Source organism: Lysobacter terrae, assembly GCF_054782215.1.
In genome coordinates this window covers 57672-113632 of sequence record NZ_BAAGSX010000008.1, presented here as the reverse complement: position 1 = coordinate 113632, position 55961 = coordinate 57672, and the positions used below count along the sequence as shown (strand labels likewise).

Below are 55961 nucleotides of genomic sequence, written 5' to 3'. Positions count from 1 at the left end.
GAACAGGCGATCCGCACGCGCCTCGCCGGTCAACCCGTGCTGCTCGACGAAGCCGAACTCAAGGCGATGCGCGAACGCTTCAGCGCTCATCTTCGCGACAAGCGCGAAGCCGCATTGAAAGCGCTCGCCGCGAAGAATCTGCGCGACGGCGAAACCTTCCTCGCCGCCAACGCGCGCAAGCCGGGCGTGCACACGACGCCGTCTGGCCTGCAGTACCAAGTGTTGCAAGCCGGCCAGGGCGCGAAGCCGGCCGCGGACGCCACCGTGCGCGTCAACTACATCGGCCGCCTGCTCGACGGCCGCGAGTTCGAGAACACCTACGCCATCGATCATCCCGCCGAGTTCCCGCTCAACCAAGTGATGCCGGGCCTGCACGAAGCGCTGCCGCTGATGCCGGTGGGCGGCAAGTACCGGTTCTGGATTCCGGCGAAACTGGCTTATGCCGACCGCGGCATCCCGGGCACGATCGAGCCGAACGCGACGCTCGAATTCGAGATCGAGCTGCTGGCGATCGCGGGCCAGTGACCCGTGGATCCCTGCGCGGCCTGACCTGATACCTCAGCGAGTCCGCCCCGTCGGTCTCGCCGCCCGCATGCACTATATTGGTGCAATGCCCGAGCTCGCCGCGCCTTCGCTGGACCTTCTGATCACGCCGCTGGCGTGGGCGGACGCAGCCGGCACGATCCTCGGCGGCAACCTGGCCCTGGCCCGCTGGCTCGGCGTAAGCGGCCGGCGCCTGCCGGGGGTGCCGCTGGCCGCGCTGGAAGTCGATGGCGACATGCTGGCGCGCGCGCTGGCCGACGGCGACGAAGAGGCCTCGTCGTTGCGCGACTTCGCCCGACTGCGCCGGCTCGCCCTCGCGTTTCCCGGTCATGACGACACGCGCTTCGCCGATGTCAGCCTGTCGCGCACCGAAACCGGTTGGCTGTTCGAGGCGCATCCGGTCGAAGAATTCCCTGGCGAAGACCCTGCAGTTGCATTGCCTTCGGCGCTCTCGGCCGCGCTGAAGGGTCTCGCCCACGAACTGCGCAATCCGCTCGCCGGGTTGAAAGGCGCAGCGCAGTTACTCGCGCGGCGCATCGCCAGCAGCAGCGAGGACGATCGCGACTCGCGCGAACTGGTCGCGCTGATCGAAGCCGAGGTCGCGCGCCTGACCGGCTTGCTCGATCGCCTGCTCTCGCCGACGCCGGCGCGCCCGCACGAACCACTCAACATCCACGCCGTGCTCGAACGCGTGCTGCGCCTGGCCGAAGCCGATGCCGGCTGGGCGGTGAAGCTGGTGCGCGACTACGATCCGAGCCTGCCCGAACTCACCGGCGATGCCGATCGCCTGACCCAGGCGGTGTGGAACCTGGTCCGCAATGCGATCGAGGCCGGCGCCGCGACCGTCACCTTACGCACGCGTGCCGAGCATGGCGCGCGCATTCTTCGGCAAGCCCCGACGCAGCGGCACGACGAGCGGCGCGAGGAAGAACATTCGCTCGCTCTGCGCCTGGAAATCAGCGACGACGGCCGCGGCGTACCGGAGGAACTGACCGAACGCCTGTTCCTGCCGCTGGTGACGGGCCGTGCCGAAGGCACGGGTCTTGGCCTCGCACTCGCGCAGCAGGTCGCGCGCGAACACGGCGGTTCGCTGGTGTATCGCTCGCGGCCGGGCCACACGGTGTTCACGCTGCTGCTCCCCATCGATTACGAACGCGAGGAAGCCAGTCATGGCGCATGACACCCGCATCTGGATCGTCGACGACGACCGCAGCGTGCGCTTCGTGCTCGCGACCGCGCTGCGCGACGAAGGCTACGAGGTCGACGGTTTCGAGAACGCCGCCGATGCGCTCGCGGCGCTGCGCACGCGGGCGGTGCCGGACCTGCTCTTCACCGACGTACGCATGCCGGGCGAGGACGGCCTCAAGCTGCTGGAGAAACTCAAGGCGGCGCATCCGGATCTGCCGGTGATCGTGATGAGCGCGTACACCGACGTTGCCAGCACTGCGGGGGCGTTCCGCGGCGGCGCACACGAGTTCCTCTCCAAGCCCTTCGATCTCGACGACGCCGTGGCCTTGGCCGGTCGCGCGTTGCCTTTGCGTAATGATGTTTTGCCTGCACAAGGAAGTGCGGGTATGGGAACCGATGCCGTGCCCGCCGACAATGGCGCCGGCGCCGAACCGCAACTGGTCGGCACCACGCCGGCGATGCGCGCACTGTTCCGCGCGATCGGACGCCTCGCGCAAGCGCCGCTGTCGGTATTGATTACCGGCGAAACCGGTACCGGCAAGGAACTCGTCGCCCGCGCCCTGCATCGCGAATCGCCGCGCGCGCACCAGCCCTTCGTCGCGCTCAATACCGCCGCGATTCCTTCGGAACTGTTGGAAAGCGAACTGTTCGGCCACGAAGCCGGGGCCTTCACCGGTGCCACGCGCCGCCATCACGGCCGTTTCGAACAGGCCAACGGCGGCACGCTATTCCTCGACGAGATCGGCGACATGCCGCTGCCGCTGCAGACGCGGCTGTTGCGCGTGCTCGCCGAAGGCGAATTCTTCCGCGTCGGCGGGCGCGAACTGATCCGCGTCGACGTACGCGTGATCGCAGCCACGCATCAGGATCTGGACACGCTGGTGGCCGAGGGCCGCTTCCGCGCCGACCTGCTGCATCGCCTCGACGTGGTCCGCTTGCGTCTGCCGCCATTGCGCGAGCGCCGCGACGACATTCCATTACTCGCTGCGCGCTTTCTCGCCGCCGCCGCGCGCCGTTTCGACACGCCGCCCAAGCGGTTGGGCAAGGCCGCGCTCGAGCGCCTGCTCGCGCACGACTGGCCGGGCAACGTACGCGAGCTGGAGAATCTGTGCTGGCGCCTGGCCGCGCTCGCGCCGAGCGAAAACATCACCCCCGCCGATGTCGAAGCGGCGCTCCCCGCCGCTACGACGACCACGACGAGGACCAGCACGACCGCCGGCGGCGACTGGGACGTTGCGCTGGCGCAATGGGCGAGCGCGCAGCTCGCCGCCGGTCGCGAAGACATCCATGCACAGGCGCGCGAACGCTTCGATCGCGCCTTGCTCGAAGCCGCGCTCGAACATACCGGCGGCCGCCGCGCGGAGGCCGCGGCGCGCCTGGGGCTGGGTCGCAACACCCTGACGCGCAAGCTGGGGGCGGGACGTAAACGGCCCTGAGGCCGGACGGCCGGACCGCAAGCGCACACGCGCGGCAAAGCGCCGTTGCGCTAGATTCGGGACCTGTCACCGACCAAGGAGGAATCGCATGTCCGCCATCCGCCTGCATTGCGCGCTCATCATCGCCGTAGCTTCCGCGTTGACCGCCTGTAGCACCGCGCCGACCGCGCCTTCGAATCCCAGTGCACCGCCGCCGCCGCCGACCCCAGCTCCTGTCGTCCCCATGGCGAGCGGCGCCACGGTGACGCTCATGCCTGCCTCCGGCAGCCTGGTCAGCGGCAAGCTCGCCGCTGCGCCGGTCACGGACGGCGTCCGCATCACCGGCGAAATTGGCGGCCTGACGCCCAACAGCACGCACGCCATCCACATCCATGAGAAGGGCGACTGCAGCGCGGCCGACGCGACCAGTGCCGGCGGCCATTTCAATCCCGCGCAACAACCGCACGGACGCGCCGGCAGCGGTCCGCATCATGGCGGCGACATGGACAATATCGTCGCGGACGCCAAGGGCGTAGCGCATGTCGACGTGCGCGCACTCGGCGTCACGCTCGGCGGCGGCGCCACCAACATCGGTGGCCGCGCGGTCGTCGTGCACGCGGTGCAGGACGATTACGTCACGCAACCCTCGGGCAATGCGGGCGCTCGCGTCGCCTGCGGCGTGATCAAGCTAGTTCCGTGATGTATTCCTAGAGCGGGCCTCGGCCCGCCCTGGCTAACCGTGGTCGGGCCCGCTCCAGCTCACAATGCAGCGATCCACGCGCAGGCGTTCGTCCACGCGGGCACGCCGGGCAGGATCACGAACGCAATCTGCTGCAATACGGTCAGCGCCAGCAATTGCGCGAACGGCGCGCGCACGCGAGCGCTGCTGCGAACCTGCAGCAGCAGGACGAGGATCAGCAGTTCGGTAATGAAGTACGCGCCGTGGAAGGCCATCTCGAACGACGTTACGCCTGGCACGTGCGTGCCCAAGACGCGCGCCAGCGCGGGCGGCAGCACCAGCAAGGCGGTCGAAGCCATGTAGCGCGCGTGCAGCGGCGTCTCGCGACGATGGCGCAGCGCCAGCAGATAGGCGATCGCAAACCAGGCCAGCGTCGTCAGGTCGATGAAGGCCAGCTGCGCGCCGAACGCCTGCGCGAACGGGCTGGGGTGCGCGAGCATGTGCTGCACCATGAACAAACCCGAGACCACGAACAACGGCGCCAAGGCGAGCGACGTGCGGCCCAGGCGACGATGCAGGGCCATGCTGCGCCGGCGCATCAGCCAGGCCTGCACGATCAGCAACAGCACCCACGCGAACGCGGTGGCCGCATGCACGTGCCGCACCAGATCGTTCTGCGCCAGGCGCGTGAAGTAGCTGCCCCAGAAGCCGGCGATGGCCGTGGCCAGCAGCAACAGGAAGTAGAAGACCGCGCGGGAATATAGGGGTTGGGCGCGAACGCTCATGGGCGACATCCGAAAAGGCGTATCGCAGGGCTAACGCGGGTGCGGCCTTGGATCGGCCAACTACACGTCGGCCGTCGCCTCGGCACAGTGCACGAAATGCACCGGCACGCCGTGCGCGCCCAGCACGGCGGCGATCTGCCGCTGCCGGGCGATGAAATGCTCGTGCTGGCGCTCCAGCTGGGCCCGGCATTCGGGCGTGTCGCAGGGCTGGTCGCTTGCGTAGCGCTGTTTCCACGCGCGCGGTTCGAACAGGGCGATGCGGGCTTCGCCATCGGCGTAGTGCACCAGCGGTTCCGGCGGGGCATCCAGCCAGGCCTCGCCGTCGGGTTCGAGCAGCGCGGTTTCCAGCAGCGGCCATAGCGGAGCCAGGCCGGCATGCTCGTACTGCAGCGCGGTCATCGCGGCCAGGTCGTGCGCGGTGAGATAGCGCGCGTGCTCGATCTCGACGCCGAATGCGGCCTGCGCCGCCAGGGCGGTCGCCGCGCCGGCCATGCCCTTTTCGATCAGCTCGCGCTCGAACCGGTCGCCCACGCGCGTCACCGCGTCGGGGTCGCCACCGAGCACGAAGGGCACCAGCCGCAAGGGGCCGCCGAAGTAATCGGGCGAGGGCGCCAGCGCGCCGGGCAACTGCGCGTCGTGCGCGCCGAACGCGATGATGCGGCCCGTGGCGTCGCCGGGCGCTCGCGCCGAGAGCTGGTCGAGTTCGCGGTGCAGGGCCCAGCCCGGCCGCAGCAGTTCGACCGGATCGTAGTGCGCGCCCACCGTCACCAGTTGCAGCTGCGCGGCTTCGGGTACGAAGCCGGCCAGGTCCTGCGCCATGTGCGTCGCCAGATCCCCGGCCTCGGCCTGTGCGAGCAGGGCCCGCGCCACCGGGGTGTTGCCGCGCAGTTCCAGCGCGAGCGCACCCAGCACATGCAGCGGCGGGGCGGTCTCGTGAGGGCGAGCGTCGGCGGAAGGGGTCATGCGGATGCGGGTCTCGAAGGCGTGTTTCGAAGGCGTGCCCGAAGGCGTGAACGGTCCGGGAGCCGGCCCGCGGTTGGTCGCGCCGTAAGGCGGCGCTACACTCGCGACCATTATCACCGTCCGCAAGAGTATGGCGGGTGGTGCAGCCCCCGACGATGCCCGTCCCGCCGTCTTCGCGGCGTCGTCCCCAACATCGAAGGTGCCTGATGCGACCCATCCGTCCCGTTGCCGTGCTCGGCGGCGTCCGTATCCCGTTCTGCCGCCAGAACACCGCTTATGCGGACGTCGGCAACCTGGGCATGTCGGTCCGCACCCTGGGCGCGCTGGTCGAGAAGTTCGGCCTCCACGGCCAGCAGCTGGGCGAAGTGGCGATGGGCGCGGTGATCAAGCATTCCAGCGACTGGAACCTGGGCCGCGAAGCGACCCTGTCCTCCGGCCTGTCGCCGCTCACGCCCGGCATCACCATGCAGCGCGCCTGCGGCACCTCGCTGGACAGCATCGTCGCCATCGCCAACAAGATTGCCGCGGGCCAGATCGAGGTCGGCGTCGGCGGCGGTTCGGACACCACCTCCGACGTGCCGATCGTCTACGGCAAGCAGCTGCGCCGCCGCGTGCTCAACGCAGCCATGGCAAAGACGCCCGGCGAAAAGCTGCGTGCGTTCAAGGGCTTCCATTTCCGCGAACTCAAGCCGGACTTCCCCGGCGTCGCCGAGCCGCGCACCGGCAAGTCGATGGGCGATCACTGCGAGGACATGGCCAAGGAGTGGAACATCTCCCGCGACTCGCAGGACGAGTGGGCGCTGTCCTCGCACAAGAAGCTCGCCGCGGCCTACGAGCGCGGCTTCTTCGACGATCTGGTGGTGAGCTTCCGCGGCGTGGCGCGCGACAACATCCTGCGCGCGGACTCCACGCTGGAAAAACTCGCTTCCTTGAAGCCGGCCTTCGACAAGGTGTCCGGACGCGGCACGCTCACCGCCGGCAATTCCACGCCGCTTACCGACGGCGCCTCGGCATGCCTGCTGGCGTCGCAGGAGTGGGCCGCCGCGCACGGCCATGAAGTGCTGTGCTACCTGCGCGACGCGCACGTCGCCGCGGTCGACTTCGTCCACGGCGAAGGCCTGCTGATGGCGCCGACGATCGCGGTGCCGGAGATGCTCAAGCGCAACGGCCTGACGCTGCAGGACTTCGACATCTACGAGATCCACGAAGCCTTCGCCGCGCAGGTGCTGTGCACGCTGCGCGCCTGGGAGAGCGAGGAGTACTGCCGCAACCGCCTCGGCCTGGACACGCCGCTGGGCCGCATCGACCCGACCAAGATCAATCCGCTGGGTTCCTCGCTCGCCGCCGGGCATCCCTTCGCCGCGACCGGCGCGCGCATCGTCGCCACCGCGGCGAAGCAATTGAAGGAACGCGGCGGCGGCCGTGCGCTGGTGTCGATCTGCACCGCGGGCGGCATGGGTGTGGTCGCCATTCTCGAGCGCTGATTCCGATCAGCATCTTGTTCGCCGCGCGCGGGCCGCTACGCTGCCCGCGCGCTGAACGCCGGCTGACACGCAGCCCGCTAGGGCCATAACTCGAACCCCTGTTCTTCGCATCGAAGCGTTGTTGTCCGAGCAACGGACGGCGGCCGTGCGGCCGCCATCCTTGCCTTTCATCAACCAACTCTCGAGGGGACTTCGATGCGCGCAAGACTTTGCGCAGGCCTGCTGGCCTGCGGATGGGTGCTGGCTCTGGGCGCCTGCAACAAGCAATCCGGACCCGAATCCGAGCCCGCGGTGGCGGCGGATGCGGCCGCACCCGCTCCCGTAAACGTGGCCGCCGGCGACGCCGCCGCAGTGTCCGCCGACGCAGCGACCGCCGATGCCGCGTCCAGCGACGCCGCCGTGGGCGATGCTGCGGCCAGCACGGAGGAGGCGCCGGCGAATCCGCCCCCCACCCAGGTCCAACTGCAATCGGCGGCCACCTCGCAGGACGATGGCGAGCGCAAGTTCATCCGCACCGCAGAAGTCGACTTCCGCGTACGCGAGGTCTACAGCGCCGCATTGGCCATCGAGGATCTGGCCGCGAAGCACGGCGGCTTCGTGGTCCACAACCGCATCAGCAACCAGGTGGAGGACGTGCAAAAACGGCCCAGCGGCGACGGCAAGCTGATCGAGCTGACGACGTACACCGTGCGCGGCGAACTGCAGGTGCGCGTGCCCAGCGCACAGACGCAGGCGTTCCTGCGCGGACTGGCCGAGCAGGTCGAATTCCTCGACAGCCGCAAGTACGAAGCCGCGGACGCCCAGTTCGAACTAATGCAGCGACGCCTGGCCTACGCGCGCTACCAGGACGCGCAGCGCGCCCAGGGGGAAGCCGCACACGGTCCCGGCAAGCTCGGCGACCGTATCGAGGCGATCGCGGCGCGCACCGACTCGCAGGAACAGCGCGATGCGGCGCTGATCGAGCAGAAGCAGTTCGAAGACCGCGTCGCCTTCGCCACCATCGACCTGTCGCTGCAGCAGGCGCCGCTGGTACGAAGCGTCGAACGCATGGACGTGGAAGCGGTCGTGCGCCGCGCCGGGCCAGGCTTCTTCTCGCGCCTGGGCCACGCGATGGCGGAAGGCTGGTACGGGGTGCTCGACCTTGCGATCGGGCTGTCGCGCCTGTGGCCCTTGTGGCTGGTGCTGGCCGCGGTGGTGATCGCCGTGCGGCGTTGGCGCAAGCGCTAGGCGCAGGCGGACACCCATCGAAGATGACGTAGACACCTCTCCCGTTGCGGGAGAGGTGGTCAGTCAGCAGGCTTACTCGCGCAAGCGCGGGACGCCATGCTCATCGCGCTCCTCGACTGCCGCCTGGTCGAAGATCTTCTGCCGCAGATCGCGCCCGGGCAGTTCCTGCACCACTTCGCCGCGCGTGGCGCGTAACGCGTTGACGTAGCTCTGGCGCGCGCGGCCTTCATCGCCGATCGCGGCGAAGCCGTGGCCGAGTTCCTCCCACGCCTCGGAGCCCGCACCCTGCGCGAGGGCCCGATGCAGGAAGCCTTCGGCCTGCGGCCATTGTCCCTGCGCCATCGCGATACGGGCCAACGTCACCAGCAGGGCTGGGCTCATCGGTCGCGCCTGCAGCCAGCGTTCGGCGTTGGCGCGGCGCGCGTCCAGGCGGCTGCGGTCCTGCGGCACGGGCAGGCGGCCATACAAGGCCGCCAGCGATTCGTCCCAGCGCGCGTCCAGCGCCGATTCGATGCTCTTGGCCGCGGCGTCGTCCCAGCGCAGCGCGGCGGCGCGCTCGGCATAGGCGGCGACCGTGCGCGCGTCGCTGCGCAATGAGGTGGGCATGGCTTCCCAGCGATCGGCCAGCACGTTGGCGTCGGCGGCTTCGCGCAAGCCGGCTTCGGCCCAGCGGGCTTCCAGTTCGGCGAGGCGTTCGGAAGACACCACGTGCTGTTGCCGTAGTGCGCCGAGCAGTCCATAGGCCTCGCCGGCGCGGCCTAGGGCGGCGAGCGCTTCCGCGCGCAGCAACACGCCACGCGGCGGCAGCGGCTGCGCGGTGGGTGCGTCGAGCGCCGCGAGTACATCGGCGTAGCGGCCTTCGGCCTGAGCGAGTTCGGCCAGGGCCAGTGCATGCGTGGCGGCATGGGTAGTAGCGAGCGGCTCCACGTACTCGCGCGCCTGCGCGGCATCGCCACGTCGCAGGGCCGCGCGTGCTGCGCCGAGCCGCGCGAGCGCAGCCACGTCGTCACTCTGCGCGGCTTGCGCCAGCGATTTCTCCGCACGCGCCCAATGGCCGTGCTCGACGGCGAGCAAGCCGTCGGTCAGGCGTGCGCGTGCCTGCTTCTTGCGACGTCGGCGGAACGCGACGAAGGGCAGGCTCAGCACCTTCCACGCCAACCACAGCGCGAACAGCGTGATCAGGCTCGCCACCACCGCGCCGACCAGCGTGGTGCTGTAGTCGTTGCCGCCGTAGCGGATCAGCACGTAGCCGGGATCCTGCACGAACACCTGCGCCACCAGCGCCCCGAGCAGGGCCAGCGCGATCCAGAAGAGGAGATGACGAAAGAGATTCATGGCCGTGCGCTCATCGGAAGGAAGGACGGCGCCACGGCGCTAGCGGGCGCGCAACTGCCGCAGCTGTTGCAGGGTGCTGCCGAGGGTGGGAACGGTGAGTGAAAGCGGCGCCGCCGCCAGCGTCTGCAGCTTCGCGCGCTGCTGGGTGAGCACGTCCGAGTCCGGCGCGAGACGCTGCAGCCACATGTCGGCACGGCGCAGCGCTTCGCGGTAACCGGCGGTGTCGCGGCGCTCGGCCGCGGCGCGCGCCAGGGAGATTTCCAATTGCAGGCCGGCGAGCGCCGCCGCGCGATCGGCGGCCTGCACGGCCACGGCGCGATCGGTGGGCTGCACCTGGATCAGATTGCCGAAGGCGCGACGCCACCAGGATTCGCGCGGCGTGCGCGCCTCGGCTTCGCGCTGCACAGGCGCGGTCACGTTCTGCGCGAAGGCATCGAGTTGCGCGATCGCCTTGACCCTGGGATCCGCGCCGAGCGCGTCGAGCGCGGTGCGTTCCTGCAGCAGGGTCTGGCGCAGACTCAGATAGGCCGGATCGTCGATGCCGTCCAGCACACCCGCGGCCAGCGCATAGGCGCGGCGCGCGCCATCGAGATCGCCGCCGATCTGCAGGCGCTGGTTGCCGAGGGTCAGCAGCATCTCGGTTTCGTCCAGGCGCAGTGCCTGGGCGCCGTGGCGGTCCGGATCGGCCAACTTCTCCACGGTGGCTTCGAGCAGCGTTGCGCGCTGGGTGATGCCGTCCAGTTCATCGCGCAGCACGCGGTTGAGCGAATCGGCCTGCTGCAGGCGCCGCGCATTCGAGCGCTGCTCCGCGCGTTGCGTGTTCAGGCGATCGGACAGGGCATCGATCTGCTGCTGCAATTGCACGGCCTCGCCCTGCTCATGCGCGCGCCACTGCCGCCAGCCGAAGTAAGCGGCCACCGCGATCGCGATCAGCAAAAACAGCAGAACCAGCCACAACCCACTACGGTTGCGGCGCGGTGCGGGTGCTTCGTCGGGGGTCGAGGACACGGCGCGGCTCGGAGTGTGATCCCAGTCTCATGCTACCGGATCGCGCCCCGCCGCCGCGGCAATCAGGTCCGCAGGCCGCGGGCCGGCGGCGACGACGACATCGCCGAAGCCCTGCTCGTGCGCCAGGGTCCGCAGTCGTTCGCTGGCCGCGACGACCCGTGCGCGGCGCAGCTTCGCGATCAATTCGGTGGGAAGGGCCGCAAGGGCGTGCTGCAACGCCTCGCCGCTGCTCAGTGCCAGCACCAGCGGCGCGCCGACTTCTCGCAATTGCTGCAACGCGCGCGCCGGCAAAGGCACGGCTTCACGCGCATAGACGTCGGCCCGGCGCAGTGTCGCGCCGCGGGCTTGCAGCGCGGGGGCGATCTCGCCACGACCGCCAGGTGCCGTGACCAGTCCCACGTCCTGGCCGGCAACGTCCTGCAGGGCGGGCAGGGCGAGCAGGCCTTCGCTGTCCATGCGCGCCGGCGCCTGCACAGCGGACACGCCCGCGCGCCGCAGGGCCGCCGCCGTTCCGCTGCCGACGGCACACCAGTGCTGATCGCGGCGCGGCGTGAAAGCCTGCAGCGATCGCGCGGCCCGCACGGCCGCAGGACTGGTGAACACGATGCGCGACGCGGCCAGCGCCGCGCGCAGGTCCGCGCGTGAACGCTCGTCGTCGCGCAACACGATCCGCCATGGCGAAAGCGCGATCAATCCGGCCCCGTATCGCGCCGCCGCGCGCCGCATCGCCTCATGGTCGCCGCGAGGGCGCAGCGAGATCACATACCATGACGGGGTGCTGCGCCGGTTCATGCGCGCAGCTTACTCGACCCGACTTTTTCAAGGGCCGACTCTTCCGGACTCGCTGTCGCAATGCCCCACGCCATCGAACTCGAACGCCTGCTGTCCCACTACCAGTCCATGCCGCCGGTTGCGCTGATGCAGTTGAGCATCGCCGGCTACGACGGCCGCCGCCTGCAGCTGCACGCGCCCTTGTCGGTGCACGTCAACGACAAGGGCTGCGCGTTCGGCGGCAGCCTCGCTTCCATGATGACCCTGGCGTCCTGGGGCGTGGTGTCGTTGCTGGTCGAGCGCGCGGGTCTACAGGCTGACATCTACGTCGCCGACAGCCAGATCCGCTACCTCGCACCTTTGTTCGCCGACCTCGACGTCATCGCCGAACCCGCGGTGGACGCCAACCCCGACGACTTCATCACCACCCTGCGCACGCGCGGCCGTGCACGCATCGGCCTGGTCGCACAGACGCGCCTGCCCGATGGCGGGCTGGCCACGGATTTCACTGCGCGCTACGTCGCGATACTGAAGTGATGCGGGCCGGGCGAGACCAACGCCCGCACGCCGATGTTTCCCCCGCGCTGCGGCGCGTTGTGATCGCGTCCTGACCGGTTTTTGGCCGTGGCGCGGCCGCGGCGCGCCGCAGCGCGCTAGGATGCGGCATCCGACCCCGGGACTGTCCGCATGACGCGCCTGTTCAACACCTTCCTCAAATCCGCCTTCGGGCTGCTGTGCCTGTTGTCGCTCGCCTCCTGCGCATCGAGCGGAACACAGGGCACCAAGCTCGACCAGGCGCAGTACGCCTGGTCCGGTGCGATCCGCTGGGGCGATTTCGAGGGCGCGGTCAATCTGATCGATCCCAAGATGCGCGAGAAAGTGGAGCTGACGCCGCTGCAGCTGGAACGCTACAAGCAGGTGCAGATCTCTTCCTACCGCGACATGGGTTCCAGCACCGACTTCGACGCCGGCACCGCCGTGCGCGATATCGAGATCGGCGTGATCAACCGCCACACCATGGCCGAGCGCACCGTGCGCTATCGCGAGAAGTGGCGCTGGGACGCCGAAGCCAAGGCCTGGTGGATCACCGGCGAGCTGCCGGATCTTTGGGACGGGCAGTAAGCTCTCTCCCGACACGCTCTTACGCAGGACGCGAATGGAACTGGCGCTGTTCGATTTCGACGGCACGATCACCGATCGTGAGATGTACGTACCCTACCTGGAGCAGGCCGTGCCGCCGCTCCGTCTCGCGATCGGCAAGGTGCTGCTCGCGCCGCTGGGCATCGGCTACAAGCTCGGCTGGGTTCCCGCCAATCTGGTCCGCGCCGCGGTCATCCGCTTCGGTCTGAGCGGCTTGTCGCTCGCGCGCCTGCAGGCCAGCGGCGTCGCATTTGCCGAGCAGGTTCTGCCGGCGACGATTCGGCCCGAAGCACTCGAACGCCTGCGCTGGCACCAGGCCCGCGGCGACACCGTGGTGGTCGTGTCGGGCGCCCTTGAAGTCGCGCTCGCGCACTGGTGCGCGCAACACCGTGTGGAATTACTGGCCTCGTGCCTGGAGATCCGCGGAGGCATCGCCACCGGCCGCTATGCCGGGGCGCAGTGCGTAGGCGAAGAGAAAGTGCGGCGCGTACGTGAGCGCTTCAACCTGAGCCACTTCGCGACGATCCATGCCTACGGCGACACGCCCGAGGACGAAGCCATGCTCGCGCTGGCGCACCGTCGCTGGTACCGCGGCGTCGAACGAAAGGCCGACGTGGAGTCCGCGGCTACCGCGCTGGACGAAGCCGCGTAGCGCTTCACCACTTACGCCGTCGCGTAGTACATCCCGATCGCGACGAACACCGCCAGCGTCTTGATCACCGTGATCGCGAAGATGTCCTTGTAGGACTGGCGGTGGCTCAGGCCGGTCACGGCCAGCAGGGTGATCACGGCGCCGTTGTGCGGCAGCGTGTCCATGCCGCCGGAGGCCATCGAGGCCACGCGGTGCAGCACGTCCATCGGGATGCCCGCGGCGTGCGCGTTGGCGATGAAAGTGTCCGCCATCGCCGCCAGCGCGATGCTCATGCCGCCCGATGCGGAGCCGGTGATGCCCGCGAGCGAAGTCACCGTGACCGCTTCGTTCACCAGCGGATTGGGGATCGAGCCCAGGGCATTGGCGACGACGAGGAATCCCGGCAGCGCCGCGATCACCGCGCCGAAACCGTATTCGGAAGCCGTGTTCATCGAGGCCAACAGCGCACCGCCGATCGCCTGCTTGCTGCCATCTGCGAAGCGCTCCCGCACCGGCTTCCAGGCGAAGGCGAGCACCGCGGCAATGCCGATCAGCAGCGCGCCTTCCACCGCCCAGATCGCGGCGACCTTGGAGACTTCCTGCACCACCGGCGCGGACTTGCCCATCACCGCGGGCACGAATTCGTGGCTGGCGCCGTACCATTGCGGGATCAACACCGAGAACAGCTTGTTGCACACGCCCACCAGCACCAGCGGCAGGATCGCGATCAGCGGATGCGCGAGTGCGGTGCCGGTGAAGGGCACCGGTTCGTTCACCAGCGCGGCGGCATCGCCGTAGCCTTCGCCGTTACGCAGCGCGACGCGGCGGCGCCATTCGAGATACGACAGGCCGGCGATCAGGATGAACACCGCGCCGGACACGCCCAGCAGCGGCGCAGCCCAGGAATCGGTGCCGAAGAACGACGTCGGAATGATGTTCTGGATCTGCGGCGTGCCCGGCAGCGCGTCCATGGTGAAGGTGAAAGCGCCCAGGGCGATCGTGCCCGGGATCAGGCGCTTGGGAATGTTGCCCTGGCGGAACAGCTCCGCCGCGAACGGATACACCGCGAACACCACCACGAACAGCGACACGCCACCGTAGGTCAGCAGCGCGCACACCGCGACGATCGACAGCATGGCGCGGCCGGCGCCGAAGATGCGGATGGTGGCTGTCACTATCGAACGCGAGAACCCTGACAGTTCGATCAACTTGCCGAACAGCGCGCCGAGCACGAACACCGGGAAGTACAGCTTGAGGAAGCCGACCATCTTGTCCATGAACAAGCCGGTGAACATCGGCGCGACCAGCGACGGATCGGTCAGCAGCACCGCGCCCAGCGCCGCCACCGGCGCGAACAGGATGACGCTGTGGCCGCGGTAGGCCACGTACATCAGGAAGCACAGCGCGGCCAACACGATCAGAAAGGACATCCACGGCTCCATGCGCACCGAAACCAGTGCACCCACAGGCGGCGAGTGTCGGGACGCCGCCGGGGACGGCCCATTGTCCGAAGGTACGATGCCGCCCCCGCGGGGTGGCGCCTAGCCTTGCGGAAGCGACGGAAAGGGGTCTGTCGCACCACTTTGCATACGTACCCGTGGGAGGGGACGCGATGAAGCGCAAGTATTTGAGTCTGGCGATCGGTTCGGTGCTGGTATCCGCTTTGGCATCGCCGGTGGCCTGGGCGCAGGACGCGGCTCCTTCCGATGCAACCACGCAGGGGCCCAAGGCCACCAACCTGGGCGCGGTCACCGTCACCGCCCGCAAGCGCGAGGAAACGCTGCAGGAAGTGCCGGTCGCCGTCACCGCCTTCACCGCCGACGCGCTGGACAAGCTCGCCGTCGACGACCTCTCCGATCTGGATGCGCAGGTGCCGAACCTGACCATCTACGCCGCGCGCGGCTCCAGCAGCACCGTCACCGCCTACATCCGCGGCGTCGGCCAGTCCGATCCGCTGTGGGGCGTGGATCCGGGCGTCGGCATCTACCTGGATGACGTCTACATCGCGCGTCCGCAGGGTGCGTTGCTCGACGTGTTCGACGTGGAGCGCGTGGAAGTTCTGCGCGGCCCGCAGGGCACGCTGTACGGCAAGAACACCATCGGCGGTGCGATCAAGTACATCTCGCGCGGCCTGCCGCGCGCATTCGACGGCAATGCCTCGATCACCGTCGGCAACTACAACCAGCTCGACGTGAAGGCGGCCCTCGGCGGCCCGATCGGCGGCGCCGACAGCGGCCTGCGCGGCCGCATCGCGGTCGCCAGTCTCAACCGCGACGGCTTCGGCGAAAACACGGTCACCCACCAGGAAGTCAGCGACAAGGAAATCCTGGCCCTGCGCGGCCAACTCGGCGCATACGCCGGCGACAACTTCGACGTCCAGTTCGCTTTCGACTGGATGGACGACCAGTCCGGCGTGCGCGGCGCGCAGATGCTGGCGCCCAACCGCTTCGTCCCCGGCGTGCTGCCGATGGACTCGCGCTACGACGTGCGCAACGGCATGCCCAACGTCAACGACACCGAAATGAAGGGTGCGTCGATGACGGTCAACTGGCGCGCCAATGAGGACTGGAGCTTCAAGTACATCCTGGCCAAGCGCGAGTCCGACACCGAGACCAACATCGACTTCGACACCACCCAGTCCAAGATCGCCGACGTCAAGGCGTTCTACAGCGACGAGCAGGTCAGCAACGAAATCCAGGCCAACTACGACGCCGGCGGCCGCCTGCGCGGCGTGATGGGTATCTACGGATTCACTGGCGATGCCGGTGGCCAGGTGCTCAACAACTTCTTCAACCTATCCTTCGGCGATACCCAGGGCATCGTGCGCACTGAGAGCATCGCCTTCTACGCCGACTGGACCTTCGATATCACCGAGAAGCTCAAGCTCGACGTCGGCGCCCGCTACACCGACGAAGACAAGCGCGCGCAGGTATTGAACCGCTGCTACACCAACGCGACGTACTCGGTTCTGCGCGACTGTACGCCGGCCAATCCGTCCGATGATCCGGCGGCGGCGCACTTCGACAAGACGATCAACTTCAAGAACGTCTCGCCGAAGATCTCGCTCGACTACCAGATCACGCCGGACATCATGGTCTACGGCCTGGCCTCGCGCGGCTTCAAGTCGGGCGGCTACAACATCCGCGCCCAGGCGACGACCGTGCCGCGCTCGGCCGAGCCGTTCGACGACGAATCGGTGGACAGCTTCGAGATCGGCAGCAAGATGGCGTTCTTCGACTCGACGCTGTACCTCAACCTCGCCGCGTTCCACAACAAGTACAAGGACATCCAGCTGTCGGTGTTCACCGCGCTGCCGACCGGCGGCTTCTTCGGCGACTTCACTAATGCCGGCGAGGGCACCGTCAACGGCTTCGAAGTCGAATACCAGTGGATGCCCGGCGAGCACTGGCGCGTGAGCGGCAACCTGGCCTGGCTCGACGCGAAGTACGACGAGTTCAAGTTCTTCAATCCGCTGACGGCGACGACCATCAACATCGCCGACGAGCAGGAGTTCACCAACGCCCCGGACTTCTCGGGCGCGTTGAACCTGGAATGGCGCACCGGCCTGGCCAACGGCGGCGACCTGTCGGCGCGCGTCGGCTACAGCTACCAGAGCGATGTCGTGGCGACGACCGAAATCATCCGCACGGTGACGCCGCCGATCGCACCGTTCGGCAAGCCGCCGATCACCCAGGACGGCTACGGCCTGGTCAACGCCGGCGTGACCTGGCGCTTCAACGACGCCTGGTCGTTCTCGCTCAACGGCACCAACCTGACCGACAAGGAATACCGCACCACCGGTTACAACCTGAACCAGGCACTGGGCGTGTACACCGGCTTCTACGGCGCGCCGCGTCAGTACGCACTGACGGCGCGGTACGACTTCTGACGTACGCCCTCTGACGATCGCTCTCTCTGCGGTGGGCGGCGCGGCGCTGGATCGGGGATCCGCGCCGCGCTTTTTTTCTCCTCCGCATTGTTCTTTTCCCTTCTCCCCGCAAAGCGGGGAGAAGGTGGCGCGAAGCGCCGGATGAGGGGCGGCTTGTGCGTCACGCCCCCTCACCCTGCGCCGCTACGCGGCGCTGTCCCTCTCCCCGCACGCGGGGCGAGGGATGTGCCCCCAATCGCACGCTATTCTCGCGGCGTGAACATCAGCCGCCTCCTTGACCCGATAGAGCCATGCTCCACGCCGGCCTGATCGTCTCCGCCGCGCTGCTGTGGCTGGGGCTGCTGTTCGCGGCCGGCCTTTACGGCGAGCGCCATCCGCAGGCGTTCGCCGCGCGTTGGAAACACGTCTACGCGCTCTCGCTCGCGGTGCACTGCACCTCGTGGACGTTCTACGGCACGGTGACCCAGGCCGCGCGTTACGGCTGGCCGCTGCCGCCGACCTTCCTCGGCGCGATCCTGCTCTATGCGCTGGCCTACTCGGTGATGGTGCGGCTGGTGAAGCTGGCGCGCGAGACCAACGCGACCTCCATCGCCGACCTGATCGCCACGCGACTGGGCAAGGACACATGGCTGGCCGCTACGGTGACACTCGTCGCCGCGCTCGGCCTGGTGCCGTACATCGCACTGCAGCTCAAGGCGATGGCGATGAGCTTCGCCATGCTCACCGGGCATGGCGGCAATGGCGCGCCGTTCAACGAGACCGGCGTGCCGCCGTGGCGGGACATCGCCCTGTACGTAGCACTGGCGATGGCGCTGTTCGCGATGCTGTTCGGCACACGCCGGGTGAGCGCGGCCGAGCACAACCGCGGCCTGGTGCTGGCGATGGCGTTCGAATCGCTGCTCAAGCTCGGCGCGATGCTGGCCCTGGGCCTGTTCGTCTGGTTCGGGCTGGATGAACTGCCTGCGGTGCGCGCACCAGCCGTCGTGTCGGACGGCGGCTTCGTGCCGCTGGTGCTGCTGGGTGCGTTCGCGATGTTCATCCTGCCGCACCAGTTCCACATCGCCGTCGTCGAGTGCCGCGACGAGCAGGACGTGCGCACCGCGCGCTGGTTGTTCCCGCTGTATCTGATCCTCATCGCATTGCCGGTGTTGCCGTTGGCGCGCGCGGGGCAGGCCTTGCTGGGCGGAACCGGCGTGTCGTCGGACATGTATGTGCTGGCCTTGCCGCTGTCGCAGGGGCATGCGGGACTCGGGCTGTTCGCGTTCCTCGGCGGATTGAGCGCGGCGACCGGCATGGTCGTGGTGAGCACGCTCACGCTCAGCCTGATGATCGGCAATCACTGGCTCGCGCCGGGACTGCTGCGCCGCGCGTGGACGCGCGACAACGGCCGCGATCTGCGCGGCGAAGTGCGGCTGCTGCGGCGCCTCGGCATCGTCGCGATCATGCTGCTGGCCTGGATGTACGGCCGCGCCGTCGCCGGCAGTGCAGCGCTGGCGGACGTCGGTGCGGTGAGTTTCTCCGCACTGGCCACGCTGACGCCTGCGCTCGCGTTCGCGGTGTGGCGCCCGCATACACCACCGCGCGCGGCGGTCGTCGGCATCGTCGCCGCCTTCGCGACCTGGGCGTGGTGCCTGCTGCTGCCGGTAACGGCGAGCGCACACGGCACCGCGCCGGCCTGGATCGCCAGCGGCCCGTTCGGCGTGCAATGGCTCGCGCCCGACGCCTTGTTCGGCCTGACCGGTTGGAGCCGTCTCGGTCGTGCGGTGGGCGCCAGCCTGTTCGTCGGCACGGTCACCACCGCGTTGGTGGCGACGTGGCGTACCGCACCGGCGCGGCGCGAAGCGCGTGGCCTCGACGCCGCCACGCTGCGCAGCGCCGGCCGCCGCTTCCTGCCGCGCGAACGCGTGGCCGAACTATTGGCGTCCGCACCCACCAGCGGACCGGTGCCGCACGATGTCGAAGCGGCGATGGAGCACGAACTCGCCGCTGTCCTCGGCTCGGCCTCCGCGCGCGTGCTGCTCGACGCCGCGCGCCGCGAAGGCGGCAACGGCCACGACCTCGACACCGTGGCGGCGATCGTCGACACCGCCGCGCAGGACCTGCGCTTCAACCAGCGCGTGCTCGAAGCCGCATTGCACAACATGAGCCAGGGCATCAGCGTGGTCGATGCGCAGCTGCGGCTGGTCGCATGGAACCGCCGCTATGCGGAGCTGTTCGGCTTCCCCGAATCGCTGCTGCGCGTGGGCACGCCTATCGCCGAACTGTCGGCGTGGACCCTGCAACGCATGCCGCACAAAGGCTCGCTGCAGCAGGCGCTGGCGCGGCGCATGGCCTTCATGCGCGCCGGTTCGCCGCACCTGTCCGAACGCGTGTTCTTCCACGGCGACGATCCCGACGGCAGCATCGTCGAAATCCGCGGCAACCCCATGCCCGGCGGCGGCTTCGTCGCCACCTTCACCGACGTCACCGCCTTCCGTCGCGCCGAAGCCGAGCTGCTGCGCGCCAACGAAACGCTGGAACAACGCGTCGGCGAACGCACCACCCTGCTCGAACAAGCCAAGCGCGAAGCCGAAACGGCCAACGACGCCAAGAGCCGTTTCCTCGCCGCGATCGGCCACGACTTGCTGCAGCCGCTGCACGCCGCGCACCTGTTCACCGATGCGCTCGCGCAGCAGTTGGACAGCGACGACGCGCGCAAGTCCACGACGCCGGATCTTCTGGGCCAGATCCGCGGCGCGCTCGATTCGACCACCGGCCTGCTCACCGGTCTACTCGACATGTCGCGACTGGAAGCCGGCGGCCTGGTACCGGAGCGGCGCGCCGTGCCGCTGGCGGAAGTGCTGGACCCGCTGGTGTCGGAATTCCGGGCACTCGCCGCCGAGCGCGGCCTGCGCTTCCGCTACGTACCCAGCGCGCGCTGGATCGACACCGACCCGCAACTGTTGCGGCGCGTACTGCAGAACTTCCTCGCCAACGCCGTGCGCTACACCGCGCACGGCAGCGTGCTGCTCGGCGTGCGCCGCACCGGCGACGCGCTGCGCATCGAAGTGCACGACACCGGCCCCGGCATCGCGCGCGATCAGCAACAACTGATCTTCGAAGAATTCCGCCGCGGCGGCGACGCCCCGGGGCAGGGCCTCGGCCTGGGCCTCGCCATCGCCGACCGCATCGCCGAACTCTTGCGCGCCCCGCTCACCCTGCGCAGCGAACCCGGCCGCGGCACCGCATTCGCGGTGACCGTGCCGAGCGTCCCCGCGCAAGCGCGCGAACCCGCCGCTGCATCTTCACCGCGCGCACGCCTGCCGGGCCTGCACGTACTGATCGTCGACAACGAACCGATTGCCATGGACGCCCTGCGCCGCGTCCTCGAAGGCTGGGGCTGCCGCGTCAGCGCCGCCGCCCGCGAAACCGAAGCGGCCACCGCCATCCATGACGACCCCGCCGACGCGTGGCTGTTCGATTACCACCTCGATGACGATACCGGCGTCGCCTTGCACGAACGGTTGAAGGAGCGTCACGGAGCACGCCCCACCGTGATCCTCAGTGCCGATCACACCGAGTCCGTGCGCCGCGCGGTGCATGAGGCGGGATTGCCGTTGCTGATGAAGCCGCTGAAGCCGCTCGCGTTGAAGTCGGTGTTGGATCGGTTGTTGGCGGCTCGGGCAGTGTCTTGATTAGTCCGCTTCCGACCCAATGCAGTCATCCGCCGCATGATGCGAGCAAATGACGCCGCTCGGGCCTTGAGTCCTGCCTCGTGAAACCCAATATGGGGGCAGTGCCGCAGGGGGCTGCGGGGGCTACAGGAAGCGCGCATGATCACGCTCAACACTGAGAGGGGTCTCGTTCGTATTGCGTCTTGGGATGACATTGAATCTGTTCCCGGTTTCAGTGCGAACATCGATCCCAAAACGGTCAAGCTCAAAGAGATCATCGGCAGCTACACATTTGACGCTCTGATCCCCTGCGGTCTATCAACCTGCCATCAGCCCCACGGCAACGGTTTCCTTGTTGCTGCGGCAGACGGAAGAGTGACCAACATCGGGCGCATCTGCGGTAAGAGACACTTCCTCGTAGAGTTCACCCAGATGAGTCGCGTCTACCTCGCCGCTGTTAGGGCGCAGCAGAACCGCGAGATTTTGGGTGAGCTTAAGAACCGGCTTCCGACTATCACTGCGGAAGTCGCAGCCCTGCGGAACGCTGAGCACGGCGCTGGCTGGATCAATCCCCGCATCAATCAACTAACTGGCAAGTCGGTTTCCCTGCCGCAGCCCATTGTTAATGCTGTTCGCCAAGCCATCCGACGCGGCGACGGTACGCTTGTGATCGAGCGTTCTGCAACGAAACAAGAGCGTGAGGACCGATCCGCAGCGGTGGACGTCAAGGGCCTTGAACACATGCGCAGGAACGTCCCGTATGTAATTGAAGACCCTGTGGGACAGTTGGACGGCTTTGCTGCACTCGCTCCCGGCAATGGACTGCGCGAAGTCCTCGCAGCCATTGAGCCATTCCTGGCGGCTCTTCCCGAAGCAGACATTGACAACCTGCCGGACAAGCAACTCCGCGAGCTGTCAAAGGCAGGTGGAGAGTTGGAACCGAACCTTGAGCGACTTCGCACTGTGATTGCTGCCGGTAGGCGTTTGCTGGTGCGGCAAAACCTCCAGCAGCTCTCGCAATTCGCTACGAGTCGCGCTGAAACTCAACTGTTCGAACGGTTCTTGCGCGAACTTCCCTAGTAGGAGAGTTCCATGCCGCTGCACGTGATCACTCGGGGCGCAAAGTCTGGCGCCTGCAATATCTGCGGCATCGTAGGCCCACTGACTGAGGATCACACTCCTCCGAAGGGCTGCGTCCGTCCGACTGCGATGGAGCTTCAGCACGTCACGCATGCGCTCGAGGCCGGGAAGGCAATCAAGACGAAGGCGAACGATGGGGTGAAGTATCGGACCCTATGCGCTCGTTGCAACAACGCGCTACTCGGCGGTCGATACGATCCGGTGTTGATCGGCTTCGTGAACCAAGTCAGCGGACTTCTTGCATCCTCTCTCACGAAACAGGGGTCCACGAAACAGGGGTCAGAGTGCTCTTTCCTAAAAGAAAGCGTGGCCTAGAAAATGTTGGCTTCCACGCTCAGCCACGGAAGAATCCTTCATAGAGCCCAGAGAAGAAGTCTCTGATGTTCCATCTTTGCGTCCAGCAGAACACAAAGACCAGAAACAGCAGCATCGGACGAGTTAGCACTTGCCGTAGCGAAGACATCATTAGGGTTCTCCAACACTATCCCGGCACGGGAGACCCGTGCCGGGCTCCGCCTCTAGTGGAGGTGGGAGTAGAGCATGTAACCGCTATTCATGAAGTACATCGTAAAGGTTCGGGTTGCGCTACCAACCCATTCGCCCCATTGGTGCGTCATCTCGTCACCGCCGGAAACCATCGCGATCTCGCTGCTAGTCAGTAATCTCATCACGTCACCTCACCGCTGGGCGAAAGCCTTCGAGGAAGCCATCGCAGAAATCGCGGATGTTGCTGCGTTCGTAATAGACGAATGCAAGAATGCCAATGAGGAGCGGATTTATACCGCCAGAAACGTGTTGGACTTCGCTTGGGGTCAACTCTCGCATAATCAATTCTCCGTTTGATTGCCATGGGGCGACGGAACTTTTCTTCATTCCGTCGCTGCCTTGCTAAGTAACCCGGATTTCTGCGCTACGCACACGCGGTGTTACGAACAGGTTGTTCGCAAATCGCGAACGACTAGCCACATAGGCGTCCGAGGGTGAAGAGGAGGGGGCTGTAGAATCAGGGTGAAGTGCCCTTCCCCTCACTCGCCCGGCCACAAAGCGACACGAACGATGTCATCCAGGTCATCGGCCAACCGTTGAAAGCAATTCGTCAGCGCCAGAGGCGACAGCGGCAGATCCTGGTCGTCGGCGAGGTTGCGCGGTTCGGTCAGGCGGGCGAGTAGGCGTAGGTGGTCGCGGGCTCGCTGCAACGCCCGGTATTCCTCTTCGGGCAACTGGTACGCCATGCGCGTAATGGCGGGGCGTGGTGTCTTTTCCATCGGAGCTCCTCCCACAGCAAAAACCCACTGAGTTTTCGGAAGTGGGCACCGCTCTGAGATGGAGTTCTCACGCTCCGAGGCCGAGTCTGCTATCGGCGATTTGGGGCGTCAATGCCGAAATTTCTGATTCTTCAATGAGCTCGGGCGTGCGCTATCCTCCGGTCGGAACGGGGGCGCAATGAGTTCGGAGCCCTTGCGCTCGCATTAGCCTTAGAGGGGGAGATATGCGTCGTCTTGTTTTTGCCATCCTCGTACTGCTCGCCGTGGCCGGCTGCGCAAAGCCGCTTCCTCCAGAAAGAAGCGCCTATGTGGGCGAGTGGCAGTCCTCTTCCATGGGGCTCCTCATCACGCAGGATGGCCACGCAGCCTATAAGCGCCTTTTTGGAACGAAGGGCAGCAAGTCGGTCAACGGGCCGATTCAGTCCTTCGAAGGCAACAACTTCGTTGTTGGTGTGGGACCGATAAAGACGACATTCGTGGTTTCCGTGCCGCCCCATGAGGACCATGGCAGCTGGAAAATGACCGTCGACGGCGTTGAGCTCACCCGGCAGTAAGGCCGAACCCGCTTCGCGACTCGGCATTCAGTAGACCCATCTGGCGGGACCACGTTCGCAACGCCCACAGCAAGTGAGGAAGAACATGGCTCGTCCCCTCGCAACCACGCTCGCCTTCCTGCTCGTTGCCCTCTGCGCCACCGCTGCCCAAGCCGCCGGACCAGACGCGGCGAACGTCATCGGCGCGTACTACCCCGGTGGCTCGGCCGACCGCTACCCCGTCGCACAGATTCCTGCCGACAAACTCACCCATCTGTTCTATGCCTTCGCCCGCATCGAGGACGGACGTTGCGCCGTCGATGCGAAGGCGGACGCGCATTTCGCCGCATTGGCGGAACTCAAACGCAAGCATCCGCACCTGCGCACGCTGATCTCGATCGGTGGTTGGAGCGCGGGCGGATTCTCCGATGCGGCGCTCACCGCGGACAGCCGCAAGCGCTTTGTCGCGTCCTGCATCCAGTTGTTCTTCCCGTGGAAGCCCGAGAGTTTCGATGGTGTCGACATCGACTGGGAGTTCCCGGTGTACGGCGGGCCCGAGGAGATCCCGGCGCGCCCGCAGGACCGGCACAACATGACCCTGCTGGCGCGCGAGTTCCGTCGCCAGCTCGACGCGGTCGGCAAACAGCGCAAGCGCGCGATGCTGCTCACCGCGGCCTTGCCGGCGGCGCGATTGGAGTCGGCCGGGCCTTACGATCCGGTGCGCAGTTTCGAGCTCGCGTCGCTGGCGCGCACGCTCGACTTCATCAACCTGATGAGCTACGACATGGGCACGGTGTTCTCGCCGGTTGCCGCATTCAATGCGCCCCTGCGTGAAGATCCGGCCGATCCGCTGGAGCCCACGCTACGCCGCGGCAACAACGTCGAAGGCGCCGTCGAGTACTACCGCAGCAACGGCGTGCCCGCAAACAAGCTGGTGCTGGGCGTACCGTTCTATGGCCGCGGCTACCGGGTGACGAGCGACACCAACCACGGCCTTTACCAGGCCTACTGTGCGCCGTTCCCGGTCGGGGACTGGCGCACGATCCGCGCTACGCTGCTGAAGGACCCGCAATGGCAGCAGCACTGGCATCCCATCGCGCAGACGCCCTGGCTGTTCCATCCCGCGGACAAGATCTTCGTCAGTTACGAAGACGCCAAATCGATCAGTATTCGCGCCCAACTGGCGAAGGATCGCGGCCTGCGCGGGGTCTTCATGTGGGAACTCACCGGCGACGATGAAGAGCACTCGCTGCTGGATGCGATGGTGCGGCCGTTTGAATGATGGAAGAACTTTACTTTGACGGTCCTATGCATATGACCGCTTCTAGCCTCGTTGGACTTCTCTAATGCCTACAAATGTATGAGACAAGACCGATTACCCAAGCTACCGCCGGGACCAGCAACAGCCACCTAAAGTCCGACTGGAGCGAAAAGTTCATCGCGCTCATCAGCGCGACTGTAAAAGCACCCGAAAGAGCGATGGCCCAGGCCGTGCCTCGCCGCCGGGCTGGCAGCGCGGTGGCGGCAACGTAAACGGTAAGCACGCCGGCTCCCGCGATGAATCCGCCCAGGACTACGAATACGTGTCGTAACCAATCCTCCAGACCGGGCACCGCACTCCTTACATGTGAGGGGGTCGTCCCCATGAACCGAATGTCCTCTGGAAGCAGTGCGGGCCGCATAAGGACGAAGTAGAAACCCAGTCCAATCAGCCAGAAGCCGCATGCGATGAGTATCCATTTCGAGAACAGATGCGACTTGCCGGGGCTCATGCTCAGTCTCCGAACGGTGGCCTAACCCGTAGGCATGAGGCGCATTGTGACGAGCTTTCCGAAAAACCGGGTTTCCGCGGTCGGTTGCGCACTGTCGGCCCGGATCTCTACGGTGCGGCGTTAATCGCCAACTGGTCGGCAAAAGCCCGCTGGTAGGCAGGCCGCGCTTCGCCCCGGGCGACATAGGCCGCCAGGTTCGGAAACTCGTCCAGAATGCCCGAGGATCTCAGCCTGAGCAGCACCGACACCATCATCAAATCGCCCGCGCTGAAGGCGCCATCGAGCCAGTCCGCATCGCCCAGGCGAGCGGAAAGGAGTTTCAACCGGTCGCGGATGCGATCGGCGACCAGAGGCAGGCGCTCCTGACTCCAGGGCTTGTCGCCTTCCGAAAACTTGGCGGTTACCAGTTCAAGGATCGGCGGCTCGATCGTGTTGACTGCGGCGAACATCCAGGTGATCGCCCGGGCCCGGGCATTGGCATCGTCCGGAAACAGGCCCGCATGGCGCTCGGCGATATGGAAGACGATCGCGCCGGATTCGAACAGGACGAGATCGCCCTCCTCATAGGTCGGAATCTTTCCGAAAGGATGCAGGGCCAGATGCGCCGGTTCCTTCATCGCACGGAACGACACCAGGCGAACCTCGTAGGGCTGGCCCACTTCTTCCAGCGCCCAGCGAACGCGCGTGTCGCGCGCCAGTCCTTTGCCGCCATCGGGCGATCGTTCAAAAGCGGTGATGGTCGGGGTCATGGGAAGGCTCCGCACGGGTTGCATGGCACTGCGCATCTTGGTCTCCAAGATCTGATTGGTTCGTGGAGACGACGAACGACCCGCATCCGGATCGACAAGCACCCCGGTGCTTGCACTACTTGCTGGCAATCTGCGCAGGACTGGCGCCCAGCATCCTTCGCACGCAACGCGCCATATGGCTGGGGTGCGCGAAGCCGGTGGCGAGTGCGATCTCGGTGACGCTCATGCCGCCCTCGGTCAGGTGCAGGCGTGCGCGCTCGACGCGGCGCTCCATGACGAAGCGATGCGCAGGCACGCCCGTGGCGTTTCTGAAAAGCGCCTTGAAATGCGAGACGCTGTAATCGGTCAAGGCGGCGAGTTCCGCCAGGGACAGGTCCTGGTCGAGGTGCGCTTCGATGTACTCGATCACCCGTCGCAGCTGCCGCGGCGGCAACGTCCGCACCCGTTCGGGTCGCAGCGAAGTCCTGGAGGACTGCAACGCCAGCAGGCGCGCGGCCAGCGCCGACGCCAGGCCGTCGGCGAACAGGCGACCGCCGGGATAATCATCGCGACTCTCGGTCTGCATGAGCCAGCCGATGCGCTCGATCTGGGCATCGCGGATATGGATCGCGGGATCGCAGTCGCCTGGGCCCAGGCGCATCGCGTCTGCGGTGTCGCGCATCAACTCTGGCGCCAATCGCAGCAGCAGCGATTTCGCCGGCTTCGATAGCGTCCATCGCGTGCTGCAGCCGGCGGGCACGACGCAGAACTGTCCATGCAGACGGGTGCCGGGCCGTTCGAAATGGCCGGCGCGATAGGAGACCGGTACCGGCTCGCCCAGATGCAGACACAGCACGTGACGCTGATCGACCGGCGAATCGAAGCGCCCGACTGGCACCGGGGAGACGAGCACGTCGAGCAGCGAAAGCCGAACTCCGGCCCGCGCATCCGCAAGCGCTTCCGGCGGCGGCGCCGGGTAGCAGGAAGGCCGGGCGCTATCGTCCATGGGCGCGATGCTGCGTTCGTCCTGCAGGCGCATGAAGGCCCGAAAGTCATCCTTTCGTGTCGACCATCGGCCGATCGTGCGCGCGGCGCACAGGGGAAGGACCCAGCATGGGCCGCCCCAATTCGACGAAGGCGAAGACCATGCTTGGACGAAGCACCGCGGCTGTGCTGCTGCTGATCGCAATCACCGTACCGGTGCACGGCGAAGAGAAAACGACACATGCGCCGGCGACGAGCACTACCGGCGCCGTGGGTGACGCGCACCATCGGCTCGCCGAGTTGGCGGGACTATGGCGCGTGAAGCAATCGCTGTGGCTGGCGCCCGGGCAGCCACCGCAGATCGATTCGGGGACTGCGCTGTTGACCGTGGTGCTGGGTGGCCGCCACCTGCAGCAGGATCTGCGGATCGATTCGAGCACGCCCTTCCAGGGCCTGGGCTACACGGGATACGACAGCACCAGTGGCCGGTACTACAGCAGCTGGATCGACACCAACTTCACCGGGGTGCTGTTGCTGCGCGGCGACTATGACGCGGGCACGACTACCTATCGGTTCGATGGCGACATGTCCGGCGAAAGGGGAGAGGTCATCCCAACCCGGGAAGAGCTCCATCTGCTGGGCCAGAACCACTGGGTCAGCCGGTACTACGAGACACGACACGGCAAGGAGGCGCTGGTGGTCGAGCTGGAGTATTCGCGTCCCTGAACCCGTCGCGCACACTGACGAGACGGGGTCCCTGAATACGCTGAATCTAAAGTCCGCGCGTATACAGCCGTAAACGGTTAAGGAGCAACAGCCGCGAGCGGTCGGTTGAGTGACAAGAGTCACGAAAACGGTTTCTGCGGCTTCCTACCCTGTGCACACAGGTCGGCGCTCCCCGGGGGCGCCGCGTTGGCGTCTGTCGGAAGGGCGACGAGACGTCACCGCGGAACGGTGGCCTGGACAGCTACAGGGGTAATGGGAATGGGTGGGCCGCGCGTCGGCAAACTCCGCACGATCGAGAACAGTGCTGCCAACGGCAGCGCGGCGGACGGCCGTGCTGTCATTAGCGGCACGATCGGCAATGGCACTTCCGACAGCAGACAACGGGCGGACCTGACCGCACGGCTGCTGCGCGCCGGCACGCCTGCGGAACTGGCGACGATTCTGTTCGAGGACCTGCCCGGCCTGCGTCAGCGTGGCGTCAGCCTGCAATGGTCGACGCGCTGGCCGTTCGACATCGTCACCTACCCCGAGCATCACGACCCCGATGGGATCGCCGCCACGGCGATGGATTTCCTCCACGAGGCGCGCGCCGGCGGCACGTCGCCGTCCCTGCGCGTGCTGCACGACGACGGCGAGAGCGCCGTGGCGATCCTGCACAGCACGCTGGAATGCCCCGCGATCGACGAGGTCGTCTGCCTGCGCATGGGCGAACTGCTGCGCCTGCAGCGCATGCAGGAAAGTCTGGCGCGCCTGGAAGAAGCCGAGAAACTGCAGCGCTCGCTCTACGCCATCGCCGACATGGCCGGTTCCGACCTGGAAATGCCGGACATGTTGCGCGGCCTGCACCGCATCGTCGCCGACCTGATGTATGCGGAGAACTTCTACATCGCCTTGTACGACCGCGAGCGCGATGGGCTGCGGTTCCTGTACTTCTCCGACGTCGTCGACCCGCACTTGCTCGAGGACGAGAAGGAAATCCCGCTGTCGCGCATCGAGCGCGGCCTGACCTGGTACCTGGTGCGGGACAAGCGCCCGCTGATGGGATCCACCGAGGACATGGCACAGCAGGTCTCCGGCCCGTTGCGCCTGCACGGCACCGACAGCAGCGACTGGCTGGGCGTGCCGATGATGCGCGAGGGCATCGTGCAAGGCGTCGTGGTGGTGCAGAGCTACTCCGGCCAGCGCCATTACACGACCGCGGAGATGTCGCTGCTGGCCTTCGTGGCCGAGCACATCCTCACCGCACTGGAGCGCAAGAGCGGCCGCACCGAGCTGGAACAGCGCGTGGTGGAGCGTACCCAGCAGCTGGAAACGGCGAATCTCGAATTACGCCGCGAGGTCAGCGAACGCGAGCGCGGCGAGCGCCTGCAGGCCGCGCTGTACCGGATCGCGGCACTGGCCAGTTTCGACGAGACCAGCGGCGCGTTCTATCGCCACGTGCACGCGATCGTCGGCGAGCTGATCGACGCGCGCAATTTCTATATCGCGCTGAGCTCGCCCGATGGCTCCACGGTGTCGTTCCCCTACGCGGCGGACCAGTTCGAACGCGATTGGGCGACGCGCAGCAGCGGACGCGGCCTGACCGAATACGTGCTGCGCACCGGGCGTCCGCAGCTGGTCGATCGCGTGCGCATGCGGCAATTGATCGAAGCCGACGAAATCGAGCCGGCGCTGGCCGATGAAACGACCCAGGTGTGGCTGGGCGCGCCGCTGCTGGGCATGGAAGGCGCCACCGGCGTCGTCGCCGTGCAGAGCTACGAATCCGGCGGCGCCTACGACGAGCGCGACGCCGAACTGCTCACCTTCGTGTCCTACCAGATCGCCAGCAGCTTGCAGCGCCGTCACGCCGCCGAACTGCTGCAGCTGGCCAACACCGAGCTGGAACAGCGCGTCGAGGAGCGCACGCTGGAACTGCGCGAGCAGATCAGCGTGCGCGAACGGATCGAAGCGCAGCTGCAACACCAGGTCATGCACGATGCGCTGACCCGCCTGCCCAACCGCGTCTACCTGCGCGACCGGGTCGAGCGCGCGCTGGCGCGTGTCCGCCGCGACACCGGCGACGGTTTCGGCCTGCTCTACATCGACGTCGATCGCTTCAAGCTGGTCAACGACAGCCTCGGCCATGCCGCGGGCGACGAAATGCTGCGCGAGGTCGCGCGCCGCCTGGCGTTCTGCGTGCGCGAGCCGGACACCGTCGCACGCCTGGCCGGCGACGAGTTCGTGCTGCTGCTCGAACACGTGAGGCAGCCGGAAACCGCCTGCAAGGTCGCACAGCGGGTGCTCGAAGCGCTGGAAGCGCCGATGCAGGTCGCCGGCCGCGAGCTGCGCGTCTCGGCAAGCATCGGCATCGCCCTGGCCACGGCCAGTTGCGAGTCAGCCGACCGCATCCTCCACGACGCCGACTCGGCCCTGTATCGCGCCAAGAGCATGGGCCGCAACCGCTTCGTGCTGTTCGACAGCGCCATGCATGAGACCGCCATGGTCGTGCTCGACATGGAGCAGGCCTTGCGCCGGGCGTTGGCGCGCGACGAGTTCATGCCGTACTTCCAGCCACTGGTGCGGCTCGACGACGAACGCATCGTCGGTTACGAAGCCCTGCTGCGCTGGCGTCATCCGCAGCGCGGCATCATCACGCCGGCACAGTTCCTCAAGGTGGCCGAGGACAGCGGGTTGATCGAAGAGATCGACTGGCGCCAGTTCCGCCTCGCTCTGCAGGACGCGCGCGAACTCGTGCGCGACGGCAGTTTCATCACCCTCAACGTCTCGCCGCGACTGTTCCAGCACAACGACTTCGACCGGCGGTTGCTCGAACTGATCCGCGAAGTCGATTTCGATCCCAGCCGCCTGCGCCTGGAAGTCACCGAAGGAACGCTCTTGGGCGATCCGGAGGCGGTGGCGGCGACGCTGCAGCGCCTGCGCGACGTCAACATCGAATCGGCGCTGGACGACTTCGGCACGGGCTACTCCTCGCTCGGCCACGTGCATCAGTTCCCGCTGAAGATGATCAAGATCGACCGCAGCTTCATCACCCCCTTCGCCGCCGGCGTCGCGCCGCGCAGCTCGGCGGTGATCGAGACGATCCTGGCGCTCGGCAATGCGCTGGGTGCGGAGATCGTCGCCGAAGGCATCGAGACCGAGTATCAGCGCGAAGTTCTCCAGGCCATGGGCTGCATCTATGGGCAGGGTTACCTGTTCTCGCACCCCGAGCCGGCGGAACATTGGCTCGAAATGCGCGATCGCGCGGCGCACTGAGCCGCGCTCAGCCTTCGATCTGACGCGCCGGGTCGCTCAATTCCAGCTCGCGCAGGACCACGCCGGCCTGGGTGCGGTTGCGCACGCCGAGGCGATCGAAGATGGCGGTGAGATGCGCCTTGACCGTGCGCTCCTGCACGTCGAGGCGGTCGGCGATCTGTTTGTTGAGCAGGCCCTGCGCGACCAGGACGAGCACGCGGAACTGTTGCGGCGACAGGCTGGCCAGGCGCGCGGCCAGGTCGGCATCGTGCGCGCTGGAGCGTGCCCGCGACACCGGCGCGCGCAGCGCGGCGGGCAGCCATTGCTCGCACGCGAGCACGCTGCGGATCGCTTCGCGCAGTTCGTCCAGGCCCGAACTCTTGGGCAGATAGCCCGCGGCGCCATGATCGAGCGCGCGACGGATGACGCGCGGATCGTCATTCGCGGACACCACCACGACGGCCACGCCGGGATATTGCGCGCGGATCGCCGCCAGTCCCGCCAGGCCGTGGTTGCCGGGCATGTGCAGGTCGAGCAGGACGAGGTCGATGTCGGGCTCGGCGTCGAGGACGTCGAGCACACCGTCGAGCGAATCGGCTTCACGCACGCGCAGGTCGGCGACGGCATCGGCCGCGGCGCCACGCAAGGCGGCGCGGAACAGCGGGTGGTCGTCGGCGACTAGCAGGGAAGGCATGCAGGCGTCGCGCTACTGCACCGTCCAGCCACCATCCACGTCGATGGTATGGCCGGTGATGTTGCGCGCGTGGTCGGACATCAGGAAGGCGGTGATGCCGCCGAGCTCCTCGAAGGTGATGAACACGCCCTTGGGCATCGGCTTGAGCATGACTTCGCTGACCACCTGCGACTCGGGAATGCCACGCGTGCGCGCCTGGTCGGCGATCTGCTTGTCGACCAGCGGTGTCTTCACGTAGGTCGGGCAGACGGTGTTGATGGTGATGTCGGTGTTGGCCGTTTCCAGCGCGATCACCTTGGAGAAGCCGAGCAGGCCGTGCTTGGCGGCGACGTAGGCGCTCTTGTACGGCGAGGCCACCAGCGAGTGGATCGAGCCGATGTTGACGATGCGGCCGAAGCCACGCTCGCGCATACCCGGCAACAGGGCGCGGGTGAGGCGGGCGACGCCGACCAGCATGACGTCGATCAGGAATTCCCACTTCTGCATCGGGAAGTCTTCCAGCGGCGCCACATGCTGCAGGCCGGCGTTGTTCACCAGCACGTCGACCGGGCGCGATACCGCCGCCAGCGCCGCGGCAATGCTGTCGTCGGAGGTGACGTCGAGGGCGAGCGCTTCGGCCGAACCGCCGGCCGCGCGCAGCGATTGCGCTACGGCTTCGGCGGCGTCGCGGTTGACGTCGGTGACGACGAGATGGTGGCCAGCACGCGCCAGTTCGGTGGCGATGCCGGCGCCGATGCCGCTGCCGGCACCGGTGATGAGGATGCAGCGGGACGTCATGAGGCGGGTGGGGTAGCTTCGGCGAGGAGCCCAGCCTAGCAGGCAGGCACGACCGCCACGTGGTACGAAAGTACGATGCCGGCGCGGGTCCGCCTTGTTAGGGTCATCCCATGAACAATCGACCCTCTCTTTCGCGCGCGCGAAAGCTCGTGCGTGCCATCGCCCGTTTCCGCGCCGCAGAAACGCTTCCGGCCAAGGGTGTTCTTGCGAGTGTCCTGGCCGCTTGCCTGTTGGCCGGCTGCGCGACCACCGCCCATCGGAACCACGATCCCATGTTGAGCACCGCAACGCTGACGTCTCCCCTGCGCGTGACCGTGCATCGCGACGGCGACGATCTGCTCACCGCGGGCCTGGGTCTAGCGGGTTTGCGGGCGATGGCGGCGCCGGCGTTCGCCGACCCCGCGCATCCGACCGCGTCCGAACTGCGCCGCCGCGCGATCTGGAGCAACTGGCGCGGCATCGCCGATCTCGCCCCCGGCGGCGGCTACGGCGAGTGGTATGGCAGCACAGCGGTGGTGCCCGGACGCGAGTTCAGCGCGCTGGCGACGGTGCCGGGCGCGAAGCAGCCGCATCGCGTGTTGTTGCAGTTGCCGGATGCGTTCGACGTGGCCAAGCCGTGCGTGGTGGTCGCGGCCTCGTCGGGTTCGCGCGGCATCTACGGTGCGATCTCGGTCGCCGGTCCGTGGGCGCTGCCCAGGGGCTGCGCGGTGGCGTACACCGACAAGGGCGCGGGCACCGACTATTTCGATCTCGACGCGGGGCAGGGCGTGGCCGCCGACGGCACGATCGCGAATGCCGACGCGGCGCTCGCCTTCCGACCCGCGACCGGGGCCGCGCACGGTATCGCGGTCAAGCACGCGCATTCGCAGGACAACCCCGAAGCCGACTGGGGCCGCCACGTGAAGCAGGCGGCGGAGTTCGCCCTGCTCGCGCTCAACGATGCCTATCCCGGCCGTGGCTTCACCTTCGCCACCACGCGCGTGATCGCGGTCGGCATTTCCAATGGCGGCGGTGCGGTGCTGCGCGCTGCGGAACTGGACGGCGACTGGTTGGATGCGGTCGTCGCCGGCGAGCCGAAGGTCGACGTCGAGGGTGTACGCCCGCTCTACGACCTCGCCACCGAAGCGGCGCTGCTGATGCCGTGCGCCTTGCTCGATCTGGAAGGATTGCCGGCTTCGCCGCTGTCGGCGCAGGCGCGCGCATTCGCGCCTGCACGCTGCGCATCGTTGGCCAACGCGGGTGTGCTGCCCGCGGGCGATGCGAAAGCGCAGGCGCGTGCGGCGCACGAGGCGTTGCGCGCCAGCGGCTGGAGCGAGGAGGCGCTGCGCGCGGGGACGTTGTCGGTCGACTTCGATCTCTGGCGCGCGATCGCGGTGACCTATGCCTCGGCCTACGGACGCTACGCGCCTGGCGAACATCCGTGCGGTTATGGCTTTGCGGCGCAGAACCCCGACTTCAGCCCGCGCGCCGCCAAGGACAGCGAACGCGCCGCGTGGTGGGCCGACGCCAGCGGCATTCCGCCGGGCGCGGGCGTGGGCATCGTCGATACGAAACTGGCGGCGCCGGACTTCACCTACGCCGGCGTGAACTGCCTGCGCGCACTGTGGACGGGTACGGGCGCCGATGCCGCCCGCGTGCACCAGGGTCTTGCCGAACTTCGCGCCGGCGTGCCGCGCGAGCAGTTGCCGGTGGTGGTGATCCACGGCACCGACGACGGCCTGGTGCCGATGGCCGTCAGCAGCCAGCCGTGGGTGGCGCAGGCGCAGGCGGCCGGCCGCGACGTACGCTACTGGCAGGTGCGGCATGCGCAGCACTTCGATGCGTTCCTGGCCTTGCCGGACTATCGCGCCCGCTATGTCCCGCTGCTGCCGTACGTGTATACGGCCTTGGACCGCGTCGCGGCACATCTGGACGACAAGGCGCAGCCGCTGCCTGTTAGTGCGGTGATCGAAACCGCGCCGGCGGCGGCTCCGCTGACGGCGGGACAGTTGGCGATTCCGCGGTAAGGGCAGGCGCCGCGCCGCGCAAAGCAACAGCAAAAGCAGCGCTCGCTGCGCTCGCTTCCCCTCACCCGCCCGTTGGGCACCCTCTCCCCGCAGGGCGGGGAGAGGGAGACACGCTTTTCCCTTCTCCCCGCGCGCGGGGAGAAGGTGGCGCGAAGCGCCGGATGAGGGGCGGCGAGCGCAGCGAGCTGCGTTTCCCGACAACGTGCGAGCCCTTTTTTGCGCCCTTCCTCCCGCTGGGCGACAATCCCGCCCCCCTTCACCCGGTAGCCGTACTCCGTGGACTTCCAACAACTGCTGGCCTTCGCCGAACGCAACCCCATGCTCTCGCTGGGCCTGGTGGCGGTCACCGTCGCGCTGATCTATACCGAGATCGCGCGCCTGTTCCGTGGTTACAAGGCGCTGCGTCCGGCCGAACTGACCGCGCTGATCAACCGCGACAACGCGCTGGTCGTGGACCTGTCGGCCAGCAACGACTTCGAAAAGGGCCATATCGCCGGCAGCAAGTCGGTGCAGGTGAGCCAGTTCGACCCCGAGAACAGGCTGCTGGCCGCCGCGAAGTCGCTGCCGGTGGTGGTGGTCTGCCGCACTGGCCAGGGCTCGGCGGACGCCGCCAAGCGTTTGAAGAAGGCCGGTTTCGAGCAGGTCTACTGGCTCGACGGCGGCATCGCCGCCTGGCAGCAGGCCGACCTGCCGCTGGTGAAGGGACGCAACTAAGCCTCGCGCCTCCCGGAATCGGGGGGCTTGGTAATGGCCCCAAGTCGCCCCACGTCGGTCTGGTGGCCGCGTCATCCCAGTGAAATGGGCGCTTCGACCGGCCATGCCATAATCGCCGCCTTTTCCGAAATTCCTGCTCTGGAGTTACACCGATGTCCGAAGAAATCGCCAACGGCACCGCCACCGAAGCCACCGGACCGGTGTTCTCGGTCGAGAAGATCTACGCCAAGGACGTGTCGTTCGAAGTTCCGGGCGCGCCGGGCGTCTTCAATGAGCAGACCCAGCCGCAGCTGCAGATGAACCTGCAGCAGGCCGTGCAGCGCCTCAACGAGAACGCGTACGAAGTCGTGCTCGGCATCAACCTCACCTGCGCCATCGGCGACAAGGCGATCTACGTCGCCGAAGTGAAGCAGGCCGGCGTGTTCGGCCTGGCCGGTTTCGACGCCGCCACGCTCGACGGCATGCTCGGCGTGCATTGCCCGACCGTGCTGTACCCCTACGCCCGCCAGCTGATCAGCGACCTCATCCAGGCCGGCGGCTTCCCCCCGTTCTTCCTGCAGCCGATCAACTTCGAAGCCCTGTACGCCGAAGGTCTGCGCCAGCGTGCCGCCCAGCAGGCGGTCGACGGTGGCCTGGCCGGCGCCGAAACCGCCGGCAACGCCTGATTTTCCGGGCTCCTCGGACACCGGCTTCCGCGTGGTAGTGCAAGCGCCTGCAAATGTCGCGGTGGTCGGTGCCGGTTCCTGGGGCACCGCACTGGCCGCGCTGATCGCGCGGCATGGCTGTCAGGCCACGCTGTGGGGCCGCGATGCGCAGTGCATCGCGGCGATCAATGCCCAGCACGAAAACCCGCGCTATCTGCCGGGCATCGTGCTGCCGGACAACCTCGTCGCGACGACCGATCTGGCCGCGTGCGTCGGCCCCGCCGACCTCGTGCTGGTCGTCGTCCCGTCGCATGCCTTCGCCGAAACCCTGCGCGCCGTTGCACCGCATCGGCCGGCGCGGGCCGGGGTGGCCTGGGCGACCAAGGGTTTCGAACCGGGCAGTGGCCGCTTCCTGCACGAAGTGGCCGCCGAAGTACTGGGCGATGACGTGCCGCTGGCCGTCGTCACCGGTCCGTCCTTCGCCAAGGAAGTCGCCATCGGCCTGCCGACGGCGCTGACGGTGCATTCGGATACCGCTGCGTTCGCGCAGGCGGTCGCCGACGTGCTGCACGGTCCCGCGTTCCGCGCCTACACCGGCGACGACATGCTGGGTGCCGAACTGGGCGGTGCGATGAAGAACGTGCTCGCGGTCGCCACCGGCGTGGCCGACGGCATGCAGCTCGGACTCAACGCGCGTGCCGGCCTGATCACGCGTGGTCTCAACGAGATGCTGCGCCTCAACCAGGCTATCGGCGGCAAGGCCGAAACACTCATGGGCCTCGCCGGCCTGGGCGACCTGGTGCTCACCTGCACCGGCGATCTCTCGCGCAACCGCCGCCTGGGCCTGGCGCTCGGCCGCGGGCAGTCGATCGCCGATGCCGTGCGCGAAATCGGCCAGGTGGTCGAGTCGGTGCAGACCGCCGACGAAGTGATGCGCCAGGCAGAAAAGCACGGCATCGAATTGCCGATCTCCAGCGGCGTGCAGCGCGTGCTGCATGGCGAGCTGACGCCGACCGATGCCCTGCGTCAACTGCTCGCGCGCGAGCAGAAGCCGGAATATCCGGTCGGCCTGTTCGGCTGAGCGCGCGCGTCAACGCGGAACGTGAAGTTCCGCGGACGTCCGCTCTGCCGCTTGCGAATGACCCGCCGCGAACGTGGCGATAGCCATCAGCAGCAGCGCCAGCCAGTTGCGCATGCGCGATGCCTGGAATCTCCTGCGGTCCATCTTCGTGCCCCCTGATGAAGCCAACGTCGCCGCTGGGTGCGGACGGACACATGCTGCCTCATCCATGGCATCGGCCGCCGGCACGAATCGTGAAGCACGAATTTCGCAGACAAAAGGAAGCCCGGCAGGACCGGGCTTCAATCCGCGACATTTCGGGGGAGAGAGAGATTTGTCGCGTGTAGCACTGGTTAGAACGGGCCGGCCGGGGAAAACCGGCCCGCTCTGTGGCGCGTCTTAGAACGTCAGGCGCGGGCCGACGAAGTACTGGGTGTCGCCGTCGGCGAACTTCACGTCGCCGGTGATGCCCCAGCTCTGGTTGAACTTCACCTGCGCGCCGACGCGGCCGTAGAAGTCGCCATCGAACTGGTCGCCGTCTTCATAGCCGGCGAGGGCATAGCCTTCGAAGTTAGGCGTGAAGGCGCTGCGCACGCCGACTTCGGCGCTGTAGGCGTCTTCACTGTCGAAGCCTTCGACCTTGTAGTTCTCGTAGGCGACGCGGGCCAGCAGGTCGGTGTTGGCGGCGATCGGGTGGTTGTAACCGAGGCCGACACGCCACTGGTCGACGTCGACGCCGTTGAAGCGGAAGCCACCGATGGTCTGATCGTCGGTCTTCTGGAAGGTGTAGCCACCGAAGATGTGGAAGTTGTCGGTCAGCGCGCCGGAACCGTTGATGCCCCAGCCGTCGGCATCGGCATTGTCGGAATTGGTGGCGACGTAGCCGCCTTCGACGTAGTTGTAGGACAGGCCGTCGGCGGCGGAAGCGGCGAACGGCAGGGCGGCGAGCAGGGTCAGGGCAAGCAAGGACTTCTTCATAGGGGCACTCTCTTTCTTCTGTTGTGGGGCCGGATCCGTCTTCGGGGGATCTGACTGGGGGCCCCGCGGTGTCGACGGGCCCGATCCGGTGTTCGCAGTATCCGAGGCGGTTCCTAATCGAGGCTTAATTACAAACCGTCCAGTACAGGAACTATCCAGGTTGGGTATGGTCCGCGCGGAACGCTGCGGGCCGTCGCCAATGCCGACATGGCCGCGCGGCGCGCCTACCATGGCGTTGCTTCCCACTGAACACGCGTCTATGGACACCCTGCTGCACCTGATTGCCGCGTACGGTCTGCTGGTGGTGTTCGTCAGCGTGTTTCTCGACCAGGGCGGGATACCCGTTCCCGCGTATCCGCCGATCATCGTGACGACCGCGATCACCGTGGATGCCGGCCACAGCTGGTGGCCGGTGCTGCTGGTGGCGACGGTCGGGGCGGTGTTGGCGGACTGGCTGTGGTTTCTCGGCGGCCGCCGTCTCGGGGCGAAGCTGGTGCGGTTGATGTGCAAGCTGTCGCTGTCGCCGGATTCGTGCGTGCGCACGACACGCGGCGTGTACGCGCGCTGGGGCGTCAGTTCGCTCGCGGTGGCGAAGTTCATTCCGGGTTTCGCCGCTGTGGCGACCACGCTCGCTGGCGAAACAGGCACCAGCACACGCAAATTCCTGGTGTACGACGGCATCGGTGCGTTGCTGTGGTCGGCTGTCGCGGTCGCGCTGGGCATCGTCTTCCATCACGCGGTCGATCGCGTGCTGCTGCAGTTGGAAGAACTCGGCCGCTACGCGATTCCGGTATTGCTCGCGCTGGTGGTGGCGTTCGTCATGTGGAAGTGGCTGCGCCGGCGACACTTCCTGCATCAGCTGCGGATGGCGCGCATTTCCGTCGACGAGTTGCACCAATTGCTGGAAGGCGAACAGCCGCCGCTGGTGCTGGACGTGCGTTCGCCTGATCAGCGTGCGGCCAGCGGCTGGATTCCCGGTGCGGTCTTCGCGTTTGCGCCGGGCGATGTCGATATCCCGGTGCAGGACGAAGTGATCGTCTACTGCGATTGTCCGAACGAAATCTCCGCGGCGGTGCTCGCGCGCGAGCTGCAACAGCGCGGCTTCCGTCGTGTGCGGCCGCTGGCCGGCGGTTTCGCGGCGTGGAAGGAATCGGGGCGGCAGGTGAATCTGCCGATGTCCGAGCAATTGGCCGCCTGAGCGAAGCGATACAAAAGCGCGGCAAACCGTAGTGCACGGTGCACGGGCAGGCAGTCGGCGCCGGTGGGCAGTCGTGACACGCCGTGAATCCGTCCATGGAGGCTTGTCAGCGGCATCCATGCCGCTGACAGTCACGCCTGCCCACCGGCACCGACTGCCTCTCATGCGACGCGGGCGCGTTTTGTAAGAAGAAAGAAAAAAGCAATGAAAAAGCCGCCGGACGTATCCGGCGGCTCTCCTTCACGACTTCTGTGGAACCGATCAGAAGTCGAAGCGGACCTGCACCTGGGCGAGATCGGCGTCGAGGTCATCGATCTCGAAGCGGCTGTACTCGCCGCGCAGGGCGACCTTGTCGGTGAAGCGGTACTGCACGCCGACGCCGTAGGTCGGATCGGTGCCGCTGTCGTCGCCGTTGCCGACCAGGCCCGGCAGTTCGGTGTCGAGATTCCAGCGATGCACGCCGGCCTTGGCGTAGGCCGAGAACTTGTCGGTGATCGGCAGCGTGCCGACGGCGGTCAGGTAGGCGCTGTCGCCTTCCAGGTCCGGGCCGACAGTGTCGGATTCGATCTTGCCGAAGTCGACGTAGCCGGCTTCGAGGCCGAAGTACTTGTTGAACTGGTAGCCGCCGAAGACGGAGAACGCGGTGTCTTCATCGTCGTACGAGCCTTCGTCGACGAACGACTGACCGACGCCGGCACCGGCGTAGAAGCCCTTGTCCTGCGCCTGGGCGCCGAACGCGGCGGCGCCGAGGGTGGCCGACAGCAACAGGGTGGAAAGCAGCTTGGTCTTACGCATGTTCTTAGGTTCCTTGGGTCCGGCGGGGGCGGAATGCCTGCTCGCCGGCGCGTGGGCCCGGGCCCTATGCCCGGGCTGCCATCGCAGCGGAACCTTTGTGTGGGCCATCAACCGCAGAACAATTGCGGCATTCGGAGATTCTTTTTCCCGTGAATGGGACGATCGCGCGGCCGTGGCTTGAGTACCCTCGCGCGGGCGGCGCCTCACGGCGGCGTTAGCGCACCGGGGTCACTCGCCAGATCGTATTGCCGACATCGTCGGCGACAAGCACGGCGCCTTTCCTGTCCACCGCGACGCCGACGGGACGGCCGCGAGCCCGTCCCTGCTCGTCGAGGAAGCCGGTCAGCACATCCTCGATCGGACCGGCGGGCTGGCCGTCAGCGAACGGCACGAACACGACCTTGTAGCCGCTGGGCGGCTTGCGATTCCACGAACCGTGCAGGCCGATGAAAGCGCCGTTTGCATAGCGCGCCGGCAGCAGCGTTCCGTCATAGAACGCGAGGCCCAGCGCGGCGACGTGCGCACCGAGCGCGTAGTCCGGCGCGACCGCACGCGCGACCAGCGCAGGATCCTGCGGATTCACGCGCGTATCGACATGCGCGCCGTAGTAGCTGTAAGGCCAGCCGTAGAACGCGCCCTCGCGTACCGAGGTGAGGTAGTCGGGTACCAGATCGCTGCCGAGCTCGTCGCGCTCATTCACTACCGTCCACAGCGCGCCACTCTGCGGCTGCCAGGCGAGGCCGACCGGATTGCGCAGCCCCCCGGCGAACACGCGTCCCTGACCGCTGCGAATATCGATCTCTTGTATCGCGGCGCGGCCCTCCTCGATCGCCATGCCGTGTTCGGCGACATTGCTGTTCGATCCCACGCCGACATACAGCTTGGTGCCGTCGCGGCTGGCGAGCAGGCTCTTGGTCCAGTGATGATTGCGTGGCGCACCGGGCAGTTCGGCGAGCTTCGCCGGCGTCGCATCGATGCGCGTCGCGCCCGCGCGATAAGGCACGTGCACGACCGCGTCCGCGTTGGCGACATAGAACTCATCGCCGACCAGCGCCATGCCGAACGGCGACATGAGGTTCTGCAGAAACACGCTGCGTGTTTCCGCCGTGCCGTCGCCATCGGCATCGCGCAGCAGGGTGATGCGATTCGGACTGGGCACCGCGGCGCCGGCTTTCTTGAAGGCCGACTTCATGAAGGCGCCACGGATTGGATTGGTCGGCGGATCCTCGGTGGGCGGGCGGTTGGTTTCGGCGACAAGCACATCGCCGTTGGGCAACACGTACAGCCAGCGCGGGTGCTCAAGGCCGGTGGCGAATGCATTCACGGTAAAACCTTGCGCGGCTGTTGGCGTCACGCCAGCGGGCCAGCCAATCGCCTCGGCCACCTTCACCGTGGGGAGCAGTGATTTGTCCGGTTCGGGCAGCGTAGGGTGGGGCCCGGTATCGGCCTTGGCCGCGAGACGGGCCGCGCCACCGCAGGCGCCGACCAACACCACCGAGAAGGAAAGCGCGAGCGCACGCGCAAGCACCTGGACACGAAGCATGACCGCCTCCTTTTGCGAAGCGGCGGAGCGATGCAGGCTCCGCCTGCGCAGGCAGCGTGGGCCAGGCGCTATGAAGTCGACGTGAGGCGTCGCCGGATCTTCATCGCGGCGCATGCCAGCGCCATTCGCCGCCGAGCGTGAAGCTGCGTCCCGGCGCCGGCTCGTAATAGCGGCGGTTGCCGTCGTTGACGATGACCGAGCCGGCATAGCGGCGGTCGAACAGATTGCCGATCGCGAGAAACACGCGGCCGTCGCCGTCGTGCGTGTGGAACCCATAGCCGCCGCTGGCGCCGAATGCGGTATAGCCAGCGGCGCGCTCGTCGTCGAAGTTGTTCACCGAGACGGCGCCGACATGCTGCGCGTCGAAACGCAGATGCCAGCCATCGTCGCCGCCCCATTGCAGCGCGGCGTACGCGTTGCTACGGGGCACGCCGGGAATGCGCGTGCCGGCCGGGACCACCGTGTTGGCGATCGCACAAGGCGACGTTGCGCAGGCGAAGAAGCCATCGCGGAAAGTCGCCTGTATCCAGGTCAGCGCGAACTCGCCGCGCCAGGCGCCGCCCAACGGCCAGCGCGCCGACCACTCGGCCCCCTGGCGGCGCGCCGCGCCCGCATTCTGGAAAGTGTTGCGGCCGCCGCTGCTGGTGGCGACCGTCAGTTCGTCGCGTGTGTCGGCGCGGAACAGCACGAGCTCGGTCGCCGCGGCGCCGCGGGCGAATCGGATGCCCGCCTCCATGCTGCGTGTGCGCGCGGGACGCAGCCCGAAGTTGGGCCCGCTGCCGCCGTCGTTGCGATAGGCGAGTTCATTGAACGTCGGCGTTTCGAAACCGCGGCCCCAGGACGCGAACACATACCAATGGGGCGACGGCTTCCAGCCCAGTCCGGCCACCGGCGTGGTGGCGCTATAACGCACCGCGCCGCTGTCGTCGGGATTGGCTGGCGTGACGTAGCGATCGCGCGAACGGAAGCGCACGTCGTTGTGACGGACGCCGGCCATCAACATCCAGGTGTCGGTCGGATGCCATGTCGCCTGCGCGTACTGATCGAACGCGCGGACCCGATCGTCCTGCGACAACCGCAGTGCGCCGCGCACGCCCAGCTGCGTGCCGGAGAAGTTCTCGTAGCCATGGCGATCCTGTTGCTGGCGATCGAAGCTGGCGCCGACGACGAGTTCGAGCGGGCGCCCGACGATGACCGTGTTCGCGGTCCAGCGTGCGTCGAGTCCCGCATAGGGCGACGACAGTTCGACCACGCCACCACCGCTGAGCGGACTGGCCTGCGCGGCGACCGGAATGGCGAGGTACTGAGTGACTTCTCGCTTGCCGGCATAAGCAAGCAGCCGCAGCTGCGAGGCGCCGATGTCGCGCTCCATCGTCGCGCCCAGCTGGCGTTGGCTGACCGACTTGCGCGTGTTGAAGCGATGCGCGCCATCGACGGCCTGGCCGGGATCGTCATGGAACTGCTGGCGATCCAGGCCGAGCGGATCTTCGGCGTTCGGCGCAGACAACGCATTGGCGAGCAGGCTAATGCGCAAATCGTCGCGCTTCACTGTGAGCTTGGCATTCAACAGCGTGCGGCGCGCGCGGCTGTGATCGCGATAGCCGTCGGTCGCGAAATGGTTGAGCCCGAGCACATAGCCGGCGTCGCCGCGGGCCGCGCGCATTTCCGTACCGAGTCGGCGGTTGCCGTCGCTGCCAGCCGTCGCCTGGATGGCGTACTCGGCCGGCGCGGAGCCATCGACGGTGAACAGTTGCACGACGCCGCCCGCGGCATTGCCGTACAGCGCCGAGAAGGGCCCGCGCAGCACTTCGATACGCTCACCGTCGAGCAGGGGAAAATGCGAGAGCTGGCCCTGTCCGTCCGGCATGGTGGCGGGAACGCCGTCGACGTAGAGACGCACACTGCGTATGCCGAAACTCGCACGCGTGCCGAATCCACGGATCGACAGCTGCTCGTCCTGCGCATAGTTCTGCCGCGAACGCGCGAGTAAGCCGGGAACGCCGGCAAGACGTTCGGCTACGGTCGCACCCAGCGTGTCGCGCGGTGCGTCACGCAGTGGTACGACGCTGATCGCCGCGGGGACGCCTTGCGCATCCTGCGGCGTGCGCGTCGCGGTGACCTGCACCCGCTGCAGAGTCGGCACCCGCGGAGGCGGCTCTGCGGCCAGTGCGCCTGCGGCCAGGGCACAACTGCCCAGCCAGAAGCTGCCGAGGCAACCGCAGAGTGTGTGGGTTCGCACGCGCACCTCGTCCTTTGGCGCCGGCAGCGTACAACGGGGGCGCGTAGCGGCGGCGAGAGGAGCATGCGTTCGCCTTGAAGCGTCTGCACCGGGGGCGTGCGGCTGCTGCCACACGCCGTATACGGCCGGCGGCCTACGTTGCGCGGGTCGAAGCAGCCGTCGCTGCCGGCCCAAGGAGACCGTGATGAAAACCCTGACCACGCTGGACAAGGCGCGGCGTGCCGCGGCGGTGGCCGCGCTGGCATTGCCGCTGCTTTACGCCGGTTGCGATCGCCGCAAGGTCGAGGACGACAGCAAGCCCACCACTGCGGAACCGGCGCAGTCGCCCGAAGCCGGCACAGCGCCGTCGTCGCCGGATCGCGAAGTCAGCGCGCCGGTTGCCACAAATACGCCGGAACCGGCGGATACCAGCGAAACGGGCGCGGCTCCGGCCGGCACGACCTCGCAGGCCGACGCGTTGGCGATGCTCGTCGCACTCGATGAGCACGAGATCGCCGCCGCCGACCAGGCTCTGTCCAAGAAGGTCACCGGCAAGGTCAACGACTTCGCGCAGATGATGAAGACCGACCACAGCAAGAATCTCACCGATACCACCAAGCTGGGTGCCGCCAACTCGACCGCACCGGCGGTGACTTCGATGAAGCAGAAGGGTGAGGCCGATCTGCGCGCGCTCGACGCCAACAGCGGCGCCGCCTACGAGAAGGCGTATATGGATGCGATGGTCAAGGGACACACCGATGCCCTGGCCAAGTTCGACGATACCCTGCTGCCGGCAGCGACCGACGCCAACGTGAAGCAGCACCTGACCACCACGCGCGCCACGGTCGCAAGACACCTGGACAAGGCGAAGGAAATCCAGGCGGGCTTGAAATGAGTCGGTTCGTCTCCCGTTCGGGCGGCGAACCGTTGTAGCCGGGAGCACGCAGATCGCGCCGGCCCAAGCCGGCGCGATGCGACTACGACTACAACTACGGCAAGCGCTGCGCGTACTCCGCTTCGAGCTTGGTATGCGTGCGCCAGAGGCCGGCCGGGGTGCGGTCGGTCATGCGATCGCGCAGGATGTTGAGGTGCGCGTGCCAACCGGCGGCGACGCTGAGCATGCCGTCGCGCGACCCGAGCCGGCTGTGGGTGACGACCAGATGCACTTCCTGGCCGCGCTCGCTCAATTCGAAACGCACGTGCGAAGCGCTTTCTTCCTCACCCCAGGTGTAGGCGAGGGTGCGCGGCGGATCGAACTCGGTGATGGTCCCGCCCATGCGCGCGTCGTCGTACTTGGCGTACTTCGCGGGCGGCGGATCGTCGTTGTCGGTGAGTCCGGAGTTGTGAAACTGGAGTTCGACGTGGCCGCCGACGCGCGCTTCCATCTCACCGCCGGCCAGCCACTGCGCACGCAGGTCGGCATCGGTGAGGTAGCGCCACACGCGGTCGATGGGACCGGGCAACAGGCGTTCGACGCGCACGGTGTCGGGCGCGGTTCGCACGCCGTAATCGGCTTCGGGCATTGCAAGGTTCATGGCTTTCTCCTGGGGGAGCGGGACGTGGGGGTACGTCGTCTTGGGGCAGGTTTCGCGGCGGGTTTCGGCGCGGACTTCGCGTCCTCGGCCTTGAGCAGGGCTTCGAGGGCGTCGAGCTTGGTGTTCCAGAAGCGCTCGTAGTGGCGGATCCACTCCGCGCCGGCGTGGAGCGGGCGCGCGTCGAGCCGGCAGGTGTGCACGCGGCCTTGCACCTCGCGCTGGATCAGGCCGGCGCGCTCCAGCATCTGGATGTGCTTGGACGCCCCGGCTAGCGAAATGTCGAAAGGGGCGGCGAGCTCGCCGATCGTGCGCGGCGCCTGCGCGAGATCACGCAGCATGGCGCGCCGGGTCGGGTCGGCGAGGGCGCGGAAGACCTCATCGAGGCGGGCGGAGGATTTATCAACCATAAGGTTGAATATACGCCAGCTTCGGGGATTGTCAACTGTTTGGTTGAATTAAGCGTTGCGGCCTTTCACGGCCCCTCACCCTGCGCTGCTTCGCAGCGCTGTCCCTCTCCCCGCAAGCGGGGCGAGGGAGGACGTTCCCTTCTCCCCGCCTAGCGGGGAGAAGGTGCCCCGAAGGGGCGGATGAGGGGCGCGCCGCGCAGCGGCGCTAACCGATCACGCCATGCAAACCGCCTCCACATTGTTCCCATCCGGATCAATAAGGAACGCCGCGTAATACGTCGGCGCATAGTCCACTCGCAGTCCGGGCGCGCCGTTGTCGCGCCCGCCGCTCGCCACCCCCGCCTTGTGAAACGCATCCACCGACGCGCGATCCGGTGCCTGGAACGCCACATGCGTGCCGCCGTTCGTCTTCGCCGCCTCGTACAGCCACAGCGCCGCCGCGCCTTTGGGCCCGAGCCCGGCGCCGCCTTCATAGCGCGAATCGAGCACATGGCCGAGCGGCGCGAGCACGGCTTCGTAGAAGCGCACGCTGGCATCGAGGTTCTTCACCTGCAGTCCAAGATGGTCGTACATGACTTACCTCCGTGATGGGGAAGCCAGCTTCTCGCCGCAGCGCGCCGCGTACTTGGAAAAAATTGCGCTAGTGGCGGCGACGGTCCAGCCGGCGGGCCAGCGCTGCAATACGCTCGCGGTCGCCGCGCGCGGCGTGGCGGAAATGCCGCGGCGCCAGTCCGGCGACGCGATGGAAGCTGCGGACGAAATTGGAAAGATCGGCAAAGCCCGCTTCGAGCGCGACGTCGGTCACCGGAAGTTCGTCGCCCGCCAGCAGTTGTGCCGCCCGCCGCAGCCGCGCGCGTAGCAGGTATTGATGTGGCGTGACGCCAACCACGCGCGCGAACAGGCGCAGAAAATGCCACGCACTCAGCCCAGCCTGCGCGGCCGTCGCCTGCAGGTCGATGTCTTCGTGCACGTGATCGTCGAGCCACAGCGCCGTCTCCACCGCGCGGCGGCGATCGCGCGCCGTGGCCGGCACAACGGGACGGCGACGCTGGTCGGCGAGGGCGACATAGCGCGCGATCAGCAACAGGCCGGCTTCGTCCACGCCAAAGTCGCTGCCGCCATCGGCCGCCGCCTGTGCGAGTTCGCCCAGCACGACCAGTTCCGGCAGCGGCGGCAAGCCGCCGGCGCGCCAGTGCTGCGGCTTGGCGTCGAACTCGTCGGCAAGTTCGTCCGCCAGCTTGAACGACAGGCATTCGTCGCCGCCGTGGTGATGATCGTGCGTGCAGACGAACTCGTCGCCGCGGCGTCCCACCAGCACCGAGCCGGCGACGAGCTCGTATTCTTCGCCGCGCGCGCGATAGCCGAAGCTGCCGCGGCGCACGTACGACACCGAGGTCAGGTCATGGCGTTCGACTTCCGTCGGTGTATGCGGGCCGGCGCAGCAGCGGAAGTCCAGCGCCGACAGGGCCCCGCTATGCAGGCGCGCGACCCGCATCGCGGGGTCGGAGACAGAGGGCGGTGGCGTGCGGTCGGCCATGCCCGCAGCCTACGCCTCTGCTCGCGCCTGCGTGTGTTCCTCGCTGGCGGGATTGCGTTGCGCCGGTGCGCTTAAGCGCCGCCTTCGAAACCGTGCTGTCGCCACGCCTCGAACACCACGACAGCGACCGTATTGGACAGATTGAGACTGCGGTTGTCCGGCCGCATCGGCAGGCGCAGCCGTTGCTCCGGCGGCACGCTGTCGAGTACCTCGCCCGGCAGCCCGCGCGTCTCCGGGCCGAACAGGAAGGCATCGCCATGCCGATAGGCGACGCTGTCGAAGCGCGTCGTGCCGCGCGTGCTCAGTGCGAATACCCGCGGCGGCGCGCCCTCGCTTTCCGCGATGGCGGCGATGGCGTGGTCCAGGGAGTCGTGTACCCGCAACTTCGCATACTCGTGATAGTCGAGTCCGGCGCGGCGCAGCTGTGCGTCTTCGAGCGTGAAGCCCAGCGGCTTCACCAGGTGCAGGTGCGCGCCGGTATTCGCGCACAGGCGGATCACGTTGCCCGTATTGGGCGGGATCTCGGGCTGGAACAGGATGACGTGGAACATCGGTAGTGCTGCGTGGCGAAGCGGGCGCGCAGTATCGCTTGCCTTACCTCGCCCGCCTTACCAGGCCATCGCCTTGCCGAAGCGATCGAAGAAGCCGCCGCTGCGCTTCGGCGTCGCCGCGGCGATCGTATCCAGCAACTCCGACACCGACTCGCCCGCCGTGATCTGTGCGCCGCTGCCGCCCATGTCGGTCAACACCCAGCCCGGGCACAGGGCGATCACGGTGATGCCGCGCGGCTCCAGCGCCCTGGCCAGCATCTTCGTCGCCATGTTCTGCGCGGTCTTGCTGATGCGGTAGCTGGGCGAATGGAAGTCGGGATCCTCGCTCAGCGAGGACATGCCCGAGGACACATTGGCGACCGTGCCGCCGTCGGCGAGCTGCGCGGCCAGCGCCTGGGTCAGCAGAAAGGGTCCGACTGCGTTCGTGCGCAGGCTGTCTTCCAGGTTCACCGCACTCACGCTGCCCCAGCGTTCGCCCGAATGCAGTACGCCGGCGTTGTTGATCAGCAAGTCGATGCCGTCGCAGACCAGCGGCAGTTCGTGGGCGAAGGCGATGCGGGATTTCTCGTCGGCGACGTCCAGCGGCAGCACGTGCAGCCGGCCAGGGTGTTCACCGACCAGGTGGTTGAGCTGGGTCGCCTTGCCGGGATGACGGCAGGCGGCAATCACGCGGTCGCCGCGCACCAGCAGCTGTCGGACGAACTCCAGGCCGAGCCCGCGGTTGGCGCCGGTGACGAGGCTGCGGCGGGGGTTCGGGGCCATGACGGTTCTCCGGTAGGCGAAACGGGAAGGCGGGACCCAGTATCGGCCAAAGCGGGTACCCCCAAAATGAAGGGGGAGCGACAGGACTTGTGACCCATGCCGCAACTGGGGCCGCGCCGCTACGATCCAGGGTCCGGTGGTTGGGGCCGACTGCCGTTCGTAATCCCTTTTACCGAACAGGAGTTCGCATGTCCTTCGCTTCGTTCAAGCGTGCCCATAACGGCCCGCGCGCTGCCGTCCTCGCCGTCGCCCTGGCGGCCGCCCTGGGTGGCGCGACCTTCGCCCCGCAGGCTGCCTACGCCAAGGCCCCCGCCGCCGAGGTCGCCATTCCCTTCGAAGAGTTCACCCTGCCCAACGGCCTGCGCGTGATCGTGCACACCGACCGCAAGGCGCCGATCGTGGCGGTGAACATCTGGTACCACGTGGGCAGCAAGGACGAGCCGCTTGGCCGCAGCGGCTTCGCGCACCTGTTCGAACACCTGATGTTCAACGGCTCGGAGAACCATCCGGGCGAATACTTCGTGCCCTTCAAGCAGGTCGGCGTGACCGACCAGAACGGCACGACCAATACCGACCGTACCAACTACTTCGAGAACGTACCCAGCACCGCGCTCGACATGGCGCTGTGGATGGAGTCGGACCGCATGGGCCATCTGCTCGGCGCGATCGATCAGAAGACGCTCGACGAGCAGCGCGGCGTGGTCCAGAACGAGAAGCGCCAGGGCGAGAACGAGCCCTACGGACAGGCCTTCGACGTGCTCACCGACGTGATGTACCCGCAGGGCCATCCGTACCACCACCCCGTGGTCGGCTCGATGAACGACCTCAACGCGGCCTCGCTGGAAGACGTGAAGAACTGGTTCCGCACCTGGTACGGCCCCAACAACGCGGTGCTGGTGCTGGCCGGCGACATCGACGCGAAGACGGCGAAGGAAAAGGTCACCAAGTACTTCGGCGACATCCCGGCGACTCCGAGCATGGCGCAGCCGAAGATCGATCCGTCGCCGCGTGCGGAATCCACCCGTTCGGTGATGCAGGACAACGTGCCGCAGACGCGCATCTATCGCGTGTGGAACGTCGCCGAGTACGGCGTGCCCGATCTCGACCGTTTGCAGCTGTTCGCGCAGGTGCTCGGCGGCAGCCGCAGCTCGCGCCTGGACAAGCGTCTGGTACACCAGGACAAGCTGGTGGACAGTGTCTCGGCCGGCGCGTACTCGTCGCAGCTGGGGTCCAACTTCCTGATCACGGCCGACGTGAAGCAGGGCGTCGATGCGAAGAAGGTCGAGGCGGTGATCGACGAGGAGCTGAAGAAGCTGCTCGCGCAAGGCCCGACCGCGACCGAACTGACCCAGGCCCGCACCGTGTTCAAGGCCGGCTTCATCCGCGGCATCGAGCGCATCGGCGGCTTCGGCGGCAAGGCCGACACGCTGGCCGAATGCGCGGTCTACACCGGCAAGGCGGACTGCTACCGCGACAGCCTGAAGACGATCGAGACCGCGACCGTCGCCGACGTGCAGTCCACCGGGCAGAAGTGGCTGGGCAAGGGCGACCACACCCTGGTGATCGAGCCGGGCGCGCGCACCGCGCTGCCGGAAGAAGCGGCCGTCACTCCGGCGCCGCTGACGCTGCCCAAGGTCGATGCGAAGTACAAGACGGTGAAGACCGGCGTCGATCGCAAGACCGGCGTGCAGGTGCCGAAGGACTTCCCGGAGCTGAAGTTCCCGCAGCTGCAGCGCGCGACGCTCAGCAACGGCACGCGGGTGATCCTGGCCGAGCGCCACGACGTTCCGGTCGTGCAGTTCAGCTACCTCTTCGACGGCGGCTACGCCACCGATGCGGCGAAGAAGCTGGGTGCGGCCAACTTCACCCTGGGCATGCTCGATGAAGGCGCGGGCAACTACGACGCGCTGGCCTTCGGCGATCGCGCCGAGTCGCTGGGCGCGAGCCTGGGCGCCGGCGCCTCGCTCGACGGCGGCAGTGCCTACCTGTCTTCGCTGAAGGAGAACCTGGATCCGTCGCTGGCGCTGTTCGCCGACATGCTGCAGCGTCCGCGCTTCGATACGAAGGACATCGAGCGTCTGCGCGGCCAGTGGCTCGCGTCGATCGCACAGGAAAAGGCCGAGCCCAATGGCGCCGCCACCCGCGTGCTGCCGCCGCTGCTGTTCGGCGAAGGTCATCCGTACGCGATGCCGCTGAGCGGCACCGGCACCGAAGCCACGATCAAGGCGCTGACCCGCGACGACCTGCTGGCCTATCACCACAGCTGGCTGCGCCCGGACGGCGCCACCCTGATCGTCGTCGGCGACACCACGCTGAAGGACATCGTGCCGGTGCTGGAGAAGCACTTCGGCAATTGGAAAGTCGAAGGCAGCAAGCCCGCCGCGCTGCAGTTGCCGACGGTGGCGCGTCCGACCAAGCCGCGCGTGTTCCTGATCGACCAGCCGGGTTCGGTGCAGGCCAACATCTACGCCGGTGAGTTGATGCCGTCGACGATGGATCCGGGCGCGATCAAGCTCGATATCGCCAACACCGTGATCGGTGGCGATTTCACCGCGCGCCTCAACATGAACCTGCGCGAAGACAAGCACTGGTCCTACGGTGCCCGTTCGTCGCTGCGCGATGCGATCGGCCAGCGTCCGTGGCTGGCGGTGGCGCCGGTGCAGATCGACAAGGCCGCCGAATCGATGGCCGAAATGCGTCGCGAGATCACCGAGTATGTGGACGGCAGCAAGCCGGCCACGCCGGCCGAAGTCGCGCGCATCCAGGCGATCAAGATCCGCAGCCTGCCGGGTGCGTACGAAACCGCCGGTTCGGTGATGGGCACGATCGGCGGCATCGTCCGCTACCAGCGTCCGGACGACTACGTGTTCAAGCGCAAGGCCGAGATCGAAGGCATGGACGCGGCGCAGGTGAATACCGCCGCCAAGGCGATCGATCCGAACGCGCTGACCTGGGTCGTGGTCGGCGACCTCAAGCAGATGGAAGCCAAGGTGCGCGCGCTGAACTTCGGCGAGATCACCATCCTCGACGCCGACGGCAAGCCGGTGGGTTCGGCCAAGCCGGCGAAGTAAGCACGGCATTCCCCAGACCTCCTCCCTCTCCCCGCTTGCGGGGAGAGGGTGCAGGGGTGAGGGGCGAGCGCAAAGCGCGAGCGCTCTTCGATCAGCCATCGGAACCAAGGCCCGCCCCCGGCGGGCCTTTTCATTCCCCCGTGACGCAGGTTTTTGCCTCATTCACCCACCGCAGCAACAATGACGCGCATCGCTTATGGAGATGTCGCATGCGTTCACTCGTCGTCCTTGCCCCCACTCTCGTCGCCAGTGTGCTCGCCGCCAGCGGCTGCACCTGGGTGCACATGGCCCCCGGCGCCTCGGCGGTTCGCGTCGTTCCCGCCGGCGCCGCACCTACGGGCTGCGACGAACGCGGCGAGATCGCCGTATCGGTGAAAGGCAAGATCGGCTTCTATGAGCGCAACCCGCTGCGCGTGCGCGAAGAGCTGGAAACACTGGCCCGCAACGAAGGCCCGGGCCTGCAGGCCAACACCCTTCAACCCCTGTCCGAGCCCCAGGACGGCGAGCAGCGCTTCGCCGCCTACCGCTGCGGGAGGTAAGGCCAGGAAGGGCCGGCGCTCCATACCCGAATGACCAATTCCGTACGCTCCTGCGCCCGCCAGGGCGCAGGGGCCTCCAAAACCGGCCTGAACGGTGCACTTTCGGCCGACCGTGGGGACTTGCGACCTACGGCCGGTGCAACCATGTCGACAAAGCGTTAATCTGACGCGCTTTGTCCGCCAAACGGTTGCCCACCATGCTGTTCCAACACGTCGCCATCGCCGGTCTGGCCCATATCGATGCTCCGCGTCGATTGACCTCCGACGAGATCCACGCCCGTCTCAAGCCGACGATGGATCGTCTGGGCATCAAGACCAACGTGCTGCAGGACGTGGCTGGCGTGAACGAGCGCCGCCTGTGGGACGGCGACATGTTGCCGTCCGACGCGGCCACCCTGGCCGGCGTCAAGGCACTGGCCGATGCCGGCATCGATGCCGACCGCATCGGCCTGTTGGTCAACACCTCGGTCAGCCGCGACTACCTCGAGCCGTCCACCGCCTCGATCGTCTCCGGCAACCTGCGCCTGGGCGAGAACTGCCAGAACTTCGATATCGCCAACGCCTGCCTCGCGTTTCTCAACGGCATGGACATCGCCGGACGCATGATCGAGCGCGGCGAGATCGACTACGCCCTCGTGGTCGACGGCGAAACCGCCAACCTCGCCTACGAGAAGACCATGGAGCGGCTCAGCAAGGACGGCGTCACCGCCGAGCAGTTCCGCGACGAGATGGCGACGCTCACGCTCGGCTCCGGCGCTGCCGCGATGGTGCTTGCGCGCGCCGAACTGGTGCCGGGTGCGCCGCGTTACCGCGGTAGCGTCACCCGTTCTGCCACCGAGTGGAACCACTTGTGCCGCGGCGACGTCGCCCACGACCGCATGGTCGCCGACGGCCGCATGCTGATGATCGAAGGCGTGAAGCTCGGCCAGAAGACCTTCGCCGCTGCGCGCCAAGCGCTGGGCTGGGTAGTCGATGAGCTCGACGAATTCGTCATCCATCAGGTCAGCAAGGCGCACACCCAGGCCTTCCTCAAGGCCTTCGGCATCAATCCGAAGAAGGTCATGACCATCTTCGGCGAGCACGGCAACATCGGTCCGGCCTCGGTGCCGATCGTACTGAGCAAGCTGCGCGAGATGGGCCGCCTGAAGAAGGGCACCCGCGTCGCCCTGCTGGGCATCGGCTCGGGCCTGAACTGCTCGATGGCCGAAGTCGTCTGGTAAGCCGGCTTGCAAACGTTTGAAGTACAGCGGGGTGCCCTTGGGCACCCCGCTGTCGTTTCAGCGTTTCAAACGGCTTACGCCGCCTGCGACTGCTCCTGCAACGTCACCAGCACGCCGTCCCACAAGGCGATGCGCGCGCGCACGGCTTCCACCGCCGCCTGCAGCACTTGTTCCTTGCGCCCGGAATCGTTGCCGATCGCGCGGTCGATGATCTGCTGCGCCATTGGTCCGTGCGATTCGCCGTCCACCTCGATGTGGCGTTTGAGATAGAAGACGAACATCGGCGCCGCCTCTTCGTCGACGTGCCAGCGCGTCAGCAGGGCGTTGAACATCTGCGGGATGACGTTCTCGCGGCCATGGAAGAAGTTGGTCATCACCGCGAGAGTGGTGTCCTCGCGGGCCACGCGCAGGGTGTGACCGACGAAGGCGCGCACGTGATCGGGCACGCCGATCGTGTGCAGCGCATCCATCGGTTCCATGCCGCCGTCGATCAATTCCAGGAAGCGCTCGAACTGCGCGGTGTCCGCGCCGACCTCGCGCATCGCGTCGAGGTAGATGTCGAGGTGGCTGGCCGGTTCGCCATCGGGGCGCAGGTCGCTTTCTTCGCCGAGCACGATTTCGTTGATCAGGTGCGAGGCGACGCGGTCGCGGGGCGGCACCCAGGGCACGTCCGTGCAGGTCAGGTCGCGCTGCAGGCGCTTGAGCAGGCTCATGAAGTCCCACACGGCGAACACGTGCGCGCGCATGAACTGGCGCAGGTGGTTGATGTCGGTGAGGGCTTCGAACACCGGGTGCAGTTCGAGCTGGGTGCGCAGATCGGCGAGGGTGGCCGCATCGGCGGCCGCACGATCGGTTTGATGCAGATCCATTACTGCTGCCATTACCTATCTCCTTGTAAGGCGTAAAAAAGCGCCCGCCCCGTCGGGGGCAGGCGTGTCCAGGACGCATCCGCGTCCGGCGCCAGAGTGGGGGTTTTCCCTTACGGCGTTGCGTGCACGCGTCACGCTTTTTTCGACGCATAATGGCGCCCCTGTTCGGCGGGGCTGTCCTGTCCGGCACTATCGACAGACCCGCATGACCGCTTCGTCCCCGGCTTCCTTCCCCGACTACCCGTTCGCGCCGCAGCGGATCGAGATCCGTCCCGGCATCGCGATGTCGTATCTCGACGAGGGCCCGCGCGATGGCGAAGTCGTCGTGATGCTGCACGGCAATCCGTCGTGGAGTTACTACTGGCGCAAGCTGGTGCTGGGCTTGCGCGATCCCGCGGCCGGCAAGGGCTATCGCTGCATCGTGCCCGACCACATCGGCATGGGTCTGTCCGACAAGCCCGCCGAAGGCCGCTACCGCTACACCCTGCAGTCGCGCATCGACGACGTCGAGACCCTGCTCACACGCCTGGGCATCACCGGCCCGGTGACCCTGGCCGTGCACGACTGGGGTGGCGGCATCGGGTTCGGTTGGGGACTGAAGCATTCCAAACAGATCAAGCGGCTGGTGATCCTCAACACCGGCGCGTTTCCGCTGCCGCAGGCCAAGCCGCTGCCGAAATCGCTCAAGCTCGGGCGCGACCTCGCGCTGGGTACGCTGCTGATCCGCGGCTTCAATGCGTTTTCGTCGGTCGCCTCGTTCGTCGGCGTGGAAAAGAAGATGCCCGCCGACGTGCGCCGCGCGTACGTCGCGCCTTACGACTCGTGGGCCAACCGCATCGCGACTTCCCGCTTCGTGCAGGACATCCCGCTGAACGAGAGTGACCCCGCCTGGCCGCTGGTCGAGGCGATGGGCCGCAAGCTGCCCGAATACGCGGATCGACCGGTCTTCATCGGTTGGGGCTTGCGCGACTTCGTCTTCGACAAGCACTTTCTGGACGGCTTCAACCGCGCACTACCGCGCGCGGAAGTGCATGCGTTCGCGGACGCCAACCATTACGTGCTGGAAGACAAGGCGGACGTGCTGGTGCCGGCAATCCGGCGCTTCCTCGACGCGCACCCGATCGCCTGATCCCGCCTCAAACCTCCGGCAGCGGATTCCGCTCTTCCTCGCTCACGCCTACCCAATCTTCCGGCGTCAGCACCCGCAGCCCATGCGCGAGCCGCGCCTTGTCGCATTGCGGGCTGGCGGCGCCGAATTCGTACGAAGCCGGTACCAGCGCGCACACCGACGGCCGCCGGTCGTGGATGGTGCAGCGGCTGTAGCGGCCGATGTCGGCGTCCAGCGCGATGCAGCGCGGGTTCGCCTGCGAGGTGCCACGCATCGCCCGTTCGTGCGCGCGCAGCGGTTCGGTGAGTTCGAACGGCACCTGCCCGCCCAGCGCCGGGTCCGCCTCCGACCAATGGAAGCTGACGCGGAAGAAGGCGCAGCAGGCGCCGCAAGTGAGGCAGGGATGGGACACGGGATTCGCGACGGGTGTTGCCAGGGCCGCTATTTTACCCGCGACACGTGGGCCATCCGCCGCTTCGGGCGACAATAGCCGCATGGACCCCGCCTTCCGCGACGAACGTTGCAACATCGCCGCCTCGCTGCCGCACCTGGCCGCGCAGTTTCCCGAGCGCATCGCCATGCGTTGCCCCGGCACGCGCGGGCCGCACGGGTTCGCGCGTTACGACACCGCGCTGACCTATCGCG

The 55961-nt window shown here is 67.2% G+C and carries 53 protein-coding genes (2 of these 53 cut by a window edge); 28 read left to right on the top strand and 25 right to left on the bottom strand.

Annotation, left to right across the window (positions count from 1 at the left end; genetic code table 11):
- The 4 genes from ACYVJ8_RS12270 to ACYVJ8_RS12255 form a co-directional block, all read left to right on the top strand.
- A protein-coding gene (locus ACYVJ8_RS12270) for an FKBP-type peptidyl-prolyl cis-trans isomerase (RefSeq protein ID WP_460712773.1) crosses the window boundary here: on the top strand, positions 1-525 show its 3' portion. It extends 213 nt beyond the left edge of the window; only the last 525 of its 738 coding nucleotides appear in the window; its start codon lies beyond the left edge, outside the window; its stop codon occupies positions 523-525.
- Positions 526-592: 67 nt separating this feature from the next.
- Positions 593-1723, top strand: a complete 1131-nt coding sequence (locus ACYVJ8_RS12265; RefSeq protein ID WP_460712771.1) for a two-component system sensor histidine kinase NtrB — start codon at positions 593-595, stop codon at positions 1721-1723.
- Positions 1713-3167 carry a nitrogen regulation protein NR(I) gene (ntrC, locus tag ACYVJ8_RS12260; protein WP_460712769.1) on the top strand — a complete coding sequence of 485 codons (1455 nt, stop codon included), beginning with the start codon at positions 1713-1715 and terminating at the stop codon, positions 3165-3167. Before ACYVJ8_RS12265 ends, ntrC begins: the two co-directional genes overlap by 11 nt.
- A 97-nt stretch (positions 3168-3264) precedes the next feature.
- The gene (locus ACYVJ8_RS12255) at positions 3265-3846 is read left to right on the top strand and encodes a superoxide dismutase family protein (protein ID WP_460713718.1); all 582 of its coding nucleotides are present in this window, start codon (positions 3265-3267) and stop codon (positions 3844-3846) included.
- 59 nt (positions 3847-3905) lie between these two features.
- Here the strand turns inward: ACYVJ8_RS12255 and ACYVJ8_RS12250 are convergent, their stop codons facing one another.
- Together ACYVJ8_RS12250 and ACYVJ8_RS12245 are read right to left on the bottom strand one after the other, a co-directional pair.
- Positions 3906-4610, bottom strand: coding sequence for a hypothetical protein (locus tag ACYVJ8_RS12250; RefSeq protein ID WP_460712767.1), 705 nt, complete (start codon positions 4608-4610; stop codon positions 3906-3908).
- Positions 4611-4670: 60 nt separating this feature from the next.
- Positions 4671-5573 (bottom strand): hypothetical protein, encoded by a 903-nt coding sequence (locus ACYVJ8_RS12245; RefSeq protein WP_460713716.1) that lies wholly within the window; start codon positions 5571-5573, stop codon positions 4671-4673.
- Positions 5574-5779: 206 nt separating this feature from the next.
- On the opposite strand from ACYVJ8_RS12245, the gene ACYVJ8_RS12240 reads away from it, so the two are divergent.
- Complete coding sequence (locus ACYVJ8_RS12240; protein ID WP_460712765.1) at positions 5780-7057, top strand: acetyl-CoA C-acetyltransferase; 1278 nt, start codon at positions 5780-5782, stop codon at positions 7055-7057.
- A 195-nt stretch (positions 7058-7252) separates the two neighbouring features.
- Positions 7253-8284, top strand: a complete 1032-nt coding sequence (locus ACYVJ8_RS12235; RefSeq protein ID WP_460712763.1) for a DUF4349 domain-containing protein — start codon at positions 7253-7255, stop codon at positions 8282-8284.
- Positions 8285-8356: 72 nt separating this feature from the next.
- Here the strand turns inward: ACYVJ8_RS12235 and ACYVJ8_RS12230 are convergent, their stop codons facing one another.
- Genes ACYVJ8_RS12230 through ACYVJ8_RS12220 form a run of 3 tightly spaced genes read right to left on the bottom strand, consistent with a single transcriptional unit; the run spans position 8357 to position 11419 of the window.
- Positions 8357-9619 carry a heme biosynthesis HemY N-terminal domain-containing protein gene (locus tag ACYVJ8_RS12230; protein WP_460712761.1) on the bottom strand — a complete coding sequence of 421 codons (1263 nt, stop codon included), beginning with the start codon at positions 9617-9619 and terminating at the stop codon, positions 8357-8359.
- A gap of 39 nt (positions 9620-9658) precedes the next feature.
- The gene (locus ACYVJ8_RS12225) at positions 9659-10627 is read right to left on the bottom strand and encodes a uroporphyrinogen-III C-methyltransferase (protein WP_460712759.1); all 969 of its coding nucleotides are present in this window, start codon (positions 10625-10627) and stop codon (positions 9659-9661) included.
- Positions 10628-10654: 27 nt separating this feature from the next.
- Positions 10655-11419, bottom strand: a complete 765-nt coding sequence (locus ACYVJ8_RS12220; RefSeq protein ID WP_460712757.1) for a uroporphyrinogen-III synthase — start codon at positions 11417-11419, stop codon at positions 10655-10657.
- 60 nt (positions 11420-11479) lie between these two features.
- Here ACYVJ8_RS12220 and ACYVJ8_RS12215 point away from each other — a divergent pair, with 60 nt between their 5' ends.
- The 3 genes from ACYVJ8_RS12215 (at position 11480) to ACYVJ8_RS12205 (ending at position 13190) form a co-directional block, all read left to right on the top strand.
- A complete protein-coding gene (locus ACYVJ8_RS12215; protein WP_460712755.1) occupies positions 11480-11935 on the top strand; it encodes a YiiD C-terminal domain-containing protein in 456 nt (151 codons plus the stop codon).
- Between the two features lie 150 nt (positions 11936-12085).
- Positions 12086-12520 (top strand): hypothetical protein, encoded by a 435-nt coding sequence (locus tag ACYVJ8_RS12210; RefSeq protein WP_460712750.1) that lies wholly within the window; start codon positions 12086-12088, stop codon positions 12518-12520.
- A gap of 34 nt (positions 12521-12554) precedes the next feature.
- Complete coding sequence (locus tag ACYVJ8_RS12205; protein ID WP_460712749.1) at positions 12555-13190, top strand: HAD-IB family phosphatase; 636 nt, start codon at positions 12555-12557, stop codon at positions 13188-13190.
- An 11-nt stretch (positions 13191-13201) separates the two neighbouring features.
- On the opposite strand, the gene ACYVJ8_RS12200 is transcribed toward ACYVJ8_RS12205, so the two are convergent.
- Positions 13202-14599 carry a GntP family permease gene (locus ACYVJ8_RS12200; protein ID WP_460712748.1) on the bottom strand — a complete coding sequence of 466 codons (1398 nt, stop codon included), beginning with the start codon at positions 14597-14599 and terminating at the stop codon, positions 13202-13204.
- Positions 14600-14781: 182 nt separating this feature from the next.
- On the opposite strand from ACYVJ8_RS12200, the gene ACYVJ8_RS12195 reads away from it, so the two are divergent.
- The 4 genes from ACYVJ8_RS12195 (at position 14782) to ACYVJ8_RS12180 (ending at position 22694) form a co-directional block, all read left to right on the top strand.
- A complete protein-coding gene (locus ACYVJ8_RS12195; protein ID WP_460712746.1) occupies positions 14782-17058 on the top strand; it encodes a TonB-dependent receptor in 2277 nt (758 codons plus the stop codon).
- A gap of 290 nt (positions 17059-17348) precedes the next feature.
- The gene (locus tag ACYVJ8_RS12190; RefSeq protein ID WP_460712745.1) at positions 17349-20732 is read left to right on the top strand and encodes a hybrid sensor histidine kinase/response regulator; all 3384 of its coding nucleotides are present in this window, start codon (positions 17349-17351) and stop codon (positions 20730-20732) included.
- A 138-nt stretch (positions 20733-20870) separates the two neighbouring features.
- The gene (locus ACYVJ8_RS12185) at positions 20871-21791 is read left to right on the top strand and encodes a hypothetical protein (protein ID WP_460712743.1); all 921 of its coding nucleotides are present in this window, start codon (positions 20871-20873) and stop codon (positions 21789-21791) included.
- A 615-nt stretch (positions 21792-22406) separates the two neighbouring features.
- Positions 22407-22694: a hypothetical protein gene (locus tag ACYVJ8_RS12180; RefSeq protein ID WP_460712741.1), complete on the top strand. Its 288-nt coding sequence runs from the start codon at positions 22407-22409 to the stop codon at positions 22692-22694.
- 182 nt (positions 22695-22876) lie between these two features.
- On the opposite strand, the gene ACYVJ8_RS12175 is transcribed toward ACYVJ8_RS12180, so the two are convergent.
- On the bottom strand, positions 22877-23116 hold the full coding sequence (locus ACYVJ8_RS12175; RefSeq protein WP_460712739.1) for an XAC0095 family protein: 240 nt from the start codon (positions 23114-23116) through the stop codon (positions 22877-22879).
- A gap of 224 nt (positions 23117-23340) precedes the next feature.
- Here ACYVJ8_RS12175 and ACYVJ8_RS12170 point away from each other — a divergent pair, with 224 nt between their 5' ends.
- Both ACYVJ8_RS12170 and ACYVJ8_RS12165 read left to right on the top strand, forming a co-directional pair.
- Positions 23341-23670 (top strand): hypothetical protein, encoded by a 330-nt coding sequence (locus ACYVJ8_RS12170; RefSeq protein ID WP_460712737.1) that lies wholly within the window; start codon positions 23341-23343, stop codon positions 23668-23670.
- An 85-nt stretch (positions 23671-23755) separates the two neighbouring features.
- Positions 23756-24931 carry a glycoside hydrolase family 18 protein gene (locus ACYVJ8_RS12165; protein WP_460712735.1) on the top strand — a complete coding sequence of 392 codons (1176 nt, stop codon included), beginning with the start codon at positions 23756-23758 and terminating at the stop codon, positions 24929-24931.
- 61 nt (positions 24932-24992) lie between these two features.
- On the opposite strand, the gene ACYVJ8_RS12160 is transcribed toward ACYVJ8_RS12165, so the two are convergent.
- The 3 genes from ACYVJ8_RS12160 to ACYVJ8_RS12150 form a co-directional block, all read right to left on the bottom strand.
- Positions 24993-25421, bottom strand: coding sequence for a hypothetical protein (locus ACYVJ8_RS12160; RefSeq protein ID WP_460712733.1), 429 nt, complete (start codon positions 25419-25421; stop codon positions 24993-24995).
- A 107-nt stretch (positions 25422-25528) separates the two neighbouring features.
- A complete protein-coding gene (locus ACYVJ8_RS12155) occupies positions 25529-26170 on the bottom strand; it encodes a glutathione S-transferase family protein (protein WP_460712731.1) in 642 nt (213 codons plus the stop codon).
- Between the two features lie 115 nt (positions 26171-26285).
- Positions 26286-27155 carry a helix-turn-helix domain-containing protein gene (locus tag ACYVJ8_RS12150; protein WP_460712729.1) on the bottom strand — a complete coding sequence of 290 codons (870 nt, stop codon included), beginning with the start codon at positions 27153-27155 and terminating at the stop codon, positions 26286-26288.
- Between the two features lie 107 nt (positions 27156-27262).
- Here ACYVJ8_RS12150 and ACYVJ8_RS12145 point away from each other — a divergent pair, with 107 nt between their 5' ends.
- Complete coding sequence (locus ACYVJ8_RS12145; RefSeq protein WP_460712727.1) at positions 27263-27859, top strand: DUF1579 family protein; 597 nt, start codon at positions 27263-27265, stop codon at positions 27857-27859.
- 258 nt (positions 27860-28117) lie between these two features.
- Positions 28118-31111, top strand: a complete 2994-nt coding sequence (locus ACYVJ8_RS12140) for a putative bifunctional diguanylate cyclase/phosphodiesterase (protein WP_460712725.1) — start codon at positions 28118-28120, stop codon at positions 31109-31111.
- A 7-nt stretch (positions 31112-31118) separates the two neighbouring features.
- Here the strand turns inward: ACYVJ8_RS12140 and ACYVJ8_RS12135 are convergent, their stop codons facing one another.
- Positions 31119-31784: a response regulator transcription factor gene (locus ACYVJ8_RS12135; protein ID WP_460712723.1), complete on the bottom strand. Its 666-nt coding sequence runs from the start codon at positions 31782-31784 to the stop codon at positions 31119-31121.
- A gap of 12 nt (positions 31785-31796) precedes the next feature.
- Positions 31797-32561 carry a 3-hydroxybutyrate dehydrogenase gene (locus tag ACYVJ8_RS12130; protein WP_460712721.1) on the bottom strand — a complete coding sequence of 255 codons (765 nt, stop codon included), beginning with the start codon at positions 32559-32561 and terminating at the stop codon, positions 31797-31799.
- Positions 32562-32833: 272 nt separating this feature from the next.
- Between ACYVJ8_RS12130 and ACYVJ8_RS12125 the strand changes: the two genes are divergently transcribed.
- The 4 genes from ACYVJ8_RS12125 (at position 32834) to ACYVJ8_RS12110 (ending at position 37006) form a co-directional block, all read left to right on the top strand.
- Positions 32834-34567, top strand: a complete 1734-nt coding sequence (locus ACYVJ8_RS12125) for a 3-hydroxybutyrate oligomer hydrolase family protein (RefSeq protein WP_460712719.1) — start codon at positions 32834-32836, stop codon at positions 34565-34567.
- A 318-nt stretch (positions 34568-34885) separates the two neighbouring features.
- On the top strand, positions 34886-35281 hold the full coding sequence (locus tag ACYVJ8_RS12120) for a rhodanese-like domain-containing protein (RefSeq protein ID WP_460713714.1): 396 nt from the start codon (positions 34886-34888) through the stop codon (positions 35279-35281).
- A 152-nt stretch (positions 35282-35433) separates the two neighbouring features.
- Positions 35434-35946 carry a protein-export chaperone SecB gene (gene secB, locus ACYVJ8_RS12115; RefSeq protein ID WP_460712717.1) on the top strand — a complete coding sequence of 171 codons (513 nt, stop codon included), beginning with the start codon at positions 35434-35436 and terminating at the stop codon, positions 35944-35946.
- Between the two features lie 37 nt (positions 35947-35983).
- The gene (locus ACYVJ8_RS12110) at positions 35984-37006 is read left to right on the top strand and encodes an NAD(P)H-dependent glycerol-3-phosphate dehydrogenase (protein WP_460712715.1); all 1023 of its coding nucleotides are present in this window, start codon (positions 35984-35986) and stop codon (positions 37004-37006) included.
- Between the two features lie 9 nt (positions 37007-37015).
- Here ACYVJ8_RS12110 and ACYVJ8_RS12105 read toward each other — a convergent pair whose 3' ends face one another.
- Both ACYVJ8_RS12105 and ACYVJ8_RS12100 read right to left on the bottom strand, forming a co-directional pair.
- Positions 37016-37150, bottom strand: a complete 135-nt coding sequence (locus ACYVJ8_RS12105) for a hypothetical protein (RefSeq protein WP_460712713.1) — start codon at positions 37148-37150, stop codon at positions 37016-37018.
- Between the two features lie 234 nt (positions 37151-37384).
- Positions 37385-37963, bottom strand: a complete 579-nt coding sequence (locus tag ACYVJ8_RS12100) for an outer membrane beta-barrel protein (RefSeq protein ID WP_460712711.1) — start codon at positions 37961-37963, stop codon at positions 37385-37387.
- Between the two features lie 259 nt (positions 37964-38222).
- Here ACYVJ8_RS12100 and ACYVJ8_RS12095 point away from each other — a divergent pair, with 259 nt between their 5' ends.
- Positions 38223-39161 (top strand): VTT domain-containing protein, encoded by a 939-nt coding sequence (locus ACYVJ8_RS12095; RefSeq protein ID WP_460712709.1) that lies wholly within the window; start codon positions 38223-38225, stop codon positions 39159-39161.
- A gap of 261 nt (positions 39162-39422) precedes the next feature.
- Here the strand turns inward: ACYVJ8_RS12095 and ACYVJ8_RS12090 are convergent, their stop codons facing one another.
- The 3 genes from ACYVJ8_RS12090 to ACYVJ8_RS12080 form a co-directional block, all read right to left on the bottom strand.
- Complete coding sequence (locus ACYVJ8_RS12090) at positions 39423-39956, bottom strand: outer membrane beta-barrel protein (protein ID WP_460712707.1); 534 nt, start codon at positions 39954-39956, stop codon at positions 39423-39425.
- A gap of 214 nt (positions 39957-40170) precedes the next feature.
- The gene (locus ACYVJ8_RS12085) at positions 40171-41499 is read right to left on the bottom strand and encodes a PQQ-dependent sugar dehydrogenase (RefSeq protein ID WP_460712705.1); all 1329 of its coding nucleotides are present in this window, start codon (positions 41497-41499) and stop codon (positions 40171-40173) included.
- Between the two features lie 100 nt (positions 41500-41599).
- Entirely contained in the window at positions 41600-43738 is a 2139-nt protein-coding gene (locus ACYVJ8_RS12080) for a TonB-dependent receptor family protein (RefSeq protein WP_460712703.1), read from the bottom strand.
- 184 nt (positions 43739-43922) lie between these two features.
- Here ACYVJ8_RS12080 and ACYVJ8_RS12075 point away from each other — a divergent pair, with 184 nt between their 5' ends.
- Positions 43923-44612, top strand: coding sequence for a DUF4142 domain-containing protein (locus tag ACYVJ8_RS12075; RefSeq protein ID WP_460712701.1), 690 nt, complete (start codon positions 43923-43925; stop codon positions 44610-44612).
- Between the two features lie 94 nt (positions 44613-44706).
- On the opposite strand, the gene ACYVJ8_RS12070 is transcribed toward ACYVJ8_RS12075, so the two are convergent.
- The 6 genes from ACYVJ8_RS12070 to ACYVJ8_RS12045 form a co-directional block, all read right to left on the bottom strand.
- The gene (locus ACYVJ8_RS12070; protein ID WP_460712699.1) at positions 44707-45252 is read right to left on the bottom strand and encodes an SRPBCC family protein; all 546 of its coding nucleotides are present in this window, start codon (positions 45250-45252) and stop codon (positions 44707-44709) included.
- Positions 45249-45659, bottom strand: coding sequence for an ArsR/SmtB family transcription factor (locus ACYVJ8_RS12065; protein WP_460712697.1), 411 nt, complete (start codon positions 45657-45659; stop codon positions 45249-45251). The genes ACYVJ8_RS12070 and ACYVJ8_RS12065 overlap by 4 nt, the downstream gene beginning before the upstream one ends.
- A 213-nt stretch (positions 45660-45872) precedes the next feature.
- Complete coding sequence (locus ACYVJ8_RS12060) at positions 45873-46232, bottom strand: VOC family protein (RefSeq protein ID WP_460712695.1); 360 nt, start codon at positions 46230-46232, stop codon at positions 45873-45875.
- Between the two features lie 67 nt (positions 46233-46299).
- On the bottom strand, positions 46300-47196 hold the full coding sequence (locus ACYVJ8_RS12055; RefSeq protein WP_460712693.1) for a helix-turn-helix transcriptional regulator: 897 nt from the start codon (positions 47194-47196) through the stop codon (positions 46300-46302).
- Between the two features lie 71 nt (positions 47197-47267).
- A complete protein-coding gene (locus tag ACYVJ8_RS12050) occupies positions 47268-47747 on the bottom strand; it encodes a tRNA (cytidine(34)-2'-O)-methyltransferase (RefSeq protein WP_460712691.1) in 480 nt (159 codons plus the stop codon).
- A gap of 57 nt (positions 47748-47804) precedes the next feature.
- Positions 47805-48509: an SDR family oxidoreductase gene (locus tag ACYVJ8_RS12045; protein ID WP_460712689.1), complete on the bottom strand. Its 705-nt coding sequence runs from the start codon at positions 48507-48509 to the stop codon at positions 47805-47807.
- Positions 48510-48697: 188 nt separating this feature from the next.
- On the opposite strand from ACYVJ8_RS12045, the gene ACYVJ8_RS12040 reads away from it, so the two are divergent.
- The 3 genes from ACYVJ8_RS12040 (at position 48698) to ACYVJ8_RS12030 (ending at position 53339) form a co-directional block, all read left to right on the top strand.
- Positions 48698-51580, top strand: coding sequence for a M16 family metallopeptidase (locus tag ACYVJ8_RS12040; protein ID WP_460712687.1), 2883 nt, complete (start codon positions 48698-48700; stop codon positions 51578-51580).
- Positions 51581-51789: 209 nt separating this feature from the next.
- Positions 51790-52119 (top strand): DUF4156 domain-containing protein, encoded by a 330-nt coding sequence (locus tag ACYVJ8_RS12035; protein WP_460712685.1) that lies wholly within the window; start codon positions 51790-51792, stop codon positions 52117-52119.
- Positions 52120-52316: 197 nt separating this feature from the next.
- Positions 52317-53339, top strand: coding sequence for a 3-oxoacyl-ACP synthase III (locus ACYVJ8_RS12030; RefSeq protein ID WP_386749401.1), 1023 nt, complete (start codon positions 52317-52319; stop codon positions 53337-53339).
- Positions 53340-53413: 74 nt separating this feature from the next.
- Here the strand turns inward: ACYVJ8_RS12030 and ACYVJ8_RS12025 are convergent, their stop codons facing one another.
- A complete protein-coding gene (locus ACYVJ8_RS12025; protein WP_460712682.1) occupies positions 53414-54220 on the bottom strand; it encodes a DUF3050 domain-containing protein in 807 nt (268 codons plus the stop codon).
- 193 nt (positions 54221-54413) lie between these two features.
- On the opposite strand from ACYVJ8_RS12025, the gene ACYVJ8_RS12020 reads away from it, so the two are divergent.
- Positions 54414-55337 carry an alpha/beta fold hydrolase gene (locus ACYVJ8_RS12020; RefSeq protein WP_460712680.1) on the top strand — a complete coding sequence of 308 codons (924 nt, stop codon included), beginning with the start codon at positions 54414-54416 and terminating at the stop codon, positions 55335-55337.
- A gap of 7 nt (positions 55338-55344) precedes the next feature.
- Here ACYVJ8_RS12020 and ACYVJ8_RS12015 read toward each other — a convergent pair whose 3' ends face one another.
- Positions 55345-55728: a YkgJ family cysteine cluster protein gene (locus ACYVJ8_RS12015; RefSeq protein ID WP_460712678.1), complete on the bottom strand. Its 384-nt coding sequence runs from the start codon at positions 55726-55728 to the stop codon at positions 55345-55347.
- Positions 55729-55810: 82 nt separating this feature from the next.
- Between ACYVJ8_RS12015 and oleC the strand changes: the two genes are divergently transcribed.
- Positions 55811-55961, top strand: the 5' end (the start) of a protein-coding gene (gene oleC, locus ACYVJ8_RS12010; protein ID WP_460712676.1) for an olefin beta-lactone synthetase. It continues 1523 nt past the right edge of the window; 151 of the gene's 1674 nt are visible here — the first part of the coding sequence; its start codon is at positions 55811-55813; its stop codon lies off the right edge, out of view.

Bases quoted from the DNA above. Each gene is read 5' to 3' on its own strand.
- ACYVJ8_RS12265 (WP_460712771.1), top strand. From the start codon at position 593: ATGCACTATATTGGTGCAATGCCCGAGCTCGCCGCGCCTTCGCTGGAC.
- ntrC (WP_460712769.1), top strand. From the start codon at position 1,713: ATGGCGCATGACACCCGCATCTGGATCGTCGACGACGACCGCAGCGTG.
- ACYVJ8_RS12250 (WP_460712767.1), bottom strand. From the start codon at position 4,610: ATGAGCGTTCGCGCCCAACCCCTATATTCCCGCGCGGTCTTCTACTTC.
- ACYVJ8_RS12245 (WP_460713716.1), bottom strand. From the start codon at position 5,573: ATGACCCCTTCCGCCGACGCTCGCCCTCACGAGACCGCCCCGCCGCTG.
- ACYVJ8_RS12240 (WP_460712765.1), top strand. From the start codon at position 5,780: ATGCGACCCATCCGTCCCGTTGCCGTGCTCGGCGGCGTCCGTATCCCG.
- ACYVJ8_RS12235 (WP_460712763.1), top strand. From the start codon at position 7,253: ATGCGCGCAAGACTTTGCGCAGGCCTGCTGGCCTGCGGATGGGTGCTG.
- ACYVJ8_RS12230 (WP_460712761.1), bottom strand. From the start codon at position 9,619: ATGAATCTCTTTCGTCATCTCCTCTTCTGGATCGCGCTGGCCCTGCTC.
- ACYVJ8_RS12220 (WP_460712757.1), bottom strand. From the start codon at position 11,419: ATGAACCGGCGCAGCACCCCGTCATGGTATGTGATCTCGCTGCGCCCT.
- ACYVJ8_RS12215 (WP_460712755.1), top strand. From the start codon at position 11,480: ATGCCCCACGCCATCGAACTCGAACGCCTGCTGTCCCACTACCAGTCC.
- ACYVJ8_RS12210 (WP_460712750.1), top strand. From the start codon at position 12,086: ATGACGCGCCTGTTCAACACCTTCCTCAAATCCGCCTTCGGGCTGCTG.
- ACYVJ8_RS12205 (WP_460712749.1), top strand. From the start codon at position 12,555: ATGGAACTGGCGCTGTTCGATTTCGACGGCACGATCACCGATCGTGAG.
- ACYVJ8_RS12200 (WP_460712748.1), bottom strand. From the start codon at position 14,599: ATGTCCTTTCTGATCGTGTTGGCCGCGCTGTGCTTCCTGATGTACGTG.
- ACYVJ8_RS12195 (WP_460712746.1), top strand. From the start codon at position 14,782: ATGAAGCGCAAGTATTTGAGTCTGGCGATCGGTTCGGTGCTGGTATCC.
- ACYVJ8_RS12190 (WP_460712745.1), top strand. From the start codon at position 17,349: ATGCTCCACGCCGGCCTGATCGTCTCCGCCGCGCTGCTGTGGCTGGGG.
- ACYVJ8_RS12185 (WP_460712743.1), top strand. From the start codon at position 20,871: ATGATCACGCTCAACACTGAGAGGGGTCTCGTTCGTATTGCGTCTTGG.
- ACYVJ8_RS12180 (WP_460712741.1), top strand. From the start codon at position 22,407: ATGAAGTACATCGTAAAGGTTCGGGTTGCGCTACCAACCCATTCGCCC.
- ACYVJ8_RS12175 (WP_460712739.1), bottom strand. From the start codon at position 23,116: ATGGAAAAGACACCACGCCCCGCCATTACGCGCATGGCGTACCAGTTG.
- ACYVJ8_RS12170 (WP_460712737.1), top strand. From the start codon at position 23,341: ATGCGTCGTCTTGTTTTTGCCATCCTCGTACTGCTCGCCGTGGCCGGC.
- ACYVJ8_RS12165 (WP_460712735.1), top strand. From the start codon at position 23,756: ATGGCTCGTCCCCTCGCAACCACGCTCGCCTTCCTGCTCGTTGCCCTC.
- ACYVJ8_RS12160 (WP_460712733.1), bottom strand. From the start codon at position 25,421: ATGAGCCCCGGCAAGTCGCATCTGTTCTCGAAATGGATACTCATCGCA.
- ACYVJ8_RS12155 (WP_460712731.1), bottom strand. From the start codon at position 26,170: ATGACCCCGACCATCACCGCTTTTGAACGATCGCCCGATGGCGGCAAA.
- ACYVJ8_RS12150 (WP_460712729.1), bottom strand. From the start codon at position 27,155: ATGGACGATAGCGCCCGGCCTTCCTGCTACCCGGCGCCGCCGCCGGAA.
- ACYVJ8_RS12145 (WP_460712727.1), top strand. From the start codon at position 27,263: ATGGGCCGCCCCAATTCGACGAAGGCGAAGACCATGCTTGGACGAAGC.
- ACYVJ8_RS12140 (WP_460712725.1), top strand. From the start codon at position 28,118: ATGGGTGGGCCGCGCGTCGGCAAACTCCGCACGATCGAGAACAGTGCT.
- ACYVJ8_RS12135 (WP_460712723.1), bottom strand. From the start codon at position 31,784: ATGCCTTCCCTGCTAGTCGCCGACGACCACCCGCTGTTCCGCGCCGCC.
- ACYVJ8_RS12130 (WP_460712721.1), bottom strand. From the start codon at position 32,561: ATGACGTCCCGCTGCATCCTCATCACCGGTGCCGGCAGCGGCATCGGC.
- ACYVJ8_RS12125 (WP_460712719.1), top strand. From the start codon at position 32,834: ATGTTGAGCACCGCAACGCTGACGTCTCCCCTGCGCGTGACCGTGCAT.
- ACYVJ8_RS12120 (WP_460713714.1), top strand. From the start codon at position 34,886: ATGCTCTCGCTGGGCCTGGTGGCGGTCACCGTCGCGCTGATCTATACC.
- secB (WP_460712717.1), top strand. From the start codon at position 35,434: ATGTCCGAAGAAATCGCCAACGGCACCGCCACCGAAGCCACCGGACCG.
- ACYVJ8_RS12105 (WP_460712713.1), bottom strand. From the start codon at position 37,150: ATGGACCGCAGGAGATTCCAGGCATCGCGCATGCGCAACTGGCTGGCG.
- ACYVJ8_RS12100 (WP_460712711.1), bottom strand. From the start codon at position 37,963: ATGAAGAAGTCCTTGCTTGCCCTGACCCTGCTCGCCGCCCTGCCGTTC.
- ACYVJ8_RS12095 (WP_460712709.1), top strand. From the start codon at position 38,223: ATGGACACCCTGCTGCACCTGATTGCCGCGTACGGTCTGCTGGTGGTG.
- ACYVJ8_RS12090 (WP_460712707.1), bottom strand. From the start codon at position 39,956: ATGCGTAAGACCAAGCTGCTTTCCACCCTGTTGCTGTCGGCCACCCTC.
- ACYVJ8_RS12085 (WP_460712705.1), bottom strand. From the start codon at position 41,499: ATGCTTCGTGTCCAGGTGCTTGCGCGTGCGCTCGCGCTTTCCTTCTCG.
- ACYVJ8_RS12075 (WP_460712701.1), top strand. From the start codon at position 43,923: ATGAAAACCCTGACCACGCTGGACAAGGCGCGGCGTGCCGCGGCGGTG.
- ACYVJ8_RS12070 (WP_460712699.1), bottom strand. From the start codon at position 45,252: ATGAACCTTGCAATGCCCGAAGCCGATTACGGCGTGCGAACCGCGCCC.
- ACYVJ8_RS12065 (WP_460712697.1), bottom strand. From the start codon at position 45,659: ATGGTTGATAAATCCTCCGCCCGCCTCGATGAGGTCTTCCGCGCCCTC.
- ACYVJ8_RS12060 (WP_460712695.1), bottom strand. From the start codon at position 46,232: ATGTACGACCATCTTGGACTGCAGGTGAAGAACCTCGATGCCAGCGTG.
- ACYVJ8_RS12055 (WP_460712693.1), bottom strand. From the start codon at position 47,196: ATGGCCGACCGCACGCCACCGCCCTCTGTCTCCGACCCCGCGATGCGG.
- ACYVJ8_RS12050 (WP_460712691.1), bottom strand. From the start codon at position 47,747: ATGTTCCACGTCATCCTGTTCCAGCCCGAGATCCCGCCCAATACGGGC.
- ACYVJ8_RS12045 (WP_460712689.1), bottom strand. From the start codon at position 48,509: ATGGCCCCGAACCCCCGCCGCAGCCTCGTCACCGGCGCCAACCGCGGG.
- ACYVJ8_RS12040 (WP_460712687.1), top strand. From the start codon at position 48,698: ATGTCCTTCGCTTCGTTCAAGCGTGCCCATAACGGCCCGCGCGCTGCC.
- ACYVJ8_RS12035 (WP_460712685.1), top strand. From the start codon at position 51,790: ATGCGTTCACTCGTCGTCCTTGCCCCCACTCTCGTCGCCAGTGTGCTC.
- ACYVJ8_RS12030 (WP_386749401.1), top strand. From the start codon at position 52,317: ATGCTGTTCCAACACGTCGCCATCGCCGGTCTGGCCCATATCGATGCT.
- ACYVJ8_RS12025 (WP_460712682.1), bottom strand. From the start codon at position 54,220: ATGGCAGCAGTAATGGATCTGCATCAAACCGATCGTGCGGCCGCCGAT.
- ACYVJ8_RS12020 (WP_460712680.1), top strand. From the start codon at position 54,414: ATGACCGCTTCGTCCCCGGCTTCCTTCCCCGACTACCCGTTCGCGCCG.